The sequence below is a fragment of the Bradyrhizobium viridifuturi genome, assembly GCF_001238275.1.
Lineage (GTDB): Bacteria > Pseudomonadota > Alphaproteobacteria > Rhizobiales > Xanthobacteraceae > Bradyrhizobium > Bradyrhizobium viridifuturi.
Genome location: NZ_LGTB01000023.1, coordinates 57,672 through 114,615, shown reverse-complemented (window position 1 = coordinate 114,615; position 56,944 = coordinate 57,672). Strand labels below are relative to the sequence as shown.

The 56,944-nt window shown below is 65.2% G+C and carries 52 protein-coding genes and 3 pseudogenes (2 of these 55 only partly in view); 32 read left to right on the top strand and 23 right to left on the bottom strand.

Annotated elements, in window-relative coordinates; genetic code table 11:
* From ALC15_RS21610 to ALC15_RS21600, 3 genes are all read right to left on the bottom strand, one after another.
* Positions 1–305, bottom strand: partial view of a DUF2059 domain-containing protein gene (locus tag ALC15_RS21610; RefSeq protein ID WP_050628991.1) — the 5' portion only. The gene continues 229 nt to the left of window position 1, outside the view; 305 of the gene's 534 nt are visible here — the first part of the coding sequence; its start codon is at positions 303–305; its stop codon lies off the left edge, out of view.
* A 23-nt stretch (positions 306–328) separates the two neighbouring features.
* Positions 329–1,027, bottom strand: a complete 699-nt coding sequence (gene rpiA, locus ALC15_RS21605; protein ID WP_094194007.1) for a ribose-5-phosphate isomerase RpiA — start codon at positions 1,025–1,027, stop codon at positions 329–331.
* Positions 1,028–1,118: 91 nt separating this feature from the next.
* The gene (locus ALC15_RS21600) at positions 1,119–1,967 is read right to left on the bottom strand and encodes an SDR family NAD(P)-dependent oxidoreductase (RefSeq protein WP_244486197.1); all 849 of its coding nucleotides are present in this window, start codon (positions 1,965–1,967) and stop codon (positions 1,119–1,121) included.
* Between the two features lie 73 nt (positions 1,968–2,040).
* On the opposite strand from ALC15_RS21600, the gene ALC15_RS21595 reads away from it, so the two are divergent.
* The 6 genes from ALC15_RS21595 to ALC15_RS21570 all read left to right on the top strand — a co-directional run bounded on the left by ALC15_RS21595 (position 2,041) and on the right by ALC15_RS21570 (position 8,545).
* Positions 2,041–2,721: an HAD hydrolase-like protein gene (locus tag ALC15_RS21595; RefSeq protein WP_050628990.1), complete on the top strand. Its 681-nt coding sequence runs from the start codon at positions 2,041–2,043 to the stop codon at positions 2,719–2,721.
* 160 nt (positions 2,722–2,881) lie between these two features.
* Positions 2,882–3,370 (top strand): hypothetical protein, encoded by a 489-nt coding sequence (locus ALC15_RS21590; RefSeq protein ID WP_050629020.1) that lies wholly within the window; start codon positions 2,882–2,884, stop codon positions 3,368–3,370.
* 244 nt (positions 3,371–3,614) lie between these two features.
* Positions 3,615–4,649 carry a GTP 3',8-cyclase MoaA gene (gene moaA, locus ALC15_RS21585; RefSeq protein ID WP_050628989.1) on the top strand — a complete coding sequence of 345 codons (1,035 nt, stop codon included), beginning with the start codon at positions 3,615–3,617 and terminating at the stop codon, positions 4,647–4,649.
* A 342-nt stretch (positions 4,650–4,991) separates the two neighbouring features.
* A complete protein-coding gene (locus ALC15_RS21580; RefSeq protein ID WP_050421808.1) occupies positions 4,992–5,531 on the top strand; it encodes a TRAP transporter small permease subunit in 540 nt (179 codons plus the stop codon).
* Complete coding sequence (locus tag ALC15_RS21575) at positions 5,528–7,132, top strand: TRAP transporter large permease (protein WP_050628988.1); 1,605 nt, start codon at positions 5,528–5,530, stop codon at positions 7,130–7,132. The genes ALC15_RS21580 and ALC15_RS21575 overlap by 4 nt, the downstream gene beginning before the upstream one ends.
* Before the next feature lie 123 nt (positions 7,133–7,255).
* Positions 7,256–8,545, top strand: coding sequence for a M20/M25/M40 family metallo-hydrolase (locus ALC15_RS21570; protein WP_050628987.1), 1,290 nt, complete (start codon positions 7,256–7,258; stop codon positions 8,543–8,545).
* A gap of 44 nt (positions 8,546–8,589) precedes the next feature.
* Here the strand turns inward: ALC15_RS21570 and ALC15_RS21565 are convergent, their stop codons facing one another.
* Positions 8,590–9,924, bottom strand: coding sequence for a sensor histidine kinase (locus tag ALC15_RS21565; RefSeq protein ID WP_050629019.1), 1,335 nt, complete (start codon positions 9,922–9,924; stop codon positions 8,590–8,592).
* Between the two features lie 5 nt (positions 9,925–9,929).
* Positions 9,930–10,604, bottom strand: coding sequence for a response regulator transcription factor (locus ALC15_RS21560; protein ID WP_050628986.1), 675 nt, complete (start codon positions 10,602–10,604; stop codon positions 9,930–9,932).
* 403 nt (positions 10,605–11,007) lie between these two features.
* Between ALC15_RS21560 and ALC15_RS21555 the strand changes: the two genes are divergently transcribed.
* The 5 genes from ALC15_RS21555 to ALC15_RS21540 all read left to right on the top strand — a co-directional run bounded on the left by ALC15_RS21555 (position 11,008) and on the right by ALC15_RS21540 (position 17,725).
* Positions 11,008–12,195, top strand: coding sequence for an efflux RND transporter periplasmic adaptor subunit (locus tag ALC15_RS21555; protein ID WP_244486196.1), 1,188 nt, complete (start codon positions 11,008–11,010; stop codon positions 12,193–12,195).
* A 44-nt stretch (positions 12,196–12,239) separates the two neighbouring features.
* Positions 12,240–15,497 (top strand): efflux RND transporter permease subunit, encoded by a 3,258-nt coding sequence (locus tag ALC15_RS21550; protein WP_050628985.1) that lies wholly within the window; start codon positions 12,240–12,242, stop codon positions 15,495–15,497.
* Positions 15,497–17,092 carry an efflux transporter outer membrane subunit gene (locus ALC15_RS21545; RefSeq protein WP_050628984.1) on the top strand — a complete coding sequence of 532 codons (1,596 nt, stop codon included), beginning with the start codon at positions 15,497–15,499 and terminating at the stop codon, positions 17,090–17,092. Before ALC15_RS21550 ends, ALC15_RS21545 begins: the two co-directional genes overlap by 1 nt.
* Before the next feature lie 39 nt (positions 17,093–17,131).
* A complete protein-coding gene (locus ALC15_RS43415) occupies positions 17,132–17,329 on the top strand; it encodes a hypothetical protein (protein WP_128089551.1) in 198 nt (65 codons plus the stop codon).
* Between the two features lie 63 nt (positions 17,330–17,392).
* Entirely contained in the window at positions 17,393–17,725 is a 333-nt protein-coding gene (locus ALC15_RS21540; RefSeq protein WP_050628983.1) for a hypothetical protein, read from the top strand.
* 20 nt (positions 17,726–17,745) lie between these two features.
* On the opposite strand, the gene ALC15_RS21535 is transcribed toward ALC15_RS21540, so the two are convergent.
* The 6 genes and pseudogenes from ALC15_RS21535 to ALC15_RS21510 form a co-directional block, all read right to left on the bottom strand.
* Positions 17,746–18,018: a hypothetical protein gene (locus tag ALC15_RS21535; protein ID WP_050628982.1), complete on the bottom strand. Its 273-nt coding sequence runs from the start codon at positions 18,016–18,018 to the stop codon at positions 17,746–17,748.
* 159 nt (positions 18,019–18,177) lie between these two features.
* Positions 18,178–19,265 (bottom strand): annotated as a pseudogene (locus ALC15_RS21530) (TRAP transporter substrate-binding protein).
* A gap of 245 nt (positions 19,266–19,510) precedes the next feature.
* Positions 19,511–20,599 (bottom strand): TRAP transporter substrate-binding protein, encoded by a 1,089-nt coding sequence (locus ALC15_RS21525; protein ID WP_021082298.1) that lies wholly within the window; start codon positions 20,597–20,599, stop codon positions 19,511–19,513.
* Between the two features lie 298 nt (positions 20,600–20,897).
* Positions 20,898–21,173, bottom strand: a complete 276-nt coding sequence (locus ALC15_RS21520; protein ID WP_244486195.1) for a hypothetical protein — start codon at positions 21,171–21,173, stop codon at positions 20,898–20,900.
* A 154-nt stretch (positions 21,174–21,327) separates the two neighbouring features.
* Positions 21,328–22,460: pseudogene (locus tag ALC15_RS21515) on the bottom strand (Mrp/NBP35 family ATP-binding protein).
* Positions 22,461–22,517: 57 nt separating this feature from the next.
* Positions 22,518–22,955, bottom strand: a complete 438-nt coding sequence (locus tag ALC15_RS21510; RefSeq protein WP_050628981.1) for a VOC family protein — start codon at positions 22,953–22,955, stop codon at positions 22,518–22,520.
* Positions 22,956–23,127: 172 nt separating this feature from the next.
* Here ALC15_RS21510 and ALC15_RS21505 point away from each other — a divergent pair, with 172 nt between their 5' ends.
* From ALC15_RS21505 to ALC15_RS21490, 4 genes are all read left to right on the top strand, one after another.
* Positions 23,128–24,030 (top strand): NAD(P)-dependent oxidoreductase, encoded by a 903-nt coding sequence (locus ALC15_RS21505; protein WP_283806283.1) that lies wholly within the window; start codon positions 23,128–23,130, stop codon positions 24,028–24,030.
* 231 nt (positions 24,031–24,261) lie between these two features.
* Positions 24,262–25,866: a sensor histidine kinase gene (locus ALC15_RS21500; protein ID WP_050628979.1), complete on the top strand. Its 1,605-nt coding sequence runs from the start codon at positions 24,262–24,264 to the stop codon at positions 25,864–25,866.
* A gap of 153 nt (positions 25,867–26,019) precedes the next feature.
* The gene (locus ALC15_RS21495) at positions 26,020–26,223 is read left to right on the top strand and encodes a DUF1289 domain-containing protein (protein WP_050629016.1); all 204 of its coding nucleotides are present in this window, start codon (positions 26,020–26,022) and stop codon (positions 26,221–26,223) included.
* Between the two features lie 25 nt (positions 26,224–26,248).
* Positions 26,249–26,839, top strand: coding sequence for a TIGR02281 family clan AA aspartic protease (locus ALC15_RS21490; protein ID WP_050628978.1), 591 nt, complete (start codon positions 26,249–26,251; stop codon positions 26,837–26,839).
* Between the two features lie 2 nt (positions 26,840–26,841).
* Here ALC15_RS21490 and catC read toward each other — a convergent pair whose 3' ends face one another.
* Both catC and ALC15_RS21480 read right to left on the bottom strand, forming a co-directional pair.
* Positions 26,842–27,132 (bottom strand): muconolactone Delta-isomerase, encoded by a 291-nt coding sequence (catC, locus tag ALC15_RS21485; protein ID WP_050628977.1) that lies wholly within the window; start codon positions 27,130–27,132, stop codon positions 26,842–26,844.
* Between the two features lie 74 nt (positions 27,133–27,206).
* On the bottom strand, positions 27,207–28,784 hold the full coding sequence (locus tag ALC15_RS21480; RefSeq protein ID WP_050629015.1) for a 4-hydroxyphenylacetate 3-hydroxylase N-terminal domain-containing protein: 1,578 nt from the start codon (positions 28,782–28,784) through the stop codon (positions 27,207–27,209).
* A gap of 255 nt (positions 28,785–29,039) precedes the next feature.
* Between ALC15_RS21480 and ALC15_RS21475 the strand changes: the two genes are divergently transcribed.
* The 5 genes and pseudogenes from ALC15_RS21475 (at position 29,040) to ALC15_RS21455 (ending at position 33,374) form a co-directional block, all read left to right on the top strand.
* The gene (locus ALC15_RS21475; protein ID WP_244486194.1) at positions 29,040–29,669 is read left to right on the top strand and encodes a nucleotidyl transferase family protein; all 630 of its coding nucleotides are present in this window, start codon (positions 29,040–29,042) and stop codon (positions 29,667–29,669) included.
* A complete protein-coding gene (locus tag ALC15_RS21470) occupies positions 29,666–30,190 on the top strand; it encodes a flavin reductase family protein (protein WP_050628976.1) in 525 nt (174 codons plus the stop codon). The genes ALC15_RS21475 and ALC15_RS21470 overlap by 4 nt, the downstream gene beginning before the upstream one ends.
* A 71-nt stretch (positions 30,191–30,261) precedes the next feature.
* Positions 30,262–31,130: pseudogene (locus tag ALC15_RS21465) on the top strand (intradiol ring-cleavage dioxygenase).
* A 78-nt stretch (positions 31,131–31,208) separates the two neighbouring features.
* On the top strand, positions 31,209–32,375 hold the full coding sequence (locus ALC15_RS21460; protein WP_244486193.1) for a muconate/chloromuconate family cycloisomerase: 1,167 nt from the start codon (positions 31,209–31,211) through the stop codon (positions 32,373–32,375).
* A 168-nt stretch (positions 32,376–32,543) separates the two neighbouring features.
* Positions 32,544–33,374 carry a LysR family transcriptional regulator gene (locus tag ALC15_RS21455; protein WP_244486192.1) on the top strand — a complete coding sequence of 277 codons (831 nt, stop codon included), beginning with the start codon at positions 32,544–32,546 and terminating at the stop codon, positions 33,372–33,374.
* 95 nt (positions 33,375–33,469) lie between these two features.
* Here ALC15_RS21455 and dusA read toward each other — a convergent pair whose 3' ends face one another.
* The 3 genes from dusA to ALC15_RS21440 form a co-directional block, all read right to left on the bottom strand.
* Entirely contained in the window at positions 33,470–34,465 is a 996-nt protein-coding gene (dusA, locus tag ALC15_RS21450) for a tRNA dihydrouridine(20/20a) synthase DusA (protein ID WP_094194006.1), read from the bottom strand.
* Positions 34,466–34,826: 361 nt separating this feature from the next.
* Positions 34,827–35,852 (bottom strand): histone deacetylase family protein, encoded by a 1,026-nt coding sequence (locus ALC15_RS21445; protein ID WP_050628973.1) that lies wholly within the window; start codon positions 35,850–35,852, stop codon positions 34,827–34,829.
* Between the two features lie 48 nt (positions 35,853–35,900).
* Positions 35,901–36,605, bottom strand: a complete 705-nt coding sequence (locus ALC15_RS21440; RefSeq protein ID WP_050628972.1) for a GntR family transcriptional regulator — start codon at positions 36,603–36,605, stop codon at positions 35,901–35,903.
* A 148-nt stretch (positions 36,606–36,753) separates the two neighbouring features.
* On the opposite strand from ALC15_RS21440, the gene ALC15_RS21435 reads away from it, so the two are divergent.
* The 9 genes from ALC15_RS21435 (at position 36,754) to ALC15_RS21395 (ending at position 46,993) form a co-directional block, all read left to right on the top strand.
* A complete protein-coding gene (locus ALC15_RS21435) occupies positions 36,754–37,527 on the top strand; it encodes a class II aldolase/adducin family protein (protein WP_050628971.1) in 774 nt (257 codons plus the stop codon).
* 69 nt (positions 37,528–37,596) lie between these two features.
* On the top strand, positions 37,597–39,147 hold the full coding sequence (locus tag ALC15_RS21430) for an ABC transporter substrate-binding protein (RefSeq protein ID WP_050628970.1): 1,551 nt from the start codon (positions 37,597–37,599) through the stop codon (positions 39,145–39,147).
* 71 nt (positions 39,148–39,218) lie between these two features.
* Positions 39,219–40,190: an ABC transporter permease gene (locus ALC15_RS21425; protein ID WP_050628969.1), complete on the top strand. Its 972-nt coding sequence runs from the start codon at positions 39,219–39,221 to the stop codon at positions 40,188–40,190.
* Entirely contained in the window at positions 40,187–41,026 is an 840-nt protein-coding gene (locus tag ALC15_RS21420) for an ABC transporter permease (protein WP_050628968.1), read from the top strand. Before ALC15_RS21425 ends, ALC15_RS21420 begins: the two co-directional genes overlap by 4 nt.
* A gap of 3 nt (positions 41,027–41,029) precedes the next feature.
* Positions 41,030–42,649: an ABC transporter ATP-binding protein gene (locus ALC15_RS21415; protein ID WP_050628967.1), complete on the top strand. Its 1,620-nt coding sequence runs from the start codon at positions 41,030–41,032 to the stop codon at positions 42,647–42,649.
* A gap of 3 nt (positions 42,650–42,652) precedes the next feature.
* Entirely contained in the window at positions 42,653–43,582 is a 930-nt protein-coding gene (locus tag ALC15_RS21410) for a 2-hydroxyacid dehydrogenase (protein ID WP_050628966.1), read from the top strand.
* A gap of 22 nt (positions 43,583–43,604) precedes the next feature.
* Positions 43,605–44,669 carry a phosphotransferase gene (locus ALC15_RS21405; RefSeq protein WP_050628965.1) on the top strand — a complete coding sequence of 355 codons (1,065 nt, stop codon included), beginning with the start codon at positions 43,605–43,607 and terminating at the stop codon, positions 44,667–44,669.
* 4 nt (positions 44,670–44,673) lie between these two features.
* The gene (locus ALC15_RS21400) at positions 44,674–45,945 is read left to right on the top strand and encodes an aspartate aminotransferase family protein (protein ID WP_050628964.1); all 1,272 of its coding nucleotides are present in this window, start codon (positions 44,674–44,676) and stop codon (positions 45,943–45,945) included.
* Positions 45,946–46,486: 541 nt separating this feature from the next.
* On the top strand, positions 46,487–46,993 hold the full coding sequence (locus ALC15_RS21395; protein ID WP_050628963.1) for a MarR family winged helix-turn-helix transcriptional regulator: 507 nt from the start codon (positions 46,487–46,489) through the stop codon (positions 46,991–46,993).
* A gap of 57 nt (positions 46,994–47,050) precedes the next feature.
* On the opposite strand, the gene ALC15_RS21390 is transcribed toward ALC15_RS21395, so the two are convergent.
* From ALC15_RS21390 to ALC15_RS43410, 7 genes are read right to left on the bottom strand one after another with little or no spacing between them, the layout of a single operon-like run.
* Positions 47,051–48,208, bottom strand: a complete 1,158-nt coding sequence (locus ALC15_RS21390; protein ID WP_162240501.1) for an ABC transporter substrate-binding protein — start codon at positions 48,206–48,208, stop codon at positions 47,051–47,053.
* Between the two features lie 57 nt (positions 48,209–48,265).
* Positions 48,266–49,048: a cyclase family protein gene (locus ALC15_RS21385; RefSeq protein ID WP_050628962.1), complete on the bottom strand. Its 783-nt coding sequence runs from the start codon at positions 49,046–49,048 to the stop codon at positions 48,266–48,268.
* Between the two features lie 33 nt (positions 49,049–49,081).
* Positions 49,082–50,323 (bottom strand): SDR family NAD(P)-dependent oxidoreductase, encoded by a 1,242-nt coding sequence (locus ALC15_RS21380; protein WP_094194003.1) that lies wholly within the window; start codon positions 50,321–50,323, stop codon positions 49,082–49,084.
* The gene (locus ALC15_RS21375) at positions 50,320–51,498 is read right to left on the bottom strand and encodes a thiolase family protein (protein WP_094194002.1); all 1,179 of its coding nucleotides are present in this window, start codon (positions 51,496–51,498) and stop codon (positions 50,320–50,322) included. Before ALC15_RS21375 ends, ALC15_RS21380 begins: the two co-directional genes overlap by 4 nt.
* A gap of 24 nt (positions 51,499–51,522) precedes the next feature.
* Positions 51,523–51,951 carry an Ohr family peroxiredoxin gene (locus tag ALC15_RS21370; protein ID WP_094194001.1) on the bottom strand — a complete coding sequence of 143 codons (429 nt, stop codon included), beginning with the start codon at positions 51,949–51,951 and terminating at the stop codon, positions 51,523–51,525.
* A 33-nt stretch (positions 51,952–51,984) separates the two neighbouring features.
* Positions 51,985–52,767, bottom strand: a complete 783-nt coding sequence (locus ALC15_RS21365; protein WP_050628961.1) for an aspartate/glutamate racemase family protein — start codon at positions 52,765–52,767, stop codon at positions 51,985–51,987.
* 59 nt (positions 52,768–52,826) lie between these two features.
* On the bottom strand, positions 52,827–53,171 hold the full coding sequence (locus tag ALC15_RS43410) for a hypothetical protein (protein ID WP_128089550.1): 345 nt from the start codon (positions 53,169–53,171) through the stop codon (positions 52,827–52,829).
* Between the two features lie 224 nt (positions 53,172–53,395).
* Here ALC15_RS43410 and ALC15_RS21360 point away from each other — a divergent pair, with 224 nt between their 5' ends.
* The 3 genes in view from ALC15_RS21360 to ALC15_RS21350 are tightly spaced (at most 42 nt apart) and all read left to right on the top strand, a layout consistent with a single transcriptional unit that may run on beyond the window.
* A complete protein-coding gene (locus tag ALC15_RS21360; protein WP_050628960.1) occupies positions 53,396–54,547 on the top strand; it encodes an ABC transporter substrate-binding protein in 1,152 nt (383 codons plus the stop codon).
* Between the two features lie 42 nt (positions 54,548–54,589).
* The gene (locus ALC15_RS21355; RefSeq protein ID WP_050628959.1) at positions 54,590–55,633 is read left to right on the top strand and encodes a branched-chain amino acid ABC transporter permease; all 1,044 of its coding nucleotides are present in this window, start codon (positions 54,590–54,592) and stop codon (positions 55,631–55,633) included.
* Positions 55,630–56,944 carry the 5' portion of a branched-chain amino acid ABC transporter ATP-binding protein/permease gene (locus ALC15_RS21350; protein ID WP_050628958.1) on the top strand. It continues 455 nt past the right edge of the window, so only the first 1,315 of its 1,770 coding nucleotides appear in the window; it begins with the start codon at positions 55,630–55,632; its stop codon lies off the right edge, out of view. The genes ALC15_RS21355 and ALC15_RS21350 overlap by 4 nt, the downstream gene beginning before the upstream one ends.

Below are 56,944 nucleotides of genomic sequence, written 5' to 3'. Positions count from 1 at the left end.
TTCTCGCTGCCCGCGAATTGCTTGGCGACGATCACCGCGACCTCGTCGAGATCCTTCTGGTAGTTCAGGTACTGCTGCAGCAGGCCGGTCTTGGTCTTCTCGATGATTCCCGGAACGGCGCCGGAATACATCACCGCGACGTTCTTCATCGCCAAGATTTCCTTGGCGGCCGCGATCGCCGCGGGCGTCGACTGCTTGACCTTGGGCATGGGGGGCAATTGCTGCTGCGCCATGGCCGGCGCTGCCGCGAGCGCCAGTCCCGCCGCCAGGGCCGCTGCCGACAAAAGTCCCGAAAAACGCTTCATTCCAAGTCTCCTTGCTTGCGGCGCTATCGCCGTTCAACAACCCGAATTCCCTGTGCGCCGGCCAGGACGGCGACGCTGCCAAGCCCGATGAACAGGCCGTGTTCGACCACGCCCGGAATGACGCTGAGCAGACCCGCAAGACGCGGCGGGTCGCCGATCCGGCCGAGATGGGCATCGACGATCCAGTGGCCGCCATCGGTGACAAAAACGTGACCGTCCTTGCCCTTGCGGATGATCATTTGGCCGGACACGCCGGCCTCACGGAACGCCCGCGCCATCGCAGCCTGCGTCGCGGCGAGCCCGAACGGGATCACCTCGACCGGCAGCGGGAAGCGGCCGAGCACGTCGACCCACTTGCTGTCATCGGCGATCACGATCATGCGATCACTTGCGGCGGCCACGATCTTCTCGCGCAGCAGCGCGCCGCCGCCGCCCTTGATCAGATTGAGCGCGGGGTCGATCTCGTCGGCGCCGTCGATGGTGAGGTCGAGATGGTCGATCTCGTCCAGCGTGGTCAGCGGCACGCCGCAGCGGATCGCGTCCGCCCGCGTCGCCTCCGAGGTCGGCACGCCGATCACCTTCATGCCGGAGCGGACCTTCTCGCCAAGCAGCTCGACGAAGTGCTTGGCGGTCGACCCGGTGCCGAGCCCGAGTTTCATGCCGTCGCGCACCTCTTCGAGCGCGCGCGCCGCCGCCTGGCGTTTCAGTGCGTTCATGTCCACGGCCGATAGCCCCTCGGTTGTCCGTTACGGGCGCGCCATCGGGCGGCCCGGCGGGCGCATATCTAGCCTCGATTCACGGACAGGAATAGCGTCATCCGGACCCGTCCTTAGGCCGAAACGGCGTCCATCGCGGCCAAAATCGCCGCAAAACGGTCCTCGACCTCGGCTCGCATCCCGGGGTGGGTAAAAATGTAGAACTGGTCGTCGCGGATCGCGGCCAGCACCTGGGCCGCAACCAGCGACGGGTCGAGGCCGGTCTCCAGGCGGCGCGCGATCTCGGCGATGAGCGCGGCTGCGGGGCTGTCCGGAGCGGGCTGGCGCGGCGGGCCGTATTGCTCCGGGCGGTTGCGCCCGCTCTCGCGATCCGGGTCCGCACATAGCTCGGGCAGAGCACGCTGACGCCGATCCCGAGCGGCTTCAGTTGCGCCGAAAGCCCCTCGGAGAGGCTGACGACGGCGAATTTGGACGCCGAATACGGGCTCACGCCGAGCCCCGCATTCATGCCGGCCATCGACGCCGTGTTGACGATATGGCCGCCCTCGCCGTGCGCGCGGATATGCGGCAGGAAGCTCCGGATGCCATGCACGACGCCCATCAGGTTGACGTCGATCACCCAGCGCCAGTCGTCGACGGAGATCCGGTCGATGCCCCCGCCCCCCGCGACGCCGGCATTGTTGCAGACGACATGGACCTTCCCGAAAGCGAGGAACGAGGCCTGCGCCGCGCCGTCGACGCTGCCGGGGTCGGCGACGTCGCAAACCACGCCACGGACATCCCCGCCGCCGGCCCGCAGCGTGTCGACGGCCTTGTCCAGCGCGTGGGTTTCGATGTCGGCGAGCATCACCTTCATGCCCTCGCGCGCGAACGCGGTTGCCATGGCCAGTCCGATTCCGCTGGCCGCGCCGGTGACAAAAGCGGCTTTTCCGGCAAGTTCCCGCATCCGAGCCTCCCTTTTTGCGCGACACTAGCATCTTCTCTTGCATCGCGCGGCGCTGCCCGATAGCGAAAGACAGATGTCCGCCTCGTCTCCTCCCATCATTGTATTCGATCTCGACGGCACGCTGGTCGACACCGCGCCTGATCTCATCAGCGCGCTCAATTACGTGCTCGACCGCGAGGGTATGCGGCCGGTGCCGTTGTCGGCGGCGCGCAACATGATCGGCGCCGGCGCGCGCAAGCTGCTCGAGCGCGGGCTCGAGGTGGACGGACGCGTGGTCAGCCTCGCTGACCTCGATCGTCTGACCAAGGATTTCGTCGACTTCTACGCCGAACACATCGCCGACGGCTCGCGTCCGTTCGAGGGGCTGGAGACCACGCTCGACCTGCTCGCGGCGAAGGGCCACCAGTTTGCGGTCTGCACCAACAAGCTGGAGTGGCTGTCGAAGCTGTTACTCGACCGGCTCGGTTTGACGCCGCGCTTTGCTGCGATCTGTGGCCAGGACACGTTCGGCGTCGCCAAGCCCGATCCGGCGTTCCTGCGCGAGACGGTGGTCCGCGCCGGCGGTAGGCTGCCGGGCGCCATCATGGTCGGCGATGCCGGTCCTGACGTCGGGGTCGCCCGGCGCGCCAACGTGCCGGTGATCGGGGTCGATTTCGGCTACACTGACGTGCCGATGACCGAGCTGAAGCCGGATCGGTTGATCAGCCATATGCGCGACCTGCCGGACGCCATCGCCAGCCTCATCGGCGCATAAAATTCTCACAACACACTGATATCGCTTGGCAATATTTTGCCATGCGATTTTGCCATTAACCATCCTTTAACGAACAGCCCTCCCCCTGTTGCGCCTCTGTTCCGACGCTCCTATGGTCGGGCCGGGGATTGTGGCTGATTGCCGCATTAGAGTGTGGATCATGCGTCGTATCATCGTAATTGCGGCCGCCGGGCTGAGCCTGGCCGGCTGCTCCTCCTTCTCATTGGATTCGTTCAAGTCCGCGCCGCCACCGATGCAGGTGCAGCTGGATTCGAACCCGCAAGGCGCCGACGCCGAGACGTCGATCGGGCCGGGGTGCAAGACGCCCTGCTCCGTGTCGATCCCGGCTCCGGAGAGCAACTTCACCGTCACCTTCAATATGCCGAAGTTCCAGCCGGCGACGGTGCCGGTGACAGTGACCCGCTCGCCGGGCGACTTCAGCAGCCCTGCCACCACCACGCTCGATCCGAGCCCGGTGTTCGCCGAGCTACAGCCCGCCGGCCCGCCGCCGCGCGCGCACAAGCCGCGGCCGAAGCGGAAGAAGCCGAAGCCGGCTGCTGCCGGGGCGCCTGCCGCCGCGCCGGACGCGGCGTTCCCTGCCCCGGCTGCGGCGCCGCCGCCGGCTGCCGCGCCAGCGCCAACGCGCTAGACATTGCGTGATTGCAGTGCACAAGAACCCGGCCGCAGGCCGGGTTTTCTGCATTGTGTGGAGACACATCGGCGATTGCGATCATGCATCGCGCGATCTGCCTCACCTATCGCTTCGCAATTCGCATTGCAGGTTGCGGATCATCCCTTGGAACGCATTGTGACGTTGTGCCAACATGCATAGATTGTGCGTGCGGGCCGACCACGGCTCGGCACGCAGCGACAGATTGCAAGGCTTGAGCTGAATGAACGGATCCACGCAGGCGCAACCCGACACGCTGTTCCGTCCGATGACCGATCCGTTCGGCCGGACGATCCGTTACCTGCGCGTCTCCGTCACCGACCGCTGCGACCTGCGCTGCTTCTACTGCATGTCGGAAGACATGACGTTCCTGCCGAAGGCGGATCTCCTGACGCTGGAGGAACTCGACCGGCTCTGCTCCGCCTTCGTCGCCAAGGGCGTGCGCAAGATCCGCCTCACCGGCGGCGAGCCGCTGGTCCGCCGCAACGTGATGGGCCTGGTGCGTTCGCTGTCGCGCCACCTTTCGACCGGCGCGCTCGACGAATTGACCCTGACCACCAACGGCTCGCAGCTCGCCCGCTTCGCGCAGGAGCTGGCCGATTGCGGCGTGCGCCGCGTCAACGTCTCGCTCGACACGCTCGACCCCGTAAAATTCCGGGCCATCACCCGCTGGGGCGACATCGACAAGGTGCTGTCGGGCATCGAGGCGGCGCGCTCGGCCGGGCTCGCGGTCAAGATCAATGCGGTCGCGCTGAAGAACATGAACGAGGACGAGATTCCCGCGCTGATGGAATGGGCGCACGGCAAGGGCATGGGGCTGACGTTGATCGAGGTGATGCCGATGGGCGACATCGGCGAGGGCCGCATCGATCAGTACGTGCCGCTGTCACTGCTGCGCGCGCGGCTCGAGAAGCACTACACGCTGACCGACCTTGCCGACGACACCGGCGGCCCTGCCCGCTATGTCCGCATCGCCGAGACCGGCGGCAAGCTCGGCTTCATCACGCCGATGACCCACAATTTCTGCGAATCCTGCAACCGGGTGCGGATCACCTGCACCGGCACGCTGCACACCTGCCTCGGTCACGAGGACGCCTCCGACCTGCGTCGCCCGCTGCGCGCTTCGCCCGATAATGATCTGCTGTCGGCGGCCATCGACCGGGCCATCGGACTGAAGCCGAAGGGGCACGACTTCATCATCGACCGCCGCCATAACCGCCCGAGCGTCAGCCGCCACATGAGCGTGACCGGCGGCTAGTCCGAAGCCCTCTCCCGACGCCTGCTTCGTCCCCCGATTACCAAGGCGGGACAACGGTTTGCCGCGGCGTCAATTTGCCCATTTTCCGATTGACGGCGTTCCGCGGCGCTGATTTGGTGCCCCGGCTTTCACGCTTGCCAGGCCGGACAGGCCGCTGCCCGTCGGTTGTCGACGATCCGGCAGCCAAGAGCAGCTAACAACGGCGGAAGCGCATTTCGGGGGAGGACGATCGCTTGCAACTGCTCCTGAAAGTGAGCCGTGGCTCCGTGCGCATGCGCGCGGCGGCCAGATGATGCTTGAGAAGATATTCGGTGCGCAGATCGCGCGACCGCGGAGATCGTGATGCGCCCAATGTTGGCACTAAGTCAGGCCATCGACCGCCTCAATGAGAAGATCGGCTACGTCTGCAACCTGCTCGTGCTGATCGCCTGCCTGGTCAGCGCCGGCAACGCCATGATCCGGTATGCGTTCAGCTACTCCTCGAACGGCTGGCTCGAGGCGCAGTGGTACATGTTCGCGATCCTCGTGATGTTCGGCGCCTCCTACACCTTCAAGCGCAACGAGCATGTGCGCGTCGAGATCCTCTATCTGATGCTGTCCGAGCGCGGCCAGCTCTGGCTCGACATGATCGGCACCTTGTTCTTCCTGATCCCGGCCTGCCTGCTGCTCGCCTATCTGTCCTGGCCGTTCTTCTACCAGGCCTATGCGGTCGGCGAGATGAGCGGCAATGCCGGCGGCCTGCTGCGCTGGCCTATCAAGTTCGTTATCCCGTCCGGCTTCGTGATGCTTGCGTTGCAAGGCGTCTCAGAGGTGATCAAGCGGATCGCCGCGCTGCAGGGCTATGTGACCATCGACGCGAAGTATGAGAGGCCGACGCAATGACGATCACGCTGGAGATGATGCCGCCGCTGATGTTCGGCGGCCTGATCATTGCGATGCTGGTCGGCTATCCGGTGGCGTTCACGCTGGCCGCGGTCGGCCTGTCGTTCGGGTTTCTGTCGATCTATCTCGGCTTCTTCGACCTCAACTTCCTGCAGGCGATCCCGGGCCGCATCTTCGGCAGCGTGCTGTCCAACGAGCTGCTGCTCGCGATCCCCTTCTTCACCTTCATGGGCGCGATATTGGAGAGATGCGGGCTCGCCGAGGACATGCTGGATTCGATGGGCCAGCTGTTCGGCCCGATCCGCGGCGGCCTCGGCTATTCCGTGATCATCGTCGGCTTCATCCTCGGCGCCATCACCGGTACGGTGGCGGCGCAGGTGATCGCGATGGCGCTGATCTCGATGCCGGTGATGATCCGCTACGGCTACAACATCCGCTACATCACCGGCGTGCTCGCCGCCTCCGGCACTATCACGCAACTTGTCCCTCCCTCCCTCGTCCTGATCGTGCTCGCCGACCAGCTCGGCAAGTCGGTCGGCGACATGTATCTCGGCGCGTGGGGACCGTCGGTGTTCCAGATCATGCTGTTCGCCGGCTACACCTTCCTGCTCGGCGTCTTCAAGCCGAGCCACGTCCCTGCCGTGCCGGTCGAGGCCCGCACGCTGACCGGCTGGGCGCTGTGGAAGAAGTGCCTGCTCGGCATCATCCCCTCGGCCGTGCTGATCTTCGTCGTGCTCGGCACCATGATGATGGGCCTTGCCACCCCGACCGAAGCCGGCGCGATGGGCGCGGTCGGCGCCATCGTGCTCGCTGCGATCCACCACAAAGATTTCAGCGCGAACGGGCGCAAGGTGCTCATCGTCGGCGTGATCGCCGGTGGCATCGGCACCATCGTCGCGATGCTCTACGCCGAGAACCTGATCTTCAGGCTCGCCTTCGCGATCACCTATCTCGCGGTGGTCTGGATCTGCCTCGAGGCCGTGAAGATCCCGGATCTGCGCGACCTGATCAAGCAGGGCTACGAGACCACCATGCGCATCACTTGCATGGTCACCTTCATCCTGATCGGATCGACCTGCTTCTCGGTGGTGTTCCTCGGCGTGTCCGGCGGCACCTGGCTGGAGCACCATCTGACCTCGCTGCCCGGCGGTGTCTGGGGCTTCCTGATCTTCATCAACATCTTCATCTTCTTCCTGGCGTTCTTCCTCGACTTCTTCGAGATCGCCTTCATCATCCTGCCAATGATCGCGCCGATCGCCCAGAAGGTGCTGGCGCCGGTGGTCGGCCCGGATGCCGCGCTGATCTGGTTCGGCGTGATGCTCTGCGTCAACATGCAGACCTCGTTCCTGCATCCGCCGTTCGGCTTCGCGCTGTTCTATCTGCGTGGCGTGGCACCGAAGGAAGTGAAGAGCTCCGACATCTACTGGGGCGCGATGCCCTGGATCGGGTTGCAGGCGATCATGGTGGCGCTGGTGATCGCATTCCCGGTCGTCGTCACCGGCCTGCTCGACAAGCCGCTCGACGTCGACCTCAACAAGGTCAAGATCGAGGTGCCGCAGATCGAGCTGCCGCCGCTCGATTTCGGCCAGCCGAAGCAGTAGCCGGCGCCCTGTCACCCGCTGGCCTGCCTCGCGAAGCGAGGCCGGCCGCGGCTGTTGACGGCGGCGAAGCAGCCTGTGAATAGACGAGGCACGGATCGCCCTCGAACTCACAGATTGCCGACCATGCCCCAATCGCGCCCCACCCGCTCGTTCGTTCGCCCGCTGATCGCATCCCTCGGCCTGGCGCTTGCCGCCACCATGGCGCAGGCAGCGCCGGCAGCCGACATTCGCTCGCTGGCACAACAGGAGCAGCAGCCGCTGCTCGACACCCTGCGCGACCTCGTGCAGATCGAATCCGGCAGCAAGGACATCGACGGCCTCAACCAGATCGCCGCACGCATCGCCGGCCAGCTCAAGCAGCTCGGCGGCACGGTGGACATCCTGCGAACCACCGACATCTATCGCCTCGACGACACGCCCGAGAAGATCGGCCCGGCCGTTCAGGCCGTCTTCAAGGGCTCGGGCAGCGCGAAGATCATGCTGATCGCGCACATGGACACGGTCTATCTCAAGGGCATGCTGAAGGACCAACCCTTCCGCATCGACGGCGACAAGGCCTATGGACTCGGCATCGCCGACGACAAGCAGGGCGTCGCCACCATCATCCACACCGTTGCACTGCTGCAGAAGATGAACTTCAAGGACTACGGCACGCTTACGGTGCTCATCAATGGCGACGAGGAGATCTCCTCGCCCGGCTGGCGCTCAACCATCACCCGCGTCGCCTCGGAGCAGGACGCCGTGTTCTCGTTCGAGGGCAGCGACGCCAGCGGCACGCTCCGCCTCGCCACCAGCGGCATCGGCTCGGCCTATCTCACGGTGCACGGCAAGTCGTCGCATGCGGGGGCGAGGCCCGAAGGCGGCGTGAATGCACTCTACGAACTGTCGCATCAGGTGCTGCAGATGAAGGACCTGTCCAAGCCCGAGCAGGGCCTGAAGCTGAACTGGACGGTTTCCAAATCAGGCACCAACCGCAACGTGATCCCCGCCGAAGCCACTGCACAGGCCGATGCCCGTGCGCTCAAGGTGTCTGACTTCGACGAGCTCGAGAAAGCCCTACAAGACAAGATCAAGAACCGCCTGCTGCCCGACTCCAAGGTCGACGTGAAATTCGAGGTCCGCCGTCCGCCGCTCGAAGCCAACGACGCCTCGCGCAGCGTGGCCGGCCACGGCAAGGCGATCTATCAGGAACTGGGCTTGTCGATAAACGTCGCCGAGAGGGCCACGGGCGGGGGCACCGACGCCGCCTTTGCCGCGCTCAAGACCAAGGGCGCCGTGGTCGAAGGCATGGGCCTGTCCGGCTTCGGCGCACACTCCAACGATGCCGAATACGTCCAGATCAACAGCATCGTGCCGCGCCTGTATCTTGCCACGCGCATGATCATGGACCTGTCCGGCGGCAAGGTGAAGTAAACCGGTCGTCCCGCAGTACGACCGGTTGCCACGGACCGGGCCGCTCAGGCGGTCGCCGCTTCCGCTTTGGCGAGGCGGAAGCTCAGCGTGAACTGGGCACCGCCGGACGGCAGGTTCTCGACCTTGATCGTCGCGTCGTGATCGTCGACGACGCCGCGGACGATCGAGAGGCCGAGCCCTGCACCATCGGTGCGGTGGCGCTGCCGATCGCCGCGCCAGAAGCGCTGGAACACCAGGCCCTGCTCGGCGGGCGCAATGCCGGGCCCGCAGTCGCGCACCTGCACCGAACCGTCCTCATGCACCTCGACATCGACCGAGGTCGCGTCGGCGGTGTACTTGATGGCGTTCTCCGCCAAGTTGAAGATCGCGCGCTGCAGCATCTCGGCATTGCCCTTGACCCGCACCGGACCATCGGTGCCGCGCAGCGCGATGTCCTTCTGCTGCGCCAGTGCATAGGGCGCGATCGAGCCGACCACCTCGGCGCACACGGCGCGCAGGTCCGCGGTCTCGCCGGGATCCAGCACCAGCGTATCGAGCTCGGCGATCTCGAGCAGCTGGCTGACGATACGGCTCATGCTCTCGATGTCGGCATGCAGCTCCCTGGTCCCCTTGCTCACATCCAGCGTCTCGATCCGGGTCCTCAGGATCGCGAGCGGCGTGCGCAGCTGATGCGCGGCATCGGCCGTGAACTGGCGCTGCGCGTGAAATCCATCCTCCAGACGGTCGAAGGCCTGGTTGACGGCGGTGACCAGCGGCAGGATCTCGCTCGGAATCCCGTCCGTCGGGAGACGGATGTCGGTCCTCGCCGGCCCGATGCTCCTCGCCTCCTCCGAGGCGCGCAGCAGCGGAATCACGGCGCGGCGGAAGATCAGGATGTCGGTCGCAAGCAGGATCAGCAGGATCGGGATGGTGATCCAGCCGACCCGCCGGAAGAAGTTGGAGACGATGTCGTCGATGATGACGTCGCGATGCGATAGGTCCTCGGCGACCTGGATGCGCAGCGTCGCGCCGCCGACGAGCTGGGTGACGCTGGCGCCGGAAATCCTATCGGCCGCAGCCGGCGGTCGCGGCGCCCCGCGATGCGACGAAAACAGCAGATTGTCGTCCGCATCGTAGATGTCGTAGCGGTAGCGGCCATAGGCGTCGGAATAGAGCCCCCTCAGGCTGTCCGGCAGGTTGAGCTGCACCTTGCCGGCGGAATCGACCGTGAGGTTCTGGCCGAGATCGGCGGCCTGATCGCGCATCGCCTCGCGATGCAGCTGGTTGATCTCCGAGTTCAAGAGCCACAGCAGCAGCAGCGGCAGGAAGATCGCGGCGACCGCGACCGCCATGATGTGCAGGAACACGATCCGCGAGGTCAGCGACGTGAAGCGGAACACCACCCCTACTTCTCCTCCGCCATCAGATAGCCGACGCCACGAATGGTGTGGATGATCACCTTGGCGCGGTGCTCGCTGAGCAGCTTGCGCAGCCGCGACACGTAGACCTCGACGGCATTCGAGGCGACCTCGCCCGACAGTCCGAAGATATGATCCTCGACATTCTTCTTCGGCACCACCCGTCCCTGCCGCCGCAGCAGGATCTCGAGCACCGACGTCTCACGCGCGGAAAACACGTGCGGCGCGCCGTCGACGAACACCTGCTTGCTCTCGGTGTCGTAGATGAGATTGGCGAGCTTCAGCGATGAGCCGAGCAGCTGGCCGGGTCGGCGCAGGATGGCTTCGAGCCGCGCCACCAACTCTTCCAGCGCGAACGGCTTCGCCAGATAGTCGTCCGCGCCGCTGCGCAGGCCATTGACCCGGTCCTGCAGCCCGTTGCGCGCGGTCAGCACCAGGACCGGCAGCGGGTCGTTCTTGCGGCGCAACTCCGACAGCACCGATAGGCCATCACCGTCGGGCAGGCTGAGATCGAGGATCATGGCAGCATAGCTCACGCTGCGCAGCGCATCGCGCGCCTCGGCGACGCTGTTGACGATATCGGACTCATATCCCGCCGCCAGCAGCCCGCTGGCGAGCAATCTCGAGAGTTCGACGTTATCCTCGACGATCAGAAGGCGCATCGCGGCATTCCTGTCTTCATTCGACCGGCCTTCTGTTTGCACACCTTGTTGCGATGCGCCAGCCAAGCGAAAAATCCGCAACAGATCACGCGCTGAGCAAGTCCGATATGCAAACGACACGCATTTGAGCACACCGTCTCGATTGGCCGTCCGGCGCTATGTTTTGGCTATGCGAGGCGGCTCCCACTCCCACGCAAAATAGATAAACCGGCTCTCCCTGCAATCAAAATCGCGCGCCTGGCGCATCCTGGAAAAGGGCAAATGTAAGGCTGGCGTCAGCAAGCCCTGATAACTGTTCATCCGCTCTCACCGGGAGCTCGACGACGGCCCGCCACGCGGCAAGACCTCGTCTCCCGCGCGGAGCTCTCATGCAGTACTGGCCAGGCGGGCGATGTCATTTCGGATGAAGTTTATGGGCTTTGCGGCGATGCCGGTGCTGGCGGCGCTTCTCGCCGGCGCGTGGCTCACGACGCGTGCCGACGGTGTCGTAAACGCCAAGGCCGTGCAGGAGACTGCGACGCAGGACGTCAATGTCGAGCAGCAATACGTTGCATTGAATGACAAGCAGGCGGCTTCCATGAAGATCATGGCCGCGGAGCAGCGCTCGTTCCGAACACTGAAGAACGCAGTCGGCTCGATCGATTTCAACCAGAACATGCTGGTGCAGGCGTTCACCCCAAATCCCGGCAGGATCGTCGACACGCCCCTCAACGTCGGTGACGAGGTCGCGAAGGGCGACAGGCTGTTCACGATCGACAGCCCCGATCTGTTGCAGGCCGAATCCTCGCTGCTCGCCTCGGCCGGCGTGCTCGAACTCCAGACCAGAACGCTGGCGCGGGTCAGGCAGCTGCTGAAGACCGGCGGCGGCGCGCAGAAGGACGTCGACCAGGCGACGTCGGACCAGCAGACCGCCGAGGGCAACTACAAGGCCGGCCGCGACGCCGTGCGCATCTTCGGCAAGACCGACGCCGAGATCGACCGCATCGTCGCCGACCGCAAGGTCGATTCCATCCTGGTGGTGCCGAGCCCGATCTCCGGCCGGATCATTGCCCGCAACGCCGCGCCGGGTCTCTTCGTGCAGCCCGGCAATGCACCGGCACCCTATTCGCTGGCCGACATCTCGACGATGTGGATGGTCGCCAATGTGATCGAGACCGATGCTCCCTCCTACCGGATCGGCCAGCCGGTCGAGGTGCGGGTGCCGGCCTATCCGAACGAGGTGTTTCGCGGCCGGGTGACGACGCTTGGTCTCAACATCGATCCGAACTCGCACCGCCAGCTTGTGCGTTCGGTGATCGACGATCCCCAGCACAAGCTGCGCGCCGGCATGCTGGCGAGCTTCACCATCGAAACCGAGCCGCCGAAACTGTCGGTGAGTGTTCCGCTGGACGCCATCGTGCGTGAGGGCGACGGCACGATGACGGTGTGGGTCACGACCGACGGCCGCAAGTTCGACCGCCGCTCGGTGACGATCGGCATGGAGCAGGACGGCTGGCGGCAGATCCTCAGCGGCCTGCAAGCCGGCGAGAAGATCGCCTCCACCGGCGCGATCTTCCTCAGCAACAAGTTCGCCAACGCGGCCACCGGCTAGGCCCGTGCCAGCCGCGCCCTGGTCCGCTCAAGAGTAAGTGCACCTTGATCAAGAGCCTCCTCCAATTCGGTCTGACCCGAAGCGCCGTCATCGTGCTCGGCCTTGCCGTGTTCTGCGCCGCGGGCATCGCAGCGTTCAGCAAGCTGAACATCGAGGCCTATCCGAACCCGGCGCCCGTCATCCTCGAGATCACGGCGCAGGCCGCCGGCCTCTCCGCCGAGGAGATGGAGAAGTACTATACGATCCCGATGGAGATCGGGCTGTACTCGACGCCGGGTGTCGTCAACATCCGCTCGACCTCGTTCTACGGCCTGTCGTTCGTGCGGGTGACCTTCAGATACGGCGTCGACTATTATTTCGCGCTCTCGCAGGCCACCAACAATCTCACGCAGAACGTCCAGCTTCCCGGCAATCAGATCCCGCAGATCCAGCAGTCCAGCCTCGTTGGCGAGATCTACCGCTACCAGATCGTCGGTCCGCCGAATTTCGGCCTGACCAACCTCAGGACCTTGCAGGATTACGTCGTCGCCCGCCGGCTGACGACGATACCGGGCGTCGTGCAGATCAACTCCTGGGGCGGCACCACCAAGCAGTTCAACGTCGACGCCGACCTTGCAAAGCTCGAGGCCTATAACATCACCGTGCCGCAGCTGATCAGCGCGCTCGGCAACGCCAACATCAACGTCGGCGGCCGCGAGATCGCGATCGGCCAGCAATCCGTCAACATTCGCGGCATCGGCCTGATCAACTCCGGCGGCGACGACGACATCACCAAGGGCTACAGGGTCCAGGACATCGAGAACGTCGTCCTGACGCAATCCAACGGGCTGCCGATCCAGATCAAGGACGTCGCCAAGGTTTCGGTCGGCTTTGTGCCGCGGCTCGGCATCGCAGGAAAGGACAAGAACGACGACGTCGCCGCGGCGATCGTCGTCATGGGCCGCACGCAGCATACCAACGACATCGTGCCGAAGGTCGAGGAGGAGGTCGCCAAGATCAACAGCGACGGCACCCTGCCGCCCGGCGTCAAGGTGGTGCCGTATTACGATCGCACCTCGCTGGTCAGCGTCACGACCCACACCGTGCTGCACAACCTGATGTTCGGCTGCCTGCTGGTGTTCGTGATCCAGTGGGTGTTCCTGGGCGACCTGCGCAGCGCGCTGATCGTCAGCGCCAACATCCCGTTCGCGCTGTTCTTCGCGATCATCATCCTGGTGCTGCAGGGCGAGGACGCCAACCTCTTGTCGCTCGGCGCCGTCGACTTCGGCATCATCGTCGATTCCGCCGTCATCATGATGGAGAACATCTTCCGCAACTTCCAGTCCAGCCCGGAGAACCGGCTGCGCGTGCTGCAAAACCTCGCCGAGGGCTATTGGGGAGGCGATCCGACCACGCGCAACGGCCAGCCCGCGCCGGGCTGGACCGAGCGGCTGCGGATGATCTTCGTCAGCGCATTGCAGGTCGACAAGGCGGTGTTTTTCACGGCGGCTATCACGGTGACCGCGTTCGTGCCGCTGTTCACCATGCAGGGCGTCGAAGGCCAGATCTTCGGACCGATGGCGCGAACCTACGGCTACGCGCTCGCAGGTGCGCTGCTGGCGACCTTCACGGTGACGCCAGTGCTGGCATCGCTGCTGCTGCCGAGGCACATCGAGGAAACCGAGACCATCATCGTGCGCTCGCTGCGCAAGGCCTACACGCCGGTGCTGCGCTGGTCGCTGACGCATCTGCGGATCGCGGTCGCGGCCGGCATCGTTTTCCTCGGGCTCAGCGGCCTCGCCGCAAGCCAGCTCGGCAGTGAATTCCTGCCTGCGCTCGAGGAAGGCAATTTCTGGATCCGCGCCTCGATGCCATCGACCATGTCGCTCGACGCCGGCACCGAACCGACCCGCAAGATGCGCGAGATCCTGTTGCGGCACCCCGAGATCGTCACGGTGGTGTCGCAGCACGGCCGTCCCGACAATGGTAGCGACGCCTCGCCGTTTTCGAATGTCGAGCTATTCGCGCCGATCAAGCCGTTCGACCAGTGGCCGCCCGGCCTGACTAAGGAAAAGCTCACTGAGGAATTGCAGAAGGAGTTCGACGAGGAACTGCCGGGCGTCACCTTCAACTTCTCGCAATACATCCAGGACAACGTCGAGGAGGCGCTGTCGGGCGTCAAGGGCGCGAACTCGGTCAAGGTCATCGGTCCGAACCTCGCCGTGCTCGAACAGCTCGCGACCAAGGTCGCGCAGGAGATGGCCAAGGTGCGCGGCCTCGCCGATCTCGGCATCTTCCACCTGGTCGGGCAGCCCAACCTCAACATCAAGGTCAATCGCGAGAAGACCGCGCGCTACGGCCTCAACACCGGCGACGTCACGACCGTGGTCCAGGCCGCGCTCGGCGGCAGCAGCGCGACAACGGTGCTCGAGGGCGACCGGCAGTTCGGCGTGGTGGTGCGGCTCGATCCCAAGTTCCGCCAGAGCATCGACGAGGTGCGCGAGATCAAGGTCGCCTACCAGACGCCGTCCGGCACCAACGCCTACATCCCCCTCAGCGAGCTCGCCGACATCTCGCTCGATACCGGCGCGTCGTTCATCTATCGCGAGCGCAGCCAGCGCTACATCCCGATCAAGTTCAGCGTGCGCGGCCGCGATCTCGGCAGCACGGTGGCGGAGGCGCAGACGCGCGTCGCCGAAGCCGTGCAGCTTCCGGCCGGCTACCGGATGATCTGGTCCGGCGAGTTCGACAATCTCGAAGCCGCCAAGGCGCGCCTGATGATCGTCGTGCCGGTGACGCTGCTGCTGATCTTCGTGCTGCTCTACAGCCTGTTCAACTCGCTGCGCGACAGCCTGCTGGCGCTGGCCGGCATTCCCTTCGCGGTCGGCGGCGGCCTGATCGCGCTGTTCCTCGCCGGGCTCGATTTCTCGATCTCGGCCGCGATCGGCTTCATCTCGCTGTTCGGCGTCGCGGTCATGGACGGCATCCTCAACATCACCTATTTCCGCGAATTGCGGGCCTTCGGCATGGATATCGCGGAGGCCGTGTTCAACGGCGCCGAGCAGCGCATGCGCCCGATGCTGATGACCGCGCTGTCGGCAGGCGTCGGCCTGTTCCCCGCCGCGCTGTCGCACGGCATCGGCAGCCAGGTTCAGCGGCCGCTCGCCACCGTGGTGGTCGGCGGCATGTTCATCGGACCGCTGCTGCTGCTCGTGGTGGCGCCCGCCTTGCGCAAGATATTCCTGTCGCGGGCAACGGAAGTTGCGAGCGAGGACAGCGCGGCCGAAGCACCGCCCGCAGCGGCGCATGAAGGGGGCGGCTGATGTCCAGGACCGTCACAAGGATCGTTGCCGCAATCGCACCGTGCGGGAGGCGCGCGCTGCGCCCGGCGCTTGGCGCCGGGACCGCCGCCCTGTTGCTGGCAAGCTGCGCCGTCGGCCCGAATTTCGTGCCGCCCGCGGCTCCGGACGTCGATCGCTACACGCCGGAGCAGCTCTCCTCCCCCAGCATGAGTGCCGGTGGCCCCAGCGTGCCGAAGCAGCATTTCGTCAACGGCGAGGACGTGTCGCTGCGCTGGTGGACGGCATTCCGGTCGAAGCCGCTCGACGAGTTGATCAAGATGTCGGTCGAGCACAACCCTTCCCTGCAGTCGGCGGAGGCTGCGATCAGGATCGCGCAATACAACGCGCTGGCCCAGCGCGGGCTGTTCTTCCCGCAGATCGGCGCGAACTACACGCCGTCCCAGCAACAGATTTCCGGCGCGTCGGGATCGGGACCGGGCGGCCAGTCCCCTTCGGTGTTCTCGCTGCACACCGCGCAATTGAACGTCAGCTTCGTGCCTGACATCTGGGGCCAGAATGTTCGCGCGGTCGAGAGTCTCGACGCGATCTCCGAGCAGCAGCTGTTCCAGCTGGAAGCGGCCTACCTCACGCTGACCGCCAACGTCGTCACCGCCGCGATCCAGGAAGCGTCGCTTCGCGGCCAGATTGCAGCGATCCAGCGCGTCGTGAAGATCGAACGCGGCATCCTGGAGATCGTGAAGAACCAGTTCAACGCGGGCGGCGCCGCCCAGGTCGACGTGCTGGCGCAGGAGGCTGCGCTGGCCCAGTCCGAGCAGCTGCTACCGCCGCTGGAAAAGCAGCTCGCGGTTCAGCGCGACCTGCTGACGTCGTTGGCCGGGCAATTCTCGGCCGACGAGATCCTGCAAAAGTTCACGCTCGACCGCCTGGCGCTGCCCGCCAACCTGCCGGTGAGCCTGCCGAGCAAGATGATCCGCCAGCGACCGGACGTCAGGGCCGCGGAGGCGCTGCTGCATTCGGCGAACGCCCAGATCGGTGTGGCGATCGCTGCGCGGCTGCCCAACATCACGATCACCGGAAATACCGGGGCGGCCGCCTTCACCCTGGCCGAGTTGTTCACGCCGGGAACCAGCTTCTACGCCATCGCGGCGAGCGCGACCCAGCCAATCTTCGATGGCCTGACGCTGTACCACAAGCAGAAGGCCGCGGAGGCCGCGGTCGACCAGGCGGACGCGCTCTATCGACAGGCTGTGGTCGCGGCGATGCAGAACGTCGCCGATGCCTTGCGAAGCCTGCAGGCCGACGCGCGCGCCTTGCAGGCTGCGGTCAAGGCCGAACTTGCCGCCAGGGCCAGCCTCGACATCATTCAGAAGCAGCTTGCCCTCGGGCAGGTCAGCCAGGTGGTCGTGCTCAATGCCCAGCAGGTCTATCTGACGGCTGCGGTCGTCCGCGTTCAGGCCCAGGCGACGCGCCTTTCGGACAGCGCCGCCCTGTTCATGGCGCTCGGCGGCGCTTGGCCGGCCAACTGCGCGTCCGACGACTGGCGCAAATGCGTGCTGGAGGACGCACCCGCCCCGACGGCGCAGCGGGTCAGCGAAAACGGACCTCCCGCGCGCTGACCTGGCGGCACGCGGGGCACGAACCGGAGAAATCGGCGAATGAAAAACATCGCCACTTTGGCAGCAATCCTGCTCGCGATATCGGCGGGATCCGCGGCCGCACAGAGCGCGGTCGGCGGGCCGAAAAAGCCGAGCAATCTCGGCGGCCCTACCGTCCAGAACAACCCGGTGGTGCGGGCTCCGCAGGGTAATGCTCCGCCGCCGCCATCATCGCCCAAGCGATTGCCGAAGAAATAGCGGCACGCCGGCACAATTGAATTGGCTCCCGGTATCCACGCTGATCGGCTCGATGAGACAAAAATGAAAAACACAGCGCGTCTGCTTCTTATCGCCACGGCCATCGCCGTGACGGCATCGGACGCCTGCGCGGCGCCCGTTCACGTCGCGAGGCTGTCGTCGCAACGGCCGGTGGCCGCCGTCCGGGTGCGGCTCGCCTGCGACCAGGACTGCCGCTGCTGGCAGACCCGTTATCAGCAGCGCAGGGATCGCCGCGCAACCGCCGATCAGACGCGCCTGGATCCGAACTACTGTCCAGGTGGCGGGCACTATAACGGCCATTACCGCACCGGGCCGGCGACCGGATTGAGCTTCGAGAGCCGCACGCCCGTGCGCGCCTTGCCGTTTCCATTCTGAGCGACGCGACGCGCGGGCGCCTACCAGATGACGACCGCGCAGAGCAGCGCCAGCGGAAGCGCGGCGCCACCGATGACGACCCACTTGCGCATATCAGCCGGATCTCTCGAATATCTGAATATCTGAACGCCGACGAACAGGCAGACCGCGGCGCCCAGGATGATGCGAAACAAATCGGACGGCGTATCGTAGGCCGACCAGATGGTTTCGTTTTGCGGGCTTGCAACCCGTGCAGTGATGACCACCACAACGATCAGAAACAGCGTCCGAAGGAAAAGCCCGAGGAAACGCATGTGGCGCCCTGATTCATGCTGCCTCGACGACGCTAGCACGAATCGGGCCCAAGAATTATTCATTCAGCCAAAGAGGCATTCAGCCTGCCCTCGCCGGCTTCAAACAAAAACCCCGGAGCTCTGCCCCGGGATTTCCGCTTGCACTGAACGCGAGTGGCGTCAGGCCTGAGAATGCCGCGCCATGAAACTGTCATATCCGACTTCGGCAACCTGAAACCACTGATAGCCGTTGTTGGAGAACGACGTCAGCGAGTCATAGACCTTCTTGAAGTTGGCATTGCCCGCCGCGACCTCGGCATGCAGCTCCTTGGCGGCCTTGAAGGAAGCCTCCATCACCGCAGCCGGGAACGGGCGCAGCTTGGTGCCGACCGCGAGCAGCTTCTTCAGCGCGAGCGGGTTGGCCTGGTCGTAGCGCGCCATCATCCAGTTGTTGGCGAGATGGCCGGCCTGCTCCAGCACGAACTGATAGTGCTTCGGTAACGAGTTCCACTTGTCGAGGTTGATCATCGCGACCAGCATCGGGCCGCCTTCCCACCAGCCGGGGAAGTAATAGTTCGGCGCGACCTTGTAGAAGCCGAGCTTCTCGTCGTCGTAGGGACCGACCCACTCCGCCGCATCGATGGTGCCCTTCTCCAGCGCCGGATAGATGTCGCCGCCCGCGAGCTGCTGCGGCACCGCGCCGAGCTTCTGCATCACCCTTCCGGCAAAGCCGCCGATACGGAATTTGAGACCCTTGAGATCGTCGACGCTGTTGATCTCCTTGCGGAACCAACCACCCATCTGACAGCCGGTGTTGCCGGCGAGCAGCGAGGTGACGTTGTAGCCCTTGTAGAACTCGTTGAGCAGCTCCTTGCCGCCGCCCAGCATGAACCAGGCTGGTTGAGGCGCATGTTAGGCCCGAACGGCACCGAGGAGCCGAAGGTGAAAGTCGGATCCTTGCCGAAATAGTAATAGGGCGCGGTATGCCCCATCTCGACGGTGCCGTTCTGCACGGCGTCGAGCACCTGCAGGCCCGGCACGATCTCGCCGGCGGCAAACGTCTGGATCTGGAACTTGTTGTCGGTGGCCTCACCGACGGCCTTGGCCATCAGCTCGGCGCCGCCGTGCAGCGTGTCGAGCGACTTCGGCCAGCTCGTCGTCAGGCGCCATTTGAGCTCCGGCATCGACTGCGCAATCGCGGGAGCTGCGACTGTTGCCGCGCCCGCGACGCCGAGACCCGTGACCTTGATGAAATCTCTTCGCTTCATTTGAATCCCGCCCTGTATGATTGTGTTGTCCGAGCGTCGACTGCTTGCGATCGTCGCGCTACTTTTCTTTGCCGTCATGACCGTTGACCGATCACACGCCGCCTTCGTGCCGAGGCTTCGGCGGCGAGCATGGAACATCCCCTCGGCGAATGCCAGACGCAAAAAACCCGGCCCCCTTGCGGAGGCCGGGCTACTTAAGTCGAAGCTTCTTAGCGCGTTCTCTTCTCGCGAATGCTCGAAACGCCTCAGCCGCGGGTGCGCGAGCGGATCATGAAGCTGTCGAAGGTGTATTCGGCGACCTGCCACCACAGATACTGGTCGGAACGATACGCCTGCATGGCATCGATCGACTTCTTGAAGTCGGCGTTCTTGGCCGAGATTTCACCCCACAGCTCGTTGGTCGCCTTGAGGCAGGCCTCGAGCACCTCGTTGGTGAACGGACGCAGCTGCGTGCCGCTGGCGACCAGCCGCTTCAGCGCCGAGGGGTTCTGCATGTCGTAGCGCGCAGCCATCCAGCTGTTGGCGTTGGCGGTCGCGTTGGTCAGGATCGCCTGGTAGTTCTTCGGCAGCGCGTTCCACTTCTCGAGGTTGCAATAGGCGTGCACGGTCGGGCCGCCCTCCCAGAAGCCCGGGTAGTAGTAGTACTTGGCGACCTTCTGGAAGCCGAGCTTCTCGTCGTCATAGGGACCGACCCACTCGGCGGCGTCGATGGTGCCCTTTTCCAGCGCCGGATAGATGTCGCCGCCAGCGAGCTGCTGCGGCACCACGCCGACCTTCTGCAGCACCTGGCCGGCAATGCCGCCGATGCGGAATTTGAGGCCGGAGAGATCGGCGACGGTCTTGATCTCCTTGCGGAACCAGCCGCCCATCTGGGTGCCGGTGTTGCCGCAGGGGAAGCCGATCACGCCGAACTTCTTGAAGAACTCGTTGCCGAGCGCCTCGCCGCCGCCCTGGTACCACCAGGAATTCTGCATGCGCGCGTTGAGGCCGAACGGCACCGACGCGTAGATCGCAAAGGTCGGGTCCTTGCCGACATAGTAATAAGACACGGTGTGGCACATCTCGACCGTGCCGTTCGACGTCGCGTCCAGCGCCTGCAGGCCGGGGACGATTTCACCCGCCGCGAACACCTGGATCTGGAACTTGTTGTCGGTCATTTCGGCGACGTACTTCGCCACCTGATCGGCGCCGCCATAGATGGTGTCCAGCGACTTCGGGAAGCTCGAGGTCAGGCGCCACTTGATTTCAGGCGAGGACTGCGCGATCGCCGGCGCGGCAACCGCCGTCGCGGCAGCACCGGCCGCAGAAACTTTCAAAAAATCACGACGCTTCATCGTAAGGCTTCTCCTTGAGGGGCGTTTCCCAGTGACCGCAAGCAGCTCTCCGGCAGGAGGCTCGCAAGCCGAACGCTTGCAAACACCCGCCGAGGCGCTCTGGGTCGGCCCTTTAACACGGAAGGCGGCCTCACGGAAACGCGACAATGGCATGACCGCGGCAATTAAACGAAAGTCTGATGACGCCGGAAATATGCCGGAAAATGCGGCTCGGGCTGCGACGATGACACCGCGCCGCCGCTCGCGGACCTTGCCACCCGTCACGCGGTAAATCGCCGCGCGCGGCCGGTCGGAGCGATCAGCGCCGCGTCGCTTCCCGCGCCTTCTTGGCTTTATCGGCCAAATGCCGCCCGCGCCGGATCCAGCTTTGCGCGGTTGTCTTGCTGACGCCATACATCTTCGCGATCGTCGCTGCAGCTTCACCGATCGAGCCGGATTTCTTGGCAACGTTGAACGCCATCCGGGAGGCCTCTTCGCGCTTCTCCCGCGTCAGATGCTTGCGTTCCTTGCCTGCTTCGCGCGATGCTGCCATGTCGATGGTCGCCCCACGACCTTCCCGCAGTTTCGGCTTCATCCCCTGGCCACCTTCAACGGATCGAAGGGTGGTATGATTCGGCCAGTCCCGCACAAACATACAGGCCGGAACCGATTCAGCAATCGCCGCGGTGCGACGGGCCTGTGAAGAAAGCCCCCCGCCGCGCCGCGGCCCGCAGAACAACTGCGCGGGCTCAGGCCGCCGCGATCACGCCCTGCAGCTGCTCGCGGACCTTGTCGCCGATCGCGCGATAGATCGCGGCGTGCGGGCCGTCCGGTTCGCTCTCGACCACCGGATTGCCGGCATCGGAGGCGGTGCGGATGGCGATGTGCAGGGGGATTTCGCCGAGGAACGGCACCCCGAGCTTCTCGGCCTCGTGGCGGGCGCCGCCATGGCCGAAGATATCCGAGCGGGTGCCGCAGTGCGGGCACTGGAAATAGCTCATGTTCTCGACAATGCCGAGCACCGGCACGTTGACCTTCTTGAACATCGCCAAGCCCCGCCGCGCGTCGATCAGCGAGAGGTCCTGCGGCGTCGAGATGATGACGGCGCCCTTGAGCGGGACGTTCTGCGCCAGCGTGAGCTGGGCATCGCCGGTGCCCGGCGGCATGTCGACCACCAGCACGTCGAGCGTGCCCCAGGCGACGTCGCGCAGCATCTGGGTGATCGCGGACATCACCATCGGTCCGCGCCAGATCATCGCCGTGTCCTCCTCGACCAGGAAGCCGATCGACATGATCGACAGGCCGAAGCGCACCAGCGGGACCATCTTCTTGTCGTCGTTGAGCTGCGGCTTTTCGCGGATGCCGGTCAGCCGCGGCACCGACGGGCCATAGATGTCGGCGTCGAGCAGCCCGACGCGCAGGCCGAGGTCACGCAGGCCGAGCGCAAGATTGAGCGCCGTGGTCGACTTGCCGACCCCGCCCTTGCCGGAGGCACCGCGATCACGGCGGCGATGCCCGGGATCTCGGCCTGGCGCGCCATCGGCGATTGCGCACCGGGCGGATGCGGATGGCGGTGCGTGGACGCCGGCTGGACGCCACCGGTCGGCCGCGGGCTAGGCGCCGCACCACTGCCCGCTTTGCGCTCCGCGGTCAGCGCGATCATCGCGACGCTGACGCCGGGAATGCCGCGCACGGCGTTCTCGGCCTGCGCACGCACGCTCTCCCAGGCGCGGGCTTCCGCGGCATCGACGTTGATCGAGAAGAAAACCTTGCCGTCGGTGACCGTGATCGCCGACAGCACATTGGCGTTGGTCAAGGGGACGCCGCGTGGCGACATCACCTTGGCAAGGCAATCGAGAACCTGTTGCTGCGTCACGCTCACCGCGGATCTCCTGAAAAGTTCAAGAGACGACCCAATAGAGCGTTGCGGCGCAAAAGGCTACCTCGCTCCGACGTCGTCCCGCCGCTCGGCGGGGGCTGCCGAGCCGCCTTCCTTGGCGGCCTCGTAGTTCAGCTCGATCATGACCCCGTTGGGGTCGTTCACGAAGATCTGCCAGAGATCGCCGCCGGGAACCTGGCGCGAGTCGAATTCCATGCCCTTGGACTGAAGCCGCTTCCGCATCCCGTCAAAGCCCTGGCTGGCAAAGGCGACGTGGTGGACGACGCCCGAGTCCGGCTTTTGCGCCTCGTCGGTCGAGGAAATGTCGACCAGATGCACGACCGCCTTGCCCTCGCTGTACATCCACGCACCGGGGAACGCGAAGTTCGGGCGCGCGCCCTTTTCCAGGCCCAGAATGTCCTCGTAGAACCGCACCGTGGCGGTGAGATTCCGGGTCCGGATATTGAAATGATCGAGCACACCGACGCTCATGCCCATGCGAGACACTCCCTTTTTTGTGAGGTTCTTAGGTAGCCCGATCCTAGCACAAAACCGGGGTCTGCCATCCAACGAAGCCGTTGCCCTCCGCTGCGCAGGGGGTATGGTGCGGCTCCTTCCATGGACGGAATGCCCTGCCCGCCGCGACGATTTCCGGCGGTCTTGCGGGGCGATCACCACGGCAAATCACAAGGTATCAGACATGGCTAAAGTCGCTTTCCTCGGTCTCGGCGTAATGGGCTTCCCGATGGCGGGACATCTCGTGAAAAAGGGCGGCCATGAGGTCACCGTTTACAACCGGACCGCAGCGAAGGCGAAGGAATGGGCCGACAAGTTCGGCGGCAAGACCGCGCCGACCCCGAAGGCCGCCGCCGAAGGTCAGGACTTCGTGATGTGCTGCGTCGGCAACGACAATGACCTGCGCTCGGTCACGATCGGCCCCGACGGCGCCTTTGCCGGGATCAGGAAGGGCGCGACCTTCGTCGATCACACCACCGCTTCCGCCGAGGTCGCCCGCGAGCTCGATGCCGCCGCCAGCAAGGCCGGCTTCAAGTTCGTCGACGCGCCGGTGTCGGGCGGCCAGGCCGGCGCCGAGAACGGCGTGCTGACGGTGATGTGCGGCGGCGCCGAAGACGCCTATGCGGGCGCCGAGCCGATCATCACCGGCGCCTATGCGCGGATGTGCAAGCTGCTCGGACCGGCAGGCGCCGGCCAGCTCACCAAGATGGTCAACCAGATCTGCATCGCAGGCCTCGTGCAGGGCCTGTCGGAGGGCATCCACTTCGCCAAGAAGAGCGGGCTCGACGTCGCCGCCGTGATCGAGACCATCTCCAAGGGCGCCGCGCAGTCCTGGCAGATGGAAAACCGCTACAAGACCATGAACGAAGGCAAGTACGATTTCGGCTTCGCCGTCGAGTGGATGCGCAAGGACCTCTCGATCGCACTGGCGGAAGCGCGCCGCAACGGCGCCACCCTGCCCGCTACCGCACTGGTCGACCAGTTCTACGCCGAGGTCGAGAAGATGGGCGGCAAGCGCTGGGATACGTCGAGCCTGCTGGCGCGCCTGCAGCGCTGAGATCGGGCACGGAGCGAACAGTACGGGCGCGGCTCAGCCGCGCCCTTTTTGCAGGCGATGAACAGCCATTGCACAACGCTATCGGCGGTTCGCCGGCCGCGCCGCCAAAAGTTAATTTAACCTCCGGTTAACGAGTTTCTTTAGCTTCTTAAGTCATCGCTTAATGATTTGGCGTCACAGATAGACAATGCAAAAGGCCCGCGCGGTTCGCTGGCAGGATTTGTGTTGTTTATGAGTAATCCCGCAGAAAAGCCTGAAGTTGTAGCGCTTCCGGCAGGACCTCAGGTGGCAGCGCCGGTGAACAGCCGGCGCGTCGCTGCGCAGCGGGTGCGCGAGGCGCGGGATCGGTTAACGTCAACCAGTGGAACCCGCCCGGCGTTCGACGCCGAACTGCTCCGCCAATACGCCCAGACCCGGATCTCGGCGTCCTACGTCGTGATGCTGCTCGTGGTGGCAACCGGCGTGCTGTTCGGCCTCTGGATGAAGCCGTTCGTGGCAGGTGCCTGGACGGTCGGCATCCTCTGCGTCCATCTCCTGATCATCCGCAGCTGCTCGCACTTCCTCGCCGAGCCGACCTCGGTCGCGGTGACCCGCAAGTGGCGGACCCGCTTCGTGCTGCTCGACCTGCTCTACGGCCTGTGCTGGACGGCGATCCTGATCCACCCCGCCGGGCGCGATCTCGCGTCCAACACGCTGATGATGTTCCTGATGCTGCTGGTGATCGCGGTCTCCAGCATGCTGGCGGCGAGCCTACCGATCGCAGCGCTCGCGGCCACCGTTCCGGTGACGGTCGGGATCGCGCTCGACCTCGTGCTCAACGGCGCGTTCGACAATTACGTGCTGGCGCTGCTGGCGCTCGCCGCCGAGGGCTATTTCGCGCTGCTGGCGCACCGCCTGCATTCGACCACGCTGGCGACGCTGGAAGCCCGCGCCGAGAAAGACGCGCTGATCGGCGAGCTGGAGCAGGCCAAGGCGATCTCCGACGAAGCGCGGCACCGCGCCGAATCCGCCAACGTCGCCAAATCGCGCTTCCTGGCCCAGATGAGCCACGAACTGCGCACACCGCTCAACGCCATCCTCGGCTTCTCCGAGGTGATGAAGAGCGAGATCTTCGGCGCGCATGCGGTGCCCGTGTACAAGGAATACTCCGCCGACATCCATAATTCCGGCGTGCACCTGCTCAACCTCATCAACGAGATCCTCGACCTGTCGCGCATCGAGGCCGGCCGCTACGAGCTGAACGAAGAGGCCGTGGCGCTGGTGCATGTCGTCGCCGACTGCCACCATTTGCTGAAGCTGCGCGCCTCCAGCCGCGGCATCACCATCCACGAGGTGTTCGAGCACGGCATGCCCCGGATTTGGGGCGACGAGCGCGCCATCCGCCAGGTCGTGCTCAATCTGCTCTCCAACTCGATCAAGTTCACGCCGCAGGGCGGCGAGATCTGGCTGAAGGTCGGCTGGACCGCGTCGGGCGGGCAATATCTGAGTGTCAAGGACACCGGCAGCGGCATCGCCGAGGACGAGATCCCGGTCGTGCTGGCCTCGTTCGGCCAGGGCTCCAACTCGATCAAGTCGGCCGAACAGGGTGCCGGCCTTGGACTGCCGATCGCGAAGAGCCTGATCGACATGCATGGCGGCACCTTCACGCTGAAATCGAAGCTGCGCATCGGTACCGAGGTGATCGTGACCCTGCCGCCGGAGCGGGTGATGAGCGCGCTGGCGCCGATGGCGGAAGAATCGCCGCCGATGCAGCCGGAGCCCGCCGAGCCCACGATGGGCGCCGATCGGAAGCGTGTGCGCCGCAAGTCGATCATGAGTGCCGGCACCGGATTGTAGAGCATGTCGCGGACAAACGTGACGCGGGTTCAAGGTCAACAAACGGAAGGCGTTCGCGCCGGGACCATGCTCGCGACAAAAAGCCCGGGCGTGATGCAGCATCCCATGCCGCTCGGCTTGCACTGGCCGCCGAAACGGTTCAACAGTCGAAGTATGAGCTCAGAAACGCCGTGTATCGCAGTCTGCATGATGGACCCCAGGACGAAGCTCTGCTTCGGCTGTGGTCGCACGCTTCCGGAGATCGCGCGCTGGCACAAGATGGACCGCACCGAGCGGCTATCTGTGATGGCGACGCTGCCGGAGCGCATGGCCGAGGCCGGGCTCGCGCGCATGGAGCCGCGCCCGCAGCGCGCCTGACCGCGGCCGCGCCCAGGGGTGCAGCATGACCCGCATCCTGCTCGTCATCCTGCTCTTGATGGCGACCGCCGGCGCCGTCGTCGCCTATGGCGATCCCGATCAGATCGCGCGCGCCAGGGAGAACCTGACCCAGATCTTTGGCCGCAGCATCGTCGCGTCGGCCTCCCCCCCCTCCTCCGCGCCCGCGGTGCAGATCGCGCGCAGTCAGGGCGGTGAGTTCGCGTTCCGCGCCAAGATCAACGGCGTCAGCGCGCCGATGGTGATCGACACCGGCGCGACCTCCGTCGTCCTGACCTGGGAAACCGCCAAGGCGATCGGGCTGCCGACCGACATGCTCGAATACAATGTCGATCTGGAAACCGCCGGCGGTCACACCAAGGCAGCGCGGCTGACGCTCGATCGTCTCGCGGTCGGCAAGCTGGTCGAGAAATCGGTGCCGGCGCTGGTGGTGCAGCGCGGCCAGATGAAGACGAACCTGCTCGGCATGAGCTTCCTCGACCGGCTCGAAAGCTGGGGCGTCCGCTCCGACACGTTGTCGCTGACCGGTTACCCCGACGTCACCGGCAGCATCAGCACCTCAAGCCGGCATCGGCGGCCGCGCACGGCGGTCGATTAACGCTATCTATCGTCGTCGTGGATCGACGATGGATGGCGGCACAGCGGCGTGACCTGGATCTCCATGAAGGGAAACAGCGGCAGGCTGGACAGGATGTCGTGCAACTCCTGCGCGCCAGATACGTCGAAGATGCTGACATTGGCGTAGCGTCCGGCCACCCGCCATAGATGACGCCAGGCCCCCGTGCGCTGCAGCTCCATGGCGCGAACGCGTTCCGCCTGCTTCAGCGCGTCGACCTTCTCGGCCGCGATGTCATGTGGAATGCGGACATCCATTTCGACGTGGAACAGCATGGCAATGAACTCTCTCTGCAAGGATGGGGCCGCCACGCGGTCGCGGCGGCCCCATCGGACTGTCTACCAGATCGTCAGCCTTGTACCAGACCGCGGCTGACGAGGTTGATATCATCGGGATTGACGAGGTCCTTCGCCGTCCAGCCTGAGACGTCGTAGTCGCTCATGCAATTGCGCACGAAATCCTGCATGGCGCCGAGGTCGCCGGTGGCGCTTGCGGCCATCAGCGTCTCGACGCGCAGGTTCTCGTAATTGCCGGCATAGTTGCGCTCATAGAGCTCGTGCCGGCCGCCGAACTCGGAGCCGACCGCATCCCACAGCAGCTTGAGCAGCTTGATCCGGTCGATCGCGGCATAGCCGTTGGAGCCGCGCACGAAGCGGTCGAGATAGGGCCGGATCGCCTCGCTCTCGAGGTCGGCCGAACTCGACGGCAGATAGATCAGGCCGCTCGCGACGTGGCGCTCGATCAACTCCTTGATCCGCGGATAGGCCATCGGCGCGAACACGCGATAGGCCAAACCGTAATTCAGGTTGGGCAGATTGTAGCCCTCGGTGCCCTGCCAGGCGATCGGCGACTTCACCATCGCATCGGCAATGCCGTGGAACAGATTGCGCCAGGCGATCACCTCGCCGACCGCGGTCTGCACGCCCCGGAAGTCCTTCGAGCCGGTCGCCTCGACCGCCATCGAGAACAGGCCGGCGATGAAGTCGAGCTTGACGGCAAGCCGGGTCACGCCGTGCAGCGTAAAGCGCGGGATGAAGCCTGACGCCGGGAAGAACTGGTTGATCTTGTCGACGTCGCCATAGATGAAGACGTTCTCCCAGGGCACCAGCACGTTGTCGAACACGAGGATCGAGTCGTTCTCGTCAAAGCGGCTCGACAGCGGATAGTCGAACGGCGAGCCAGTAGCGGCCGCAGTGAATTCATAGGACGAGCGGGCAATCAGCTTGATGCCCTTGGCATCCATCGGCGCGGTGAAGATCAGTGCGAACGACTTGTCCTTGATCGGGATGCCGTAATGGGCGATGAAATTGTAGTGCGTCAGCGCCGACCCCGTCGCGACCACCTTCGCGCCTGATACGATCAGGCCCGCATCGGTCTCCTTCTCGACATGCATGAAGACGTCGCGCACTTCTTCGATGGCGCGGTCGCGATCGATCGGCGGATTGACGATGGCGTGATTCCAGAAGTCGAGCCGCTCCTGGGTCCGCGAATACCACTTCTTCGCGTTGCCGGCGTATTCGCCGTAGAAGCCCGAATTCGCACCGAGCGTCCCGAGGAACGCCGCCTTGTAATCAGGCGAGCGGCCCATCCAGCCATACGCGACCTTCTGCAATTCGGCGATCGCATCGCGGCCCTTCACGAGGTCGTCGGCCGTTTTCGAGCCGAGGAAAAACGGATGGGTGATCTGTCCCGAGCCGGTATCGGTGAGAACGCCGATCTGATCCTTCTTCTCGTGAAAGCGGTCGTACCAGCGCGCCACCATCCGCGCCGAATTGCGGAACGCGGGATGCTGGGTGACGTTCTTGACGCGCTCGCCGTAGATGTAGATTTCCCGGCCGTCCTGGATGCTGTCCAGGAATTCCGCGCCGGTGTAGACGCTGGTCGTCGACGCAGGCGCGTCGGCCCGCAGGGCTGCTGCTGTAGTCATGGCTTCTCCTCCGCTTGTGTCGTGGGACCGGCGCGGCGTCGCCGCACCGGCCCGGACCATCCCGTCACGCTCTTGGTCGGCGTGACATCGGAGGAAAAGCTACGCGCTCACCCTGAGCCGGCGAAAGGTATCACACCATACCGCGCGGACCGCTGCGGCTCGGGCTATGACAAGACGGCACGGACCGGACGACGATGATCGTTCGGCCGACGCAACGCCGCCGTTGACGCAGTCGGCACGGCAAGGGAGCGCGCCATGGGCAAAGGCTTGGCCAAGGGTTTTGACAGCAGCGCTGTCGCTTTCCATCGCGATCGGGAATTGGCCCTGACGGCCAGCGTCGTCACCATCGGCGCGTTTGACGGCGTCCATCGCGGCCACCAGGAACTGCTTCGGCAGACCATTGCGGCGGCGCAACGCCGCGGGGTCCCGGCCGTGGTCTACACGTTCGATCCGCCGCCAAAGGTGTATTTCGGCCAGGCCGAGGCGCTGATCTCACTCGACGAAAAGCTCGAGCGCATAGCAACATTTGCGCCTGACCATGTCATCGTCGCCGACTTCAACCAGATCTACGTCAGCCGCACCGCGGCCGATTTCCTCGCCGAGTTGCAGCTCCTGCACCCTGGCGAAGTGATCGTCGGTGAGGATTTCCGCTTCGGGTCCTGCAAGGGCGGCACCGCGAAGCTGCTGCGCCGACATTTCGACACCCGCATCCTGCCGCCGGTGCGTTGCGGCAATGGCGAGATCGTCTCCAGCAGCCGGATCCGCTCGCTTCGGCGGTCCGGCCTTGCTGCTGCGGCGTCTGCACTGGAAAACTGGCGAGACGTCTTGACCGCGCCACCGGCCAATCCATCCAGCCTCGCCCAACTCGAGGTCATCAGCCAATGACCGCCATCGATCCGCGCGAGCTGCGTAATGCCTGTGGCCAGTTCGGCACCGGCGTCACCATCATCACGACACATTGCGAGGGACGCGATCACGGCATGACGGCCAATGCCTTCATGTCGGTTTCGCTCGATCCGCCGCTGGTCGCGATCTCGATCGCGAAAAGCGCGAAGATGCTTCGCAACATCCAGACCACCGGCCGCTTCGCGGTCAGCGTGCTCGCCGAGGGCATGGAGGATCTGGCCTGGCATTTCGCCGGCAAGCCCAAGCTCGACCTCCGCGACGTGTTCGAGCGCCACAACGAGCTGCCGGTCATCGCCAACGCGGCGGCGTATTTCGTGACCGATCTCGCCGACGAGATCATCGCAGGCGACCACACCATCTTTCTCGGTCATGTCCGCGAGATGTCGCTGCAGCAGTGCAAGCGGCCGCTGCTGTTCTTCCGCAGCCGGTTCGGCGGCCTTGCCGACCCGCACCCTGCGCCTGCGATGCTGGAGAATGCCGCTTACGAATTTATCTGGTGAAGCGACCAGTGGAAATTCCCGAAAACGGGAATGCAAGTTTGATCAAACTGCAAGAAGAGGAGGAAACGACCATGCTGAACGTCAACAAGGACACCATCACCGACCACGTGATCGCCGCGCTCTCGCCGGACATTCCGGATCGCAACCGCCAGATCATGACGAGCCTGATCCGCCACATGCACGCCTTCTGCAAGGAGGTCGACCTGACCTTCGCTGAGTGGTTCGCGGCCTGCGAATTCCTGCGCCGCGCCGGCGACATCTCGGACGAGAAGCGCAACGAGTTCATCCTGATCGCTGACATCCTCGGCGTCGAAGTGCTGGTCGACATGCTCGACCACCGGGTGACCGACGGCGAGAGCGAGTCGACCGTACTCGGCCCGTTCTACCGGGAAAACCCGCCGGTGCTGCCGAAGGGCGCCTCCATCATCAAGAAGACGTTCGACAACGCGCAGACCGTGAAGGTCAGCGGACGGATCAGCGATACCGCGGGTCGGCCGATCGAGGGCGTCACCATCGACGTCTGGGAAGATGCGCCGAACGGGCTCTACGATCTGCAGGACCCCGAGCAGCCGGCCTACAATCTGCGCGGCCGGTTCACGACCGATGCCAACGGCGAATATGCCTTCGTGGCGCTTCGCCCCGAGCCCTACCCGATCCCCTATGACGCGCCGGCGGCGAGCTGCTGAAGTACATGGGTCACCATCCCTGGCGTCCCGGCCACATCCACTTCATGCTCTCCAAGGATGGCTATCAGTCGCTGATTTCGCAGATCTACGATTCCGAGACCAAATATCTCGACAACGACTCGGTGTTCGCCGTGAAGCAGAGCCTGATCGGCACGTTCGCCAGGGCGCCGGCCGGTGCCGACACCGATCTCGTTCTCGCCTTCGACTTCAAGCTCAAGAAGGCCGCGGTCGAGCGACTCGTCGCGGCCGAGTGATACGTACCAGGCCCGCCGGACCTCGAAGGCCCGGCGGGCTCAACTTGAACTGACCTGCGAGGACATATGAGCCGTGCCGTGATTGAGATCGCCGAGCCTGTGGAGCAAGTGCGCCCCCTCGCCAAGGACACTGCGATCCGCAGTATCCGCGCCACCATCGTGGAAGCGCCGACCCGTCGGCGGCACAAGCTTTCGAACACGGAAGTCACGCATCAGGGCTACGTGCTGGTGCGCGTGCTGCTCGACAACGGCGTGACGGGGATCGGCGAAGCCTCGACGCTCGGCGGACCCCGCTGGGCCGAGGAGAGCGTGGAATCGATCAAGGCCGCGGTCACGAACTACCTGGCGCCGGCGCTGCTCGGGCAGCCTGCCCTCGCCTTCGAGGCCAACGCCCTGCGCATGAGCAAGGCCGCTACCCGCAACTTCGCGGCCAAAGGCGCGATCGAGTCCGCGCTGCTGGATGCCGCCGGCAAGACGCTCGGCCTCGCGGCCAGCGCGCTGCTCGGCGGCGCCGTGCGCGAGCGCATGGAGGTGATCTGGGCGCTGGCCTCGGGCGACAGCGGCCAGGAGCTGGAGGAAGCCAGGGAAAAGCTGCGGCGCCGCGAGCACCGCCAGTTCAAGATCAAGTTCGGCTTCAACCGGCCGCCGGCCGATCTGAAGCGGCTGCAGACGCTGCGCGCCGGCCTCGGCGACGAGGTGCGCCTGATCGTCGACGTCAACCAGGCCTGGACCGAGGCCGAATGCATCCGCTTCATGCCCGCGCTGGAGGAGCTGGACGTCGCGCTGGTCGAACAGCCGGTGTCGGCGCTGCAGCTGGACACCATGGCACGCATCGCTGCGCGCACCTCGATCCCCTTGCTGGTCGACGAAGCGGCCTTCACCAAGGAAGAGATTGCGCGCGTCGCCATGATGGGCTGCGGCAGCGTCTACTCGCTGAAGCTCGTGAAGAGCGGCGGCCTGTTTGAAATGAAGCGTGCAGCCGCGGTCGCCGGCGCACATGGCCTCGAACTCTACGGCGGCTGCCTGCTGGAGAGCAGTATCGGCGCGGCCGCGCATCTCGCCGCCTTCGCCACGCTGCCGAGGCTCGAATGGGGCACCGAGCATTTCGGTCCGCGGATTCTCGTCGAGGATCTGGTCGTCAATCCGATCAAATTCGACGCGTTCGAGATCTGCGTCCCTGACGGCCCGGGTCTCGGCGTCGAGGTCGACGAGGACAAGATCCGTGCCTTCGCCCGCAAGGACTAGTCAGATGGCGTCGTCCCCGCGGGCAATTGACAATCCCGGGACCCACGCCCAGTCTTCGCATAGCAACCATCGTGTCGAACGCGCGCTGATGACCACGCGGCACCAAACCCGATCAGCCTTCCCGGCAGCTTCGCTTGAAGCGCGCGGCCGAACGTCCGGCTAACCCCCGTGACCGAGCGCGACGATGTCATGGACCTCAGGCGGCTGGTCTATTTCGTCGCCGTCGCCGAGGAATTGCATTTCGGCCGCGCCGCATCGCGGCTTGCGATCGCGCAGCCGCCGCTGAGCCGGCAGATTGCTCAGCTGGAGAGCGATCTCGGCGTCATCCTGATTGACCGGAGCCGCAGCCAGATCCGGCTGACCCAGGCCGGCAGCGTGCTACTGGAACGTGCCCGCGACGTGCTGGAGCGGCTCGACCGCACGCATCGCGAGATCAAGCGGATCGGCGAAGGCTTTTCAGGCCACCTGCGCGTCGCCTTCGTCGGATCGGCGACCTACGGCATGCTGCCCAACGTGATCAAGGCGTTTCGTTCGGCCTATCCGGATGTCGAGCTCGCATTGTCGGCGATGAACAATGCCGAGCAAAAGCGCGCGGTGATCCAGCGCGAGATCGATATCGCCGTCGCGCGGCCCTCGCTCGACGACGAGGAGTTGAAGTCGGAGCCGTTGCTGCAGGAGCCGTTGATCCTTGCGCTGTCCGACACCTCGCCGCTGCTGGAGCAACAGGTCACACGGCTATCGGCATTGAAGTCCGAGACGTTCGTGCTCTATCCGCGTAAGCCGCGCCCGAGCTTCGCCGACCACATCCTCAATATCTGCCTCGAAGAGGGTTTCATTCCGAAATCGCAGGTGCTGGCTCAGGACTATCAGACCGCGATCAGCCTGGTGTCGGTCGCGTCGGGATCGCGTTGGTGCCGAAATCAGTCTCGCAGGCGGAACGCCCCGGCGTCGCCTATCGCGCCTATGAGGGACACAATCCGGGGACCGCGCTGTCGCTGAACTACCGGCGCGACAACCGGATGCCGCATTTGTTCAACTTCCTGAAGGTCGCGCAGGACGTGGTGCGGCGTCAGCGCAAGCAATAGCCGGCGCGGTCAGGCCGCGACCGGCGCAAGCGCGCGGTCGTCAACGCGCGCGACGGCGTCGCGAAGCACCTCGATCCCGGCGCCCGGCCGCACGCCGTTCTCCGCAAGGTGCCTGCGGAACGCACGCGCCCCAGAGACGCCGTGGAAGGCGCCGACAAAATGGCGCGTGATCGAATGCAGCCGCGTGCCCTCGGCCAATTGCCGCTCGATATAGGGCAGCATCGCTTCGAACACGTCCTTCATCGTCGCATGCGGCGACACCTCGCCGAACAGTTCGGAATCGACCGTCAGCAGCCGCCACGGCTCCTGATAGGCCGCCCGCCCCAGCATCACGCCATCGACCTGCGACAGATGCTGCTTCGCTTCGGCGAGACTCGTGATCCCGCCGTTGATAATGATGGGGACATCCGGCAGCGCCGCCTTGAGACGATAGACGCGATCATAGTCGAGCGGCGGGATGTCGCGGTTTTCCTTCGGCGACAACCCATTGAGCCAGGCCTTGCGTGCATGCACGACCAGCACATCGGCGCCCGCGGCAATCACGCCGCTCGCCAGCGCATCGAGCGCGACTTCCGGATCCTGGTCGTCGATGCCGATCCGGCATTTCACCGTGACGGGAATTTTCACCGCGCGTTTCATCGCCGCAACGCCCTCGGCGACCAGAACAGGCTCCGCCATCAGACAGGCGCCGAAGCGGCCGTTCTGCACCCGATCGGACGGACAGCCGACATTGAGATTGATCTCGTCGTAGCCAAAATCCTCGCCGATCTGGGCGGCGGTCGCGAGATCGCGCGGATCGGAACCGCCGAGTTGCAGCGCCACCGGATGCTCGCTGGCATCGAAGCCGAGCAACCGCGCCCGGTCGCCGTGGATCACGGCGCCGGTGGTCAGCATCTCCGTATAGAGCCGCGCCCGCCGCGACATCAGGCGATGGAAGACCCGACAATGCCGGTCCGTCCAATCCATCATCGGAGCCACAGAAAAGCGATAGTCTTGCGATTTCAATGATTTACTCTACCGTCTCACCAGGATGAAGCATCGGCCTGTCCGTCGTCAGGGCCAAAGTCGCCGACGTCGCAGCTTGCGGAATCCCTGCTTCTTTGTCGAACGACAACTACCTTGGAATTCGGCGTCCTGGCAGTGCGCCGAAACTCGCTCCTTGTCCAGTATCTCTCGCCGTCCGGCAGCAAGCCTTTTCCCTCGAGACGCAACAATCCGGTTGATGGGATTGATTCAATCACGAGACTCTTGCCAACCAGCGTTGCTCGGACCGGCGCGGAATGTGTGGCGCCAACGGTGGGATGAAAGGCACGATACCGAGCATCCCGCGACATGAATGGCGCGACGCATCCTCAACGCAACGGCACTAGCGCGCGGCTTCGAATCCGCCGAGTACGGCCGTCAGATTGGCACCGAGGATGTCGGAGAGATAGCCGCCCTCCTGCACCAGCACCGTCGGCAGGCCGAACCGGGCCAGCCCCTCGCCGATGCGGCGGAAGCCGTCGGTGGTGACGGCGAGGCCCGCCAGCGGGTCCTTCTCGGAGGCATCGAGGCCGAGCGCGACCACGAGCGCGGTCGGCGCGAAAGAATGGATCGCCCGCTCCGCCGCCGCCAGCGCCTTCATGTAATCGTCGTCGCCGGTGCCCTTGGCGAGCGGAATGTTGAGATTGGCGCCTAGGCCGGGTCCGGCGCCGCGCTCATGCGCGTAGCCCCAGACGAACGGATAGAAGAACGACGGATCGGCGTGGATCGAGACGGTGAAGACATCGCCCCGCTCGTAGAAGATGCCCTGCGTGCCGTTGCCGTGATGCACGTCGACATCGAGGATCGCGACGCGCTCATGCTTCTGGCGCAGATGCTCCGCCGCGATCGCGCTGTTGTTGAGGAAGCAGAAACCGCCGGCCATGTCGCGATAGGCATGGTGGCCCGGCGGACGGCACAGCGCATAGACGGCATCCTCGCCGTCCAGCACCATCTGCGCGGCGGTGACCGCGACGTCGCTCGAGGCGCAGGCGCCGGCCCAGGTGCCCTTGCCGATTGGCGCTGCGGTATCCGCCGTGTGCCAGCCGAGCTTGCCGACGATATGGGTCGGATAGGTGGCGGCGTTGCGCACCGGGTGGATGTTCGCGATCATCTCCGGCCCGGCATCGCCTAGTGCGGACCACATATCCCAGGCCTCGGCGAGAAAGCTCAGATATTCCGGACTGTGCACCCGCGCCCGCGGCCCCTGCCCGAATTTGGTTGGCTCGATCAGCGTGTGCTTGCCGGCCTTCAGGCCTGCCAGCAGTCGATCGGCGCGCTCGGGCTGCTCGGTGGTGCGCTGGACCACGCCGCGGACCAGGAAGAACTGCGGATCATGGCTGCGGTGCAGATCACTGTAGACGGCCTTCACGGGACACTCCTGTTGGATGAATCAGAAAGATCGCAACATCGCGCGCGGCTATTTCGCCGCCGCCGGCCATGGCGGAATCTCGCGCACCAGCCGTCCGACTTCCCGCCAGGCATGACCGATATGATAGTCGACATGCGCGACGATGCGCTCGGGATGACCTGCCTCGATCGCAGCGAGCACCGGCTCATGCGTGCGCGCAATCTCGTGCGGATCGTCATAGAGGCGACCAATCAGGCCGATCACCATGCGCAACTCGGAGGCGAGATCGTCGAACAGCCGCAGCATGCGCCGGTTGCCCGCGATCTCGCAGATCAGACGATGGAAGCGATAGTCTTCCTCGACCTGCCGCGCCGGATCGTCGAGATCGGCGGTCTCGTGCAGCACGTCGATTTGCCGTCGCAGCTTGTCGCGCGTCTCCGGCGTCAGGTTGCGCGCGGCAAGCACCGCGGCATGACGCTCGACGCACAAACGCAGGTCGTAGATCTCGTCGATATCATCGGCAGCGAACTGCCGGACAAAGAAGCCGCGGCGCGGATTGGCGACCAGCAAGCCCTGCTGCTCGAGCAGCCGCGCGGCCTCGCGCACCGGCGCCCGGCTCACCCCCAGCTCGCGCGCGATTCCGGCCTCGACGACCTTTGATCCCGGCGGCAGCCGCCCCTGCACGATCGCTTCGGTCAGACGACGGGCGACCTGACCGACGAGGTCGGTCTCGTTGAGGGCCGGCAAGCCGACCGGAGGGGAAATCGTGCGCATCAAAAGGGTCCGTTTCGACCCTTGTACATTATTTAATCGTCGATTGTCGACAGTTTGATCTTGATCAATTCTTAGATTGTCGACAGTTTGGTGGCGCGGGCATTGCATTGCAACAAAAACGGCCCGCGGACAGGGACTAGCAGCAACGATGACGACGCATGTGCGGCCCGACGCCGTGAAGGACCAGAACCAGCAATTTCGCATCGACCTCGCGGCGGCCTACCGGCTGATCCACCGGCTCGGGCTCGATGACAGCATCTACACCCACATCTCGGTGCGGCTGCCCGGCAGTCATGACCGCTTCCTGATCAATCCCTACGGCATGCGCTTCGAGGAGGTGACGGCGTCCAACCTCGTCACCGTCGATCTCGACGGCATCGTGATCGACGATCCGCTCGGGCTCGGCATCAATCCGGCCGGCTTTACCATCCACAGCGCGGTGCATGCCGCGCGGCCGGACGTCGCCTGCGTGCTGCACACCCACACAGTGGCCGGCGTCGCGGTGTCCTGCCAGAAGCAGGGACTGCTGCCGCTCAATCAATGGTCGATGCAGTTTACCGGCTGCCTCGCCTATCACGACTACGAAGGCATCGCGCTCGATCTCGACGAACGCGAGCGCCTGGTCGCCGACCTCGGCGCCAAGTTCGTGATGGTACTGCGCAATCACGGCATGCTGACCTGCGGCCGCTCGGTCTCGGAAGCCTTCAAGCTGATGCACAATCTGGAGCGCTCCTGCCGCGCGCAGCTTGCGATCCAGTCCGCCGGCGCCGAGATCGCGCCGCTGTCGGACGCGGTCGCGCACAAGACCGCCGGGCAATACGCAACCTTCTACGACAGCATCGAGAGCAACGGCGTGCCCGATACCGAGTGGGCGGCCTTCAAGCGAATGCTCGCGCGCACCGATCCGGATTTCGTGAACTAGAGCGCTTTCAAGCAACGTGAATACCGGTTCGGAGCTGCGGCCGGGCAAATCGAACAAGAGAGCCTGAACATGTTGAAGCGAGTTCTGTTGAGTCTTTTGGTGGCGAGTGCCCTGAGCACCGCGGCATTTGCCGAGGAGCCGAAATCCGGCGGCGTGATCAACGCGGTGATCCAGCCGGAGCCGCCGGGCCTGATGGTCGGCCTGGTGCAGAACGGCCCGACCCAGATGGTGGCCGGCAACATCTATGAAGGCCTGCTGCGCTACTCGCCCAAGCTCGAGCCGCTGCCAGGTCTCGCCGAAAGCTGGAGCGTCAGCGAAGACGGCAAGATCTATACCTTCAAGCTACGCAAGGGTGTCACCTGGCACGACAACAAGCCGTTCACCTCGGCCGACGTCGCGTTCTCGATCGAATTCCTCAAGCAGACCCATCCGCGCGCCCGCGGCAACCTTGCCCAGCTCGACAAGGTCGAGACACCTGACGACTACACCGTGGTGTTCACGCTGAAGCAGCCATTCGGCCCGTTCCTCGGCATCTTCGAGGTCGGCTCGTTGCCGATGATCCCCAAGCACATCTACGAAGGCACCGACTACAAGACCAATCCGGCGAACAACACCCCTATTGGTACCGGCCCCTTCATGTTCAAGGAATGGCAGAAGGGCTCGTTCATCCACCTGGTCAAGAACCCGAACTACTACATCAAGGGCCTGCCGCATCTCGACGAGATCTACTGGCACGTGATCCCCGACGCCGCGGCGCGCGCGGTGGCGTTCGAGACCGGCAAGGTCGACGTGCTGCCGGGCGGCTCGGTCGAGAATTTCGATGTGCCGCGTCTCACCAAGCTGAAGAATGTCTGCGTCACCGGCGCCGGCTGGGAATTCTTCAGCCCGCACTCCTGGCTGTGGCTCAACAACCGGCAGGGCCCGACCGCGAACAAGAAATTCCGCCAGGCGCTGATGTATGCGATCGACCGCAACTTCGCCAAGGACGTGATCTGGAACGGCCTCGCCAAGGTCGCGACCGGCCCGTCGGCCTCCACCATCAAATACTACACCGACAAGGTGACCACCTACGACTACGATCCGGCCAAGGCCAAGGCGCTGCTGAAGGAGGCCGGCTACAAGGGCGAGAAGGTCCGCCTGCTGCCGCTGCCCTATGGTGAAACCTGGCAGCGCTGGGCTGAAGCCGTGAAGCAGAATTTGCAGGACGTCGGCATCAATGTCGAGATGATCGCAACCGACGTTCCCGGCTGGAACCAGAAGGTCTCCGATTGGGACTACGACATCGCCTTCACCTATCTCTATCAGTATGGCGATCCTGCGCTCGGCGTCGGCCGCAACTATATCTCGAGCCAGATCTCCAAGGGCTCGCCGTTCAACAACGTCGAAGGCTACTCGAACCCCGAGATCGATCAGCTGTTCGCCGACGGCGCCACCGCCTTTCCCGACTCCAAGCGCGAGGACATCTATCTCAAGGCGCAGAAGATCCTGACCGACGACGTGCCGGTGGCCTGGCAGCTCGAACTCCAGTTCCCGACCATCACCCGTTGCAACGTCAAGAACCTCATCACCACCGCGATCGGCGTCAACGACGGCTTCCGCGACGCCTGGCTCGACAAGTAACGACCCGTCTCGCCGCGGCGCTGTCCAGCGCCGCGGTTTCTGCCGTTTCCTCGAACGCAACGACGTCACCCATGCTCTCTTTCATTGCCCAGCGACTTGCCAAGGCCGTGGTCGTGCTGCTCGCGATCGTGGTCTTCAACTTCATGCTGATCCGCATGGCGCCGGGCGACCCGGCGATGGTGATGGCGGGCGAGGCCGGCGCCAGCGACAAGATCTTCGTCACCCAATTGCGCGAGAAATTCGGGCTCGACCAGCCGCTGCCGGTCCAGCTATATCGCTACGTCAAGGGCATCGTGACGCTCGATCTCGGCTTCTCGTTCCGCCAGCAGATGCCGGTCGCCAAGCTGATCGCCGAGCGGCTGCCGGCGACGCTGCTGCTGACTGTCACGGCCTTCGTGATTTCGCTGCTGCTCGGCGTCCTGTTCGGCACACTCGCCGCACGTTTTGCCGGCACCTGGGCCGACACCGCGATCACGATACTGGCCCTGATCTTCTACGCCACGCCGTTGTTCTGGGTGGCGTTGATGGCGATCCTGCTGTTTTCAGTCGCGATGGATTGGCTGCCGAGCTTCGGCTACGAGACCGTCGGCGCCAACTACACCGGCTTCGCCCATGTGCTCGACGTCGGCGCCCATCTGATCCTGCCGGCGACGACGATGGGCCTGTTCTTCATGGCCACCTACGCCCGCATGACCCGCGCCTCGATGCTCGAGGTGAAGCGGCATGACTTCGTCAAGACCGCGCGCGCCAAGGGCCTGCGCGATGCCGTGATCCAGCGCCGCCATGTGCTGCGCAACGCGCTGCTGCCGGTGGTGACGCTGGCCGGCTTGCAGGCTGGCACGCTGGTCGGCGGCGCCGTGCTCACCGAGACCGTGTTCGCCTGGCCTGGCATCGGCCGCCTGATGTACGAGGCGCTGCTGCAGCGCGACTACAACCTGCTCCTCGGCGTCTTCGTGGTGTGCTCGGCGATGGTACTGGCCTTCAACCTGATCACCGACCTGATCTACCGCGCGGTCGATCCCCGCATCGAGTTCGCCTCATGAGCAAGTTCTGGCGCACCATGCTGCGCAACCCCGGCGGCGTGATCGGCCTTACGATCCTGCTGCTCGCGATCGCGATCGCGATCTTTGGACCCCTGCTGTTTCCGACCTCGCCCTGGCGCATGGTGCAGCGGCCGTTCCTGCCGCCGTTCACGATGCCCGGCCTGCCGCTCGGCACCGATGCGCTCGGCCGCGACGTGCTCGCCGGTATCATCTATGGCGCCCGCGTCTCGCTGCTGGTCGGCCTCGTTTCAACCATGGCCGCCCTCGCAGTCGGAATTCCCGTCGGCGCCCTCGCCGGCTATTTCGGCGGCAAGGTCGGCGACGCCCTGATGCGCTTCACCGAATTCTTCCAGACCGTGCCGAGCTTCGCGCTCGCCATCGTGCTGGTCGCGATCCTGCAGCCTTCGATCGTCTCGATCGTGCTGGCGATCGCGATCGTGAGCTGGCCGCCTGTCGCCCGCCTGGTGCGCGGCGAGGTGCTGTCGCTGCGCACGCGCGAATACGTCCAGGCCGCGATCGTCACCGGACAGAGCCACAGCTGGATCATCTGGCGCGAGATCCTGCCCAATGCGCTGTCGCCCGTCATCGTGCTGGCCTCGCTGATGGTCGCGACCGCGATCCTCCTGGAATCCTCGCTCTCCTTTCTCGGTCTCGGCGATCCCAATCTGATGTCCTGGGGCTACATGGTCGGCGCCGGCCGCACCGTGATCCGCCAGGCCTGGTGGATCACGCTATTTCCCGGCATCGCGATCCTGCTCTCGGTGCTGGCGCTGAACCTGATCGGCGAAGGGCTCAACGACGCGTTCAATCCGCGCCTCAACAAGGAAGGGCGTTGACGCATGTCGGCCGCACCCGTCGTCTCGATCAAGAATTTGAAGCTCGCGCTGCCACCGGGCTCCGACCGCCCCTACGCCGTCGACGGGGTCTCCTTCGATCTCGTGCCCGGCAAGATCCTCTGCGTGGTCGGCGAGTCCGGTTCCGGCAAGTCGATGTGCGCACATGCGCTGATGGGGCTGTTGCCCGACACCATCATCCGCGAGGCCGGCGAGATTGCCTATGACGGCCAGAACCTGCTCACCCTTGACGATTCCGGCTGGCTTGCGCTTCGCGGTCGCCATATCGCGATGGTCTTCCAGGAGCCGATGACAGCGCTCAATCCGTTGATGCGGATCGGCGACCAGATCGCCGAGATGTTCGAGGCGCACAATCTGCTGACGCCCAAACAGAGGAAGCAGAAGGCACTGCAGTTGCTGCGCGAGGTCGGCCTGCCCGAGCCTGAGCGCTCTGTGCGCGCCTACCCGCATCAGCTGTCCGGCGGTCAACGCCAGCGCGCCATGATCGCGATGGCGCTGGCGCTGGAGCCGGCCGTGCTGGTGGCGGACGAGCCGACCACTGCGCTCGATGTCACGACACAGGCACAGATCCTCGAGCTGATCCGCGATTTGCAGCGCCGCCGCAACATGGCAGTCATGTTCATCACCCACGACTTCGGCGTCGTCTCCGATATCGCCGACCGCGTCGTCGTGCTCCAGCACGGCAAGGTGGTCGAACAGGGTGCGGCTGACGACGTATTGCGGCGCCCCCAACACGCCTACACGCGGGCGCTGCTCGCGGCGGTGCCCTCGATGCAGCCGCCACCGCGCGCGCCGCTCGCGGATCGCGCCAAGGCGGTCGAGGTCGTCGGTCTCGACAAGACCTATGTCAGCGGCGGCGGCTGGTTCCAGCCGGAGCGGCGGGTACGCGCCGCGAACGAGGTCAATTTCGACATCCTGCAAGGCGAGACCGTCGGACTGGTCGGCGAATCCGGCTCCGGCAAGTCATCCGTCGCCCGCCTCGTGATGCGCCTGATCGAGCCGGACCAGGGCACGGTCCGCCTCGGCGACACCGATTTCACCCGCGTCGCCGGCCGTGCGCTGCGCAGGGAGCGCAGCCGCATCCAGATGATCTTCCAGGATCCGTTCGCCTCGCTCAACCCGCGCCGCAAGGTTGGCAACATCATCGCTGACGGGCCGATCGCCCATGGCACCGATCCGGCGGTCGCACGTCAGCGTGCCGCTGAGCTGCTTGGTCTCGTCGGCCTCAATGCCAGCGCGATGGAACGCTATCCGCACGAATTCTCCGGCGGCCAGCGCCAGCGCATCGGCATTGCGCGCGCGCTCGCGCTCGAGCCGGAAATCATCGTCGCCGACGAAGCCGTCTCCGCGCTCGATGTCTCGGTGCAGGCCCAGGTGCTGAACCTGCTGGAAGATCTGAAAGCACGCCTCGGCCTGTCGATGCTGTTCATCACCCACGATCTGCGCGTGGCGGCGCAAATCTGCGACCGGATCGCGGTAATGCAGCGCGGCGCGATCGTCGAGCTGAAGCCGACCGCGGCGCTGTTCTCGGCGCCTGAACACCCCTACACCCGCGAGCTGCTCGCCGCGGTGCCCGGGCAGATTTCCTCGTCGCGTGCGGCCTGAACCATGCGTTGTGCCCTGATCAGCAGCAGCCTCGATCTGCGCGACTATTTCGGCGCGGAGCTTGCCCGCATTGCGCCGCACATCGAGGTTGTCGACCATGCCGGCGATGCGGCGGATGTCCGGCTCGCCCTGGCCTGGCATCCGCCCGACGACGCGTTCGAACGCTATCCCGAGTTGCAGGCGGTGTGCTCGATCGCCGCCGGCGTCGACAACATCATGGCCTGCCCAAGCCTGCCGCCCGGTGTCGACGTGGTGCGCGTGGTCGATCCCGGACAGGGCCAGATGATGTCGGGCTTCATCGCCTGGCATGCGATCGGGCATCAACGCGGCTTTGCCGCCTTCAGCGCCCAGCAGCGCGACCGGATCTGGCAACGCCGCGCGCAGCGGCGCACGCAGGACGTTCCGGTCGGAATCCTCGGCAACGGCGAGATCGGCCGGCGCGTCGCCGTCGACCTCGCCCATCTCGGCTTTCGCGTGATGTCCTGGAGCCGGACCGCCAAGGTGATTTCATTGGCGAGCCGGAGTTTTCACGGGCCTGCCGGTCTTGCCGCGATGCTCGGCGAGACCGAGGTGCTGGTCAATCTGCTGCCGCTCACACTGGAGACGCGCAACATCCTCAACGGCGATCTGTTCGGCCGGATGCGCCGCGGCGGTTACCTGATCCAGGTTGGGCGCGGCGAACATCTTGTCGAAGCCGATCTGCTCGCAGCACTCGACAGCGGTCAGCTGTCAGGAGCTGCGCTCGACGTGTTCGCGACCGAACCGTTGCCTGCGGCACATCCGTTCTGGCGCCATCCGCGAATCGCCGTCACGCCGCATGACGCCAGCGACGTCAGCATCAGCGCCGTCGCGACGACACTTGCCACGACCGCAGACGCGATCCGCGCCGGACGGCGTCCCCCGCACGCAATCGACCGCGCCCGCGGTTATTGATTGCGACATCGAGGAGCGCCAGATGCAAATCCCCCGTTCGTCCGCCGATGCCGCGCACCCGCTCGACGGGCTGCGCGCTGCGGGGCCGATTACAGAGGCGCAGGCGCAGACGCTGGTCGGTGAATATTACGGCCTGTCGCCCGACATTCGCCGGCTCGACAGCGAGCGAGACCAGAATTTCCGGCTGCGCACGCAAGACGGACGCGAATACGTCCTCAAGATCGCCAATCCCACCGAGGATCGCGCCGTCACCAATCTGCAGACCGAGGCGCTGCGCCACGTCGCGGTCCGTGATCGGCTGCTGCCGATTCCGCGCATTATTTCGGCGCGGAACGGCGCGACCGAACTCGAGATCTGCTTCGACGACGGCTCGATGAGGGTGGTGCGGCTGCTGACGTTCCTTGCGGGAACGCCGATGCACCAGGCGTCGCCGTCGGCGGCGCTGCGCGGTGATCTCGGCCGCTGCGCTGCGCAGCTCGCCGTTGCGCTGCGCGACTTCGTTCATCCCGGTGCAAATCACAAATTGCTCTGGGACATCCAGCATGCCGCCGAACTGCGGCCGCTGCTCGGCGCGGTGCCATCTGCCCAGCGCGAAATGGTCGAACGCGCCCTCGATCACTTCGAGGCCGATGCCGTTCCTGTGCTGGCGCAGCTTCCGCGGCAACCTCTGCACAACGATCTCAATCCGCATAACATTGTCGTCGACGCCACTTCGCAGGTCCGCGTCTGCGGCATCATCGATTTCGGCGACATGACCGCGACCGCCCGCATCAACGACCTCGCAATCGCAGCGGCCTATCAGGTGACCGACAGCGACGCGCCGCTGGCGCCGGCGCTCGATGTGATTGCGGCCTATCATGCGGTCTCGCCACTCGAGCCGCGCGAGCGCGGCATCCTGTTCGACCTGATCGCGACCCGTATGGTGATGACGATCGTGATCAGCAATATCAGGGCCGCTCGCTATCCGGAGAACAGCGGGTATATTCTGCGCAACAACAGACAGGCGTCGGCCCGGCTTGCCCGGATCGCGACACTGACGCGAGCACAGGCCACGCAGCAGATCGAGCGTGCCTGCCAGGGAGAGTGACACAATGCCGGCCGACACCTCGACCCAGCAGCTGATCGAGCGCCGCAACCGCCTGCTCGGCCCCGCCTACCGGTTGTTCTACGAGCAGCCGGTGCATGTGGTGCGCGGCGACGGCATCTGGCTGTACGACGCCGCAGGCAAGCGCTATCTCGACGCCTACAACAACGTCGCCTGCGTCGGCCACTGCCATCCGCACGTCGTCGAGGCGATCGCGCGGCAGGCCGCGGTGCTCAACACCCACACCCGCTATCTGCACGAGACGATCCTCGACTACGCCGAGCGGCTGCTCGCGACCTTCCCGGCGGAGATCGGCCAGGTGATGTTCACCTGCACCGGCAGCGAGGCCAACGATCTGGCGCTCCGCGTCGCCCGCACCTGCACAGGCGGCACCGGCGTCATCGTCACCCGGACCGCCTATCACGGCGTGACCGGCGCGCTTGCCGAATTGTCGCCGTCGCTCGGCCTGCCCGAACCGACCGCACCCCATGTTCGTCTGGTGCCGGCACCGCAGTCCGCCGGCGATGAAACAGGCGAGATCTTTGCGGGCCACGTCCGCGCAGCGTTTGCCGATATGATCCGCAGCGGCATTCGTCCGGCCGCACTGCTGGTCGATACGATCTTCTCCAGCGACGGCGTATTCGCCGATCCGCCGGGCTTCCTGCGGCCGGCCGTGGAGGCCGCGCGTGCGGCCGGCGCGCTGTTCATCGCCGACGAGGTGCAGCCCGGCTTTGGTCGCTGTGGCGAGGGCATGTGGGGCTTTGCCCGCCACGGCGTGGTCCCCGACATGGTCACGATGGGCAAGCCGATGGGTAATGGCCATCCGATCGCGGCGATGGCGGCGCGACCGGTGTTGCTGAAGGAATTCGGCGCCCGCTCGCGCTATTTCAACACCTTTGGCGGCAATCCCGTATCCGCCGCCGCCGGTATGGCTGTGCTCGACGTAATCGAGCGGCAAGGCTTGGTCGAGAACGCCAGGCGCATCGGCACTTATTTGCGCGAGCGGCTCACCGCGCTGCGCACGCGGCATGAGCTCGTGGCGGAGGTTCGAGGCGCCGGTCTCTTCATCGGTGTCGAGCTCCGCCGCGGCGACTCGGCCGCCGCGGGTGAGACGACGAAACTGGTCAATGCAATGCGCAGACGGCATGTTCTGATCAGTGCGGCCGGTCCCGGCGCGAATGTGCTGAAGATTCGGCCGCCCCTGACATTCGGCATGGAGCACGGCGATCTACTGGTCGAGGCGCTCGACCAAGCGCTAAAGGAAAATTCGATTGACTGACGGTCTGGCGGATTGCTGGTCTTCGCCGGCAGAGGACAATACCGTCACGCGAGGACACATTTTCCTTTGATTTCCGCTACCTGCAGCCGATCGCGAGAGGCCGGTGATCCGCCAGCTCGTGCGGCATCTCGCGGGCACGCGAGGCCATCGAGTGATCGCCGGGCGGCCGGAGAAGATTGCTGACAACATCCGGATCTGGTTCGGGAACGGCGCGCCGACGGCTTCAATGTCATGCGACCCCGGTTGCCCGGCGGGCCTTCAATCTTTTCGCGGAGCAAGTCTTGCTGATCCTGCGCTGGCAGCGATGCTCGCTTTTTATTTTAAACATAAAATATCTGCGCTCGCCGGGGAACGCTGGCGCACTCGTCGCGAAACCACGGCGATCGCCATCCGGCGGGCTGGACACCGCAGATTCGGCACACCGTGTGCGCCGGTCCGCGCACCCTGAACGAGCCTTGAATTTACTTTTGGCACGAACTATCTTGCAGCCTACATCGAGGCCGACACCTTCAACGGGCCCGGATGCCCGAGGAGATTCGATTTGGCAGTCGCGAAGGCGTCCCCGCCTGTTTCGCCCAAGAACGGGGGCGATCAGGAGGCCGAGTACAAGGCTCAGACACGGCTTTGGCTTCGGCTGCTCGCCTGCACGACCCTGATCGAGGGTGAGCTGCGGCGCCGGTTCCGCGAGGAATTCGATTTCACGATGCCGCGCTTCGACGTCCTGGCCCAGCTTGACCGCGAGCCGAGTGGACTGGTGCTGGGAGAGCTGCCGAAGCGCCTGATGGTGTCTGCCGGAAATCTGACGCCGATCGTCGATCGGCTGGTCGAGGACGGCTTCATCACCCGCACGCCTTCAAACCTCGACCGGCGCGTGCAGATCGTTTGCATGACTGTCGAGGGCCGCAAAGCCTTCAGGCGCATGGCCAAGAGCCACGGCTCGTGGCTGGCCGAGCTGCTAGCGGGATTTCCCGCTGACCGGCTCGATGGGTTGACCCGCGAGCTCGACGAACTCAAGGGCGCCGTCAGGGATACGACGCAGAAGCCGTAGGCTGGCGCTGCAACTCGCGCCGCAGCCGAACGCCCTCCGGCACACTCCGCCGCTCAATCAGGGCAGCAGCTTGTACTTTCCGTCCTCAATCTGAACCAGGATCCGCGCGCGAACATCGACGCCGTGCCGATCCGCCGGCGTGTAGGTGTATACGCCCTGCGTCCCCGCCAGTTCCTTGGTGGTGAACAGCGCCTGGCGAAGCGCGGTGCGGAATTCCGGCGAGCCCGGCTTGGCGCCGGTCGCTATCGCGCGCTTGGCCGCATCGACGAGCAGCAGCCAGCCGTCGAACGAATAGGACGAGAACGAGTCGGTCGGCGCCTCGCCGTTCGCCTTCTCGAAGGCGGCGCGGAAATCCAGCGCAACCTTCTGGATCGGATTGCTGGCCGGAAGCTGCTCGGCCGCAGTCACCGGCCCGGTCGGGCAGATGATCCCGTTGGCGGCCTTGCCGGCGAGCCGCAGGAAGTCGGCGCTGATGAGCCCGTGGTTGCCGTAAAGCGGTCCCTTGTAGCCGCGTTCGGACAGAGCGATCACCGGCAATGCACCCGGCGTTCCCGTGCCGCCGAGCATGATGGCGTCGGGCCGCGCCGCCAACGCGCGCAGCACCTGGGCGGTCACCGACGAATCCGATCGGGCGTATCGCTCGTTGGCGATGACCTTGATGTCGGCCGCCTTGGCGCTTTGCGACAGCGAGTCGTACATGAGGTCGCCAAAGGCATCCGAGAAGCCGATGAACGCCACCGTCTTCAACCCCCGCGCCTTCATGTGATCGACGATGCCCTGGACGAGAAGCGGCGTCGGTTGCGGCGTCTGCACCACCCAGGGCCCGCCATCGCCCGATGGCACCGGCGCGATCGGCGACACCGCGATCATCGGAATCTTCATCTCGATCGCGGCGGTCGCCATCGCCAGCGTCTGCGGCGCGCCTGATGTGCCGATCAGGATGTCGACCTTCTCCTGTTCGACGAGCTTGCGCGCGTTACGCGCCGACGCCGTGGGATCGGAGGCGTCGTCGAGCTGAATGACGCGAAACTTCTCACCGCCGACTTCGCCGACATAAGCCTCGCCGGCTGCGATGCCCTTTGCATTGGGAATCCCGATCGACGACACCGGCCCACTGAGGCCGGTGACGAATCCGACCAGGATCTCGGCCTGGCTGGCCTGCGGAACTGCGACAAGCAACGCGGCCGAGGCCAGCAGGGTCTTCATCGAGATCATTGCACCTGTCCTTCTTGATTTGCGTTTCTTGTTTCGGGCAAGCGCCATCCGCTCGCTTCAGTTCGCCGACACCAGCGCGATCACGCGCAGCGGGCTGCCGGAGCCGTTCTGTATCTTCAGCGGCGACGCCACGATGACGGCGCCGGTGGCGGGAAGCTGATCGAGGTTGCAGAGGCACTGCAGGCCGTAGCGGCCAGCGCCATGCAGGAAGTGATGCGCCGGATAAGGCGGCTCGAAATGGCCGGCCTGCCCAGCGTCGGTGCCGATCGTCTCGGTGCCGAAGCCAATGATGCCGCGCTCCTCCACCAGCCACTTCATGACGGCCGGATTCGGACCCGGCGTGTGTGCGCCGTCATCCCTGAGGTTGGCGTAGTCGCGCCAGCCCTTCTTCGACCAGTCGGTCCGCAACAGAACCCAATGCCGTTCGGGAATCCGTCCGTGCTTTGCCTCCCAGGCTTCGACGAGCGGAACCGTGAGCAGGAAATCCGGATCCTGCGCCGCGCCCGCCGAGCAGTCGATGACGCAGGCCGGCGCGATCATGTCCTTGGCAGGCATCGTGTCGACAGAATTGTTCGGCAGGTCCTTGCCGGTGAACCAGTGAATCGGCGCGTCGAAATGCGTGCCGGTGTGCTCGCCGAACGTCACATTGTTCCAGTACCAGGCCGGACCGCGACCGTCATAGCGCGATATCTCCTGGATCCGGACCGGAGCGGCCTGGCCGAACTCCGGCGGCAGCACGATGACCGGGAAATCCGGACTGAGCGTGAAAGTCAGATCGACCACGCGCACCGCGCCGGACGAGATCGCACCAGCCAGCTCCAGGAGATTCTTGCCTTGCATCGTCACGTCCTCCCGTCTTGTTGAATCCTGATCTTATCTGTCGAGCTCGCGCTCGAGCGCCTTCGGGTTGGCGGCAAGACGCTGCCTGATTTCCTCGGCGACGTCCCCGACATAGATCTCCTCGAGCCCGCCCCGGAGCCCGGACACGATTGCCTGCGCAACGGCGCGCGGCGCGACCTTGGGCGGCGGCACGGTCTGGAACCACTCGGTGTCGATCGGTCCCGTGAACAGGTTCATCACCTTGACGCCGCCGGGCCTGAGCTCGGCGCGAAGACAATGCGACAGTGACAGGCAGGCGGCTTGTGACGCCGAGTAGGCGCCGAAAGCGGGCCAGTTCGCCAGCGCGTAGACCGACAGGATATTGACCCAGGCGGCGCTACTGCTGACACCATCCGCGCCCCGCATCCGCATCGCGGGACCGAAGGCCTGCGCAAGGTTGATGAACCCGAGATAGGCCTGGTCGATCTCATCCCGCGCGACGCCGGTGCCCCTGCGGTCGAGAAGGCCGCCGGGCCGCACATATTCCGTCGTGTTGACGAGGATGTCGACCTTGCCGCCAATGTCGGCCGCGAGGTCAGTCGCCGACTTTTCATCGGCCGCGTCGAGCGTCACGACCTCGATCCCCTGTTGTCCGCGCAACAGCTGCTCGCCGGCGAAAGGCCGCCATGGTTCGGAAACGCCGACGAACACCGTCTTCGCGCCCGCGGCCTTCAGCGCCGCAACGGCCTCCTGGCCGATCAGGCTGCGGCCGTTGGTCACGAGCACTCGGCGGAATTTCGGATCGGCCGTCATTTCCCGCCATTGCCGGTCGTCTGCCATGTTGGGCGTCTCCCCCTCGGGTCGGGCAAAGGCCACCGCCTGACCGCTCTTGTCGAGTTGAAACGACATCAGGACGGGCGCGCCCTCGGCACAGTCGGCATGCAGATGCGCCACCATCGTCGGACCGCAGTCCATCCTGACGAGACCGATGCGCCAGGGCGCCCGCTCGCGGAAATAAACGTCGCTCGGCACCCGCGCCGTCGTTTCGGCCAGCAGCGCGCCGCGGCGCGGCGCATCGACGAACGCAAGACCGGCCGACAGGCAGGCGGGGCATGCCTCGCGCGCCGGATAGGCGAAGGCACCGCAGGCCTCGCAGCGTTGCAGCATGAAGCGTCCTTCGGCGGCAGCACGCGTGAACCCATGCGATGTCCGGCTGCGCGGCCGCGGCGGCGACGCGGGAAGCCGCGTCCGCAGCAGCGGGTTCTTGCGCCGGGGTGGCTCAATCGGATCGATCATCGCGCAGGCCCTGCAAAGATCGCCGCACCGGAGGCCAAGCCGCGGTCATAGTTGATCATACCGAAGCCCGAGGCCAGAGCGAGGGTTGCGTCCTTGACTTGCGTCGGGCCGGCTTCGCCCAGGACCTGCCGCAATCCTTCGACCAACCCGAGATAGGCGCCGGCGGCGCCGGCCTGCCCGGCGGAGAGCTGGCCGCCCGAAGTGTTGTGCGGGAAGTCGCCGCCAATCGTCAGATCGTGCTGACGAACGAAGGCCGCGCCCTCCCCCTTGTTGCAGAAGCCGAGATCCTCGAACTGCATCATCGTGATGACCGGATAGTCGTCATAGGTCTGGACCACATCGAGATCGCCAGGCTTCACGCCGGCCATCGCGTAGAGCTCCCCGACATCCATCGCCCAGCCGCCGCGCACCTGCATCGGATCGTCGGCGAAGGCGTTGTGCCGCTCGATGGTCGACAGCAATCGCGCGACCGGCAAGCCGAGCGATGCCGCGGTCTCGTCCCGCATCACCAGGAAGGCCTCGGCGCCGGCACACGGCATGACGCAATCGAACAAGTGAATGGGATCGGATATCGGACGCGCCGCCAGATACTGTTCGATCGTCAGCGGCGTCTTCATCAGCGCATGCGGGTTGCGCAGCGCGTTGGCGCGCTGGGCGACCGCGATCCGGCCGACGTCCTCCCGCGTGACGCCATACGTCCGCATGTAATTGCGCGCGATCAGCGCAAAACTCGCATTGGCGCCACCCGCACCATAGGGATAGACCGCGTCCTGGTTGAAGCGCGAGAAATTCTCGAGCGTCAGGCGGAAGGAATCGACATGGTTGGTATCGCCGGCCACGCAGGCGACGATATCGACATCGCGTGCCTGCACCGCCCGCGCCGCCTTCCGCAACGCCGCGATGGCGCTGGCACCGCCGAGCGGGATCGTGTCCAGCCATCGGACGCACAGCCCGAAATGCTGCGTCAGTCCAATCCCGCTGTCGAGCCCCATGGTGAAGCTGGAAACGCACAGGCCGTCGATGTCGGACGCCTTGATGCCGGCCTTCGCGACCAGCGCGCTCAGCGCGCGGCCAATCCACCATTGCGCGCTCTCGATGGAATAGCGCGCATAGGGAATCGTGACGGGAGCCGCCATCACGATGCCCTCATACGGTGTGCGCAGCGAATTTTTCACCAGCCGCCTGCCTTGCCTGCCGCCTCAGATCACCGTCAGCTTCACGTCGATATTGCCACGAATAACATTCGAATAGGGGCATCGCTCGTGCGCGCCCGCGACGATCTCCTCCGCCACCGCCTTCTCGACGCCGGGCAAGTTGACCCTCAGTTCGACCGCGAGCGCACAGCCGACAGGAACCGGTCCCATGGCAACCTTCGCGATGACGGACGGCTCGGCAGCGGGCGTGATCTTCCTGGTGCGCGCCACGAGCTTGACCGCGCCGAGAAAGCACGCGGCATAACCGGCCGCAAAGAGCTGCTCCGGGTTGGTTCCCTCGCCGCCGGGGCCGCCCAGCGATTTCGGCACGGACAGCGACACCGACAGCAGTCCGTCGGCACTTGCCGCGTTGCCGTCGCGGTCGCCCGTCGCCGTCACCTCGGTCTCGTAGAGGATCTTCTCGGGTCTCATCATGACTCGTTCTCCAGAACTGACCGACTGTTCGCGCTAACGCTTGTTGCGCGCGAGCATCGCCCGGAAATCGTCGCGGGCGAGCGCGCTGGCGCGTTTGAAGCTCGGCCCGCGGCTCGGCTCGGTGCCGTTGAGCTGCCTGAGCTGCACCCACATCTCGGCGCTCTTCAATGCCACTGCGGCACAGTTCACCACCGGTGCGTGGCCGACCTTCAGGCCGTGCTCCCGCCCGATCAGCAGGCCCGGCAGTACGCCGGCGGGGATCACCACGTCGGCTCCGCGCTCCACCAGTGGAAGGGCGCAGGCCAGAAAATCCTCGATCATCCGGCCATGGGCCGCCTGATCGCCCGCGAACGCTTGCGCGAAATCCTCCGGCTTGCAACCGAGGCCGGTCACATGAACGACGCGATCACCGAGCCCGTAACGTTCGGCCTGCTCGTAGTGCCAGACCTCGAACACCGGATCGAGCGTCACGAGGCCGAGCCGCCGGCCGAGCTGCGAGGCCGCAAGCAACGTCGCCTCGCCGGTCCCGATCACTGGAATGTCGAGCGTCGCACGGAGCTCGTAAAGCCCGGGATCCTGGAAGTGGCCCATCACGAAGGCGTCGAACCCGCTCTCTTCGGCCGCGATGCCGTTGTCGATTGCCTGAACCGCGCAGCGCAGTTCGGCGAGCCGGCCGAACTCCCGGTCCGGCGGCGAAATGCCCTCGACCTGAACCGTCGTGCCGGGCGCGGCGATGTTGTTGAGGTACTCCGACAGCCGCGCCATATAGGGCGCGTTCACGCTCGCATCGACGAAACTCTGCCAGAAGATGCGCATCGCCCTTCTCCTCAAGCGGTGACGGGAGCATCGGCCGTCGGCCTGCCGACGCAGATATTTCAACCATAAACTAATTGACGCGTCAAATGCGCGCGGCGGAGCCTGCCAAGGCGACTGCTCCATCGCAGCCCAACGACCCAATTTTCGGGAGAAAGAAATGAAGGAAAATGGCGCGCGCGGACGAAATTGTATGCAACAACATTTTTTTCTGACAGCCCCGTGACACGTGTTGACGGCGCCACGGAGAATACTTTAGGCTTTAAGTAATCGACCACCGGCCGCTGCCGGTGGCCATGACGATGATGTTGCAGGGCACCGATTTTGAGAAACTCAATCGCGTGGACTAGCGTCGGGCCGCAATGGCCGGCAGCAGCATCGCCGGTCGCGCAGCGCGTCGACGGCATTCGTCTTCTTTCGCTTCGACAGACGCCCGCGGGCTGCAGTCGCCCCGCCCGCTATTCAAGCGGCACGCCTCGCCATGGCCGCTGACGCCCCGGCCAAGCGAAATTTCCCCTCGCAGCGCCCGGCGTCTGGCGCTGCAGCAATGCCTTCAACCGGTTCGTTCGTAGCTCGGGCTCCTGCCCGGCTTGCAGACATTCGTACCCAGCATCAACGGAGGACAACGCAAATGCGGCAGAAGACCCTGGGGTTACTCGCACTTGTCGCCGGCGTGTTCGCGGCACCGGCGGCGCAGGCCGACATCACGATCGGCTTCGTTACCTCGCTGAGCGGCAACGGCGCGTCGATCGGCATCCCCTATGGGCGCGGCATCAATGCCGCCTATGAATACAAGAAGACGATCAACGGCGAGACCATCCGCCTGATCCAGCTCGACGACGGCTCCGATCCGTCAGCCGCGACGCGCAACGCGCGCAAGCTCGTCGAGGAGGAGAAGGTCGACCTCATAATCGGCACCGCGACGACCCCCTCGACCATCGCCATGGCGGCCGTCGCCAGCGAATTGAAGGTGCCGATGATCGCAATCTCGCCCCTCGGCAAGCTTCCGGACTCGCCGGAGCAATGGGTGGTCGCGGTGCCGCAGCCGGCCTCGCTGCTGGTCAAGATCGTCGCCGACCGGATGAAGCGCGACGGCATGAAAAACATCGGCTATATCGGCTTCTCCGATGCGTGGGGCGACCTCGTCTACAACGGCGCCAAGGCCGCCGAGCCGACCGACGACATCAAGGTGCAGACCAACGAGCGCTATGCCCGCACCGATACCTCGGTGACCGCGCAGATCCTGAAGGTCATGGCCGCGCGTCCCGACGCGGTGCTGATCGGCGGCTCCGGCACGCAGGGCGCGCTGCCGCTCATCACGCTTTCCGAACGCGGCTTCAAGGGCAATACCTACGGCACCGTGGCGCTGGTCAATCCGGACTTCGTCACCGTGGGCGGCAAGGCCGCCGAGGGCATTCAGGTCTCCGCGGGCCCCGTGATCGTGGCCGAACAGCTTCCGGATGAGCACTTTGCCAAGAAGATCGCGCTCGATTTCCGCGCGGTCTACCAGAAGACCCACAACATTCCGACCACCGACGGGTTCTCCGCCTACTCCTTCGATGCCTGGCTGATCTTTGCCAACGCCGCCGAACGGGCGCTGAAGACCGCAAAGCCCGGCACGGCCGAATTCCGCACCGCGCTGCGCGATGCCATCCTCAGCACCAAGGAACTGCCCGGCGTGCATGCCGTCTACAACTTCAAGCCCGGCGCGGTGACCGGCGTCGACGAGCGCTCGCTGGTGGTGGTCCGCCTGACCGGCGGCGCCTGGAAGTACGCGCCGTAGGCGAAAGATGGCCGGCGGGCAGAACGGGGGAACGGCGTCTCCATGACGAGCGACATCGCGGCCATCCTTGCGATCGACGGAATCGCCACCGGTGCGGTCTACGCGCTGGTGGCGATCGGTACCGTCCTCATCTTCACGGTGACGCGGGTCATCTTCATTCCGTTCGGCGACATCGCCGCCTTCACCGCGCTGACGCTTGCGGCCCTCGATGCCAAGCGCTTTCCGGGGACCGGCGCGCTGGTCGTGGTGCTGGCGTGCCTTGCGACCTTGATCGAGATCATTTCGCTCATTCGAAACGGCGATATCCGCCTGCTGCCGCGCGCGCTTCTGTTCTATCTCGCCATTCCCCTGGCAGTGGTCGGCATCGCCTGGCTCGCCATGCGGACGGACCCGCCACTTGCGGTCCGGCTCGTGCTGGCGCTGATGCTGATCACGCCGATCGCGCCTCTGCTGGACCGGATCGTCTTCCGTCCGATCGCCGACGGCACCGTGCTGCTGCTGCTGACGGTCTCCGTGGCGCTGCATTTCGCGCTGGTCGGTCTTGGTCTGCTGTTCTTCGGCCCCGAGGGGGTCCGGACCGAGCCGCTGACGTCGTTCTCGACGGAGTTCGCGGGCGTCCTGATCTCGGGCCAGACCATGCTGATCGTGATCGCCGCGCTGGTCTTCAGCGGCCTGCTTTATCTGTTCTTCGACTTCACGCTGGTCGGCAAATCGCTCCGCGCCACCGCGGTGAACCGGACCGGCTCGCGGCTGATGGGAATCCGGCCGGCGCGCGCCGGCACCATCGCCTATCTGCTGGGTTCGCTGATGGCCGGCGTATCGGGCATCCTGATCGCGCCGGTCAATACCGTGTTCTACGATTCCGGCTTCCTGATCGGCCTCAAGGCATTCGTCGGCGCCATCGTCGGCGGCATGACCAGCTATCCCGGTGCCGCGATTGGCGCGGTTGGGGTCGGCATCCTCGAAAGCTTCGCATCGTTCCAGAGCAGCGCGCTGAAAGACGTCATCGTGTTCTCGCTGCTGATCCCGATCCTGATCTGGCGATCCCTCGCCTCGCTGCATTCCGAGGAGGAGATCGAGGAATGACGCGCCTTCATGTTCAGCTCGCTGCGATAGCGGCACTGGCGTGCCTCGCACTCGCACCCGTCGTGCTGAGCCCGTTCAGCATCACGCTGATGAACTATATCGGCATCTATTCGCTCGTCGCCATCGGCCTTGCGCTGCTCACCGGCGTCGGCGGCATCGTGTCGTTCGGACAGGCCGCGTTCGTCGGCATCGCGGCCTATGCGACGGCGTGGGTCTCCGCCCTGAACGGGCAATCGCCCTGGCTCGGCCTGCTGTTCGGGGTGGTGCTGACCTGCGGCGTCGCGGCTGTCCTCGGCGTCGTCACCTTGCGCCTGCAGGGCCATTTCCTGTCGCTCTCGACCGTCGCCTGGGGGCTCGCGATCGGCTTCCTGTTCGGCAACGTCGACGGGCTCGGCCGCTTCAACGGCATCTCGTCGATCCCGCCGATCAGCCTCGGCTCCTTCGCACTCGTCTCCAGCGCCCAGATCTATTACCTGATCTGGGGCATCGTCGCCCTGGTGCTCCTGCTCGGCTACAATCTCCTGGACTCGCGGCTCGGTCGCGCCATGCGTGCGCTGCGCGGCGGCAATACGCTGGTCGAGAGCCTCGGCATCAACGCGTTCCGGATCAAGCTCGTGACATTCGTGATCGCGGCGTTCCTGGCCTCGCTCTCCGGCTGGCTCTACGCGCATATGAGCCGCTTCATCAGCCCGGGTCCGTTCGATGCCAGCATGGGCATCGAGTATCTGATGATGACGATGGTCGGCGGCGCGGGCAGCCTGCTCGGCGGTGTCGTCGGCGCCGCCATCGTCACCCTGCTCAAGAACAGCGTGCAGGATTATCTGCCGCTGATCGCCAAGGGCGCATCGGGGCAGCTCGAGATCGTCGCATTCTCCGCGCTGTTCATCCTGTTTCTGCAATGGGCGCGGCAGGGCATCGTGCCTTCAATCGCGCGCTATCTGCCGAAGATCAGGCGCGAACGGCCGCAGCCGGCGCCACCGCTGCCGCGCCGCCCGCAGCCGACACCGGGCGAACTGCTTCTGAAGGTCGATGGCGCCGAGCGCCGTTTCGGCGGCCTCATCGCGGTCAACAATGTCAGCTTCGAGGTGAGATCGGGCGAGATCCTCGCCGTCATTGGCCCGAACGGCGCCGGCAAGAGCACGATGTTCAACTGCCTGACCGGCGCGCTGCGGGTCAGCAAGGGCGAAATCGCCTTCGCCGGACGCTCGATCACGCGCGATCCGCAGTCCCGCATCGCCAAGGCCGGCGTCGCCCGGACTTTCCAGCATGTCAAGCTGCGGCCGCGCATGAGCCTGCTGGAGAACGTCATGC

What these genes read in the sequence shown, in the direction of transcription:
- ALC15_RS21470 (WP_050628976.1), top strand. Translation starts at nt 29,666, where the DNA reads ATGACCGCCATCGATCCGCGCGAGCTGCGTAATGCCTGTGGCCAGTTC.
- moaA (WP_050628989.1), top strand. Translation starts at nt 3,615, where the DNA reads ATGAACGGATCCACGCAGGCGCAACCCGACACGCTGTTCCGTCCGATG.
- ALC15_RS21535 (WP_050628982.1), bottom strand. Translation starts at nt 18,018, where the DNA reads ATGCGTTTCCTCGGGCTTTTCCTTCGGACGCTGTTTCTGATCGTTGTG.
- ALC15_RS21555 (WP_244486196.1), top strand. Translation starts at nt 11,008, where the DNA reads ATGAAGTTTATGGGCTTTGCGGCGATGCCGGTGCTGGCGGCGCTTCTC.
- ALC15_RS21420 (WP_050628968.1), top strand. Translation starts at nt 40,187, where the DNA reads ATGAGCAAGTTCTGGCGCACCATGCTGCGCAACCCCGGCGGCGTGATC.
- ALC15_RS21500 (WP_050628979.1), top strand. Translation starts at nt 24,262, where the DNA reads ATGAGTAATCCCGCAGAAAAGCCTGAAGTTGTAGCGCTTCCGGCAGGA.
- ALC15_RS21425 (WP_050628969.1), top strand. Translation starts at nt 39,219, where the DNA reads ATGCTCTCTTTCATTGCCCAGCGACTTGCCAAGGCCGTGGTCGTGCTG.
- catC (WP_050628977.1), bottom strand. Translation starts at nt 27,132, where the DNA reads ATGCTGTTCCACGTCGAAATGGATGTCCGCATTCCACATGACATCGCG.
- ALC15_RS21440 (WP_050628972.1), bottom strand. Translation starts at nt 36,605, where the DNA reads ATGCGCACGATTTCCCCTCCGGTCGGCTTGCCGGCCCTCAACGAGACC.
- ALC15_RS21580 (WP_050421808.1), top strand. Translation starts at nt 4,992, where the DNA reads ATGCGCCCAATGTTGGCACTAAGTCAGGCCATCGACCGCCTCAATGAG.
- ALC15_RS21370 (WP_094194001.1), bottom strand. Translation starts at nt 51,951, where the DNA reads ATGATGAGACCCGAGAAGATCCTCTACGAGACCGAGGTGACGGCGACG.
- ALC15_RS21510 (WP_050628981.1), bottom strand. Translation starts at nt 22,955, where the DNA reads ATGGGCATGAGCGTCGGTGTGCTCGATCATTTCAATATCCGGACCCGG.
- ALC15_RS21540 (WP_050628983.1), top strand. Translation starts at nt 17,393, where the DNA reads ATGAAAAACACAGCGCGTCTGCTTCTTATCGCCACGGCCATCGCCGTG.
- ALC15_RS21600 (WP_244486197.1), bottom strand. Translation starts at nt 1,967, where the DNA reads ATGCGGGAACTTGCCGGAAAAGCCGCTTTTGTCACCGGCGCGGCCAGC.
- ALC15_RS21400 (WP_050628964.1), top strand. Translation starts at nt 44,674, where the DNA reads ATGCCGGCCGACACCTCGACCCAGCAGCTGATCGAGCGCCGCAACCGC.
- ALC15_RS21595 (WP_050628990.1), top strand. Translation starts at nt 2,041, where the DNA reads ATGTCCGCCTCGTCTCCTCCCATCATTGTATTCGATCTCGACGGCACG.
- ALC15_RS21405 (WP_050628965.1), top strand. Translation starts at nt 43,605, where the DNA reads ATGCAAATCCCCCGTTCGTCCGCCGATGCCGCGCACCCGCTCGACGGG.
- ALC15_RS21380 (WP_094194003.1), bottom strand. Translation starts at nt 50,323, where the DNA reads ATGATCGATCCGATTGAGCCACCCCGGCGCAAGAACCCGCTGCTGCGG.
- ALC15_RS21570 (WP_050628987.1), top strand. Translation starts at nt 7,256, where the DNA reads ATGCCCCAATCGCGCCCCACCCGCTCGTTCGTTCGCCCGCTGATCGCA.
- ALC15_RS21390 (WP_162240501.1), bottom strand. Translation starts at nt 48,208, where the DNA reads ATGATCTCGATGAAGACCCTGCTGGCCTCGGCCGCGTTGCTTGTCGCA.
- ALC15_RS21385 (WP_050628962.1), bottom strand. Translation starts at nt 49,048, where the DNA reads ATGCAAGGCAAGAATCTCCTGGAGCTGGCTGGTGCGATCTCGTCCGGC.
- ALC15_RS21430 (WP_050628970.1), top strand. Translation starts at nt 37,597, where the DNA reads ATGTTGAAGCGAGTTCTGTTGAGTCTTTTGGTGGCGAGTGCCCTGAGC.
- ALC15_RS21365 (WP_050628961.1), bottom strand. Translation starts at nt 52,767, where the DNA reads ATGCGCATCTTCTGGCAGAGTTTCGTCGATGCGAGCGTGAACGCGCCC.
- ALC15_RS43415 (WP_128089551.1), top strand. Translation starts at nt 17,132, where the DNA reads ATGAAAAACATCGCCACTTTGGCAGCAATCCTGCTCGCGATATCGGCG.
- ALC15_RS43410 (WP_128089550.1), bottom strand. Translation starts at nt 53,171, where the DNA reads ATGCCGTCGACGCGCTGCGCGACCGGCGATGCTGCTGCCGGCCATTGC.
- ALC15_RS21590 (WP_050629020.1), top strand. Translation starts at nt 2,882, where the DNA reads ATGCGTCGTATCATCGTAATTGCGGCCGCCGGGCTGAGCCTGGCCGGC.
- ALC15_RS21575 (WP_050628988.1), top strand. Translation starts at nt 5,528, where the DNA reads ATGACGATCACGCTGGAGATGATGCCGCCGCTGATGTTCGGCGGCCTG.
- ALC15_RS21525 (WP_021082298.1), bottom strand. Translation starts at nt 20,599, where the DNA reads ATGAAGCGTCGTGATTTTTTGAAAGTTTCTGCGGCCGGTGCTGCCGCG.
- ALC15_RS21355 (WP_050628959.1), top strand. Translation starts at nt 54,590, where the DNA reads ATGACGAGCGACATCGCGGCCATCCTTGCGATCGACGGAATCGCCACC.
- ALC15_RS21490 (WP_050628978.1), top strand. Translation starts at nt 26,249, where the DNA reads ATGACCCGCATCCTGCTCGTCATCCTGCTCTTGATGGCGACCGCCGGC.
- ALC15_RS21435 (WP_050628971.1), top strand. Translation starts at nt 36,754, where the DNA reads ATGACGACGCATGTGCGGCCCGACGCCGTGAAGGACCAGAACCAGCAA.
- ALC15_RS21360 (WP_050628960.1), top strand. Translation starts at nt 53,396, where the DNA reads ATGCGGCAGAAGACCCTGGGGTTACTCGCACTTGTCGCCGGCGTGTTC.
- ALC15_RS21480 (WP_050629015.1), bottom strand. Translation starts at nt 28,784, where the DNA reads ATGACTACAGCAGCAGCCCTGCGGGCCGACGCGCCTGCGTCGACGACC.
- ALC15_RS21410 (WP_050628966.1), top strand. Translation starts at nt 42,653, where the DNA reads ATGCGTTGTGCCCTGATCAGCAGCAGCCTCGATCTGCGCGACTATTTC.
- ALC15_RS21545 (WP_050628984.1), top strand. Translation starts at nt 15,497, where the DNA reads ATGTCCAGGACCGTCACAAGGATCGTTGCCGCAATCGCACCGTGCGGG.
- ALC15_RS21560 (WP_050628986.1), bottom strand. Translation starts at nt 10,604, where the DNA reads ATGCGCCTTCTGATCGTCGAGGATAACGTCGAACTCTCGAGATTGCTC.
- ALC15_RS21495 (WP_050629016.1), top strand. Translation starts at nt 26,020, where the DNA reads ATGAGCTCAGAAACGCCGTGTATCGCAGTCTGCATGATGGACCCCAGG.
- ALC15_RS21475 (WP_244486194.1), top strand. Translation starts at nt 29,040, where the DNA reads ATGGGCAAAGGCTTGGCCAAGGGTTTTGACAGCAGCGCTGTCGCTTTC.
- ALC15_RS21520 (WP_244486195.1), bottom strand. Translation starts at nt 21,173, where the DNA reads ATGAAGCCGAAACTGCGGGAAGGTCGTGGGGCGACCATCGACATGGCA.
- ALC15_RS21415 (WP_050628967.1), top strand. Translation starts at nt 41,030, where the DNA reads ATGTCGGCCGCACCCGTCGTCTCGATCAAGAATTTGAAGCTCGCGCTG.